General features: G+C 67.1%; 37 protein-coding genes (1 of these 37 only partly in view). 18 read left to right on the top strand and 19 right to left on the bottom strand.

The genetic code is table 11. The annotated features are described in order from the left end of the window. Window positions 1-318 precede the first annotated feature (318 nt). Both ACQR1D_RS10325 and ACQR1D_RS10320 read left to right on the top strand, forming a co-directional pair. Window positions 319-831, top strand: coding sequence for an isoprenylcysteine carboxyl methyltransferase family protein (locus ACQR1D_RS10325; protein WP_316238668.1), 513 nt, complete (start codon window positions 319-321; stop codon window positions 829-831). Window positions 832-945: 114 nt separating this feature from the next. After that, the gene (locus ACQR1D_RS10320; protein ID WP_316182739.1) at window positions 946-1,287 is read left to right on the top strand and encodes an antibiotic biosynthesis monooxygenase; all 342 of its coding nucleotides are present in this window, start codon (window positions 946-948) and stop codon (window positions 1,285-1,287) included. A gap of 57 nt (window positions 1,288-1,344) precedes the next feature. On the opposite strand, the gene ACQR1D_RS10315 is transcribed toward ACQR1D_RS10320, so the two are convergent. Further along, on the bottom strand, window positions 1,345-2,238 hold the full coding sequence (locus ACQR1D_RS10315; protein ID WP_315805080.1) for a LysR family transcriptional regulator: 894 nt from the start codon (window positions 2,236-2,238) through the stop codon (window positions 1,345-1,347). A gap of 262 nt (window positions 2,239-2,500) precedes the next feature. On the opposite strand from ACQR1D_RS10315, the gene ACQR1D_RS10310 reads away from it, so the two are divergent. From ACQR1D_RS10310 to ACQR1D_RS10290, 5 genes are read left to right on the top strand one after another with little or no spacing between them, the layout of a single operon-like run. Beyond that, window positions 2,501-2,977 (top strand): formate dehydrogenase subunit gamma, encoded by a 477-nt coding sequence (locus ACQR1D_RS10310; protein WP_316182799.1) that lies wholly within the window; start codon window positions 2,501-2,503, stop codon window positions 2,975-2,977. After that, window positions 2,974-4,530 carry a formate dehydrogenase beta subunit gene (locus tag ACQR1D_RS10305; protein ID WP_315805079.1) on the top strand — a complete coding sequence of 519 codons (1,557 nt, stop codon included), beginning with the start codon at window positions 2,974-2,976 and terminating at the stop codon, window positions 4,528-4,530. The genes ACQR1D_RS10310 and ACQR1D_RS10305 overlap by 4 nt, the downstream gene beginning before the upstream one ends. Before the next feature lie 25 nt (window positions 4,531-4,555). Beyond that, window positions 4,556-7,435: a formate dehydrogenase subunit alpha gene (fdhF, locus tag ACQR1D_RS10300; RefSeq protein ID WP_434893808.1), complete on the top strand. Its 2,880-nt coding sequence runs from the start codon at window positions 4,556-4,558 to the stop codon at window positions 7,433-7,435. Between the two features lies 1 nt (window position 7,436). Further along, complete coding sequence (gene fdhD, locus ACQR1D_RS10295; RefSeq protein ID WP_434837928.1) at window positions 7,437-8,285, top strand: formate dehydrogenase accessory sulfurtransferase FdhD; 849 nt, start codon at window positions 7,437-7,439, stop codon at window positions 8,283-8,285. After that, window positions 8,275-8,517, top strand: coding sequence for a formate dehydrogenase subunit delta (locus ACQR1D_RS10290; protein WP_315777578.1), 243 nt, complete (start codon window positions 8,275-8,277; stop codon window positions 8,515-8,517). The genes fdhD and ACQR1D_RS10290 overlap by 11 nt, the downstream gene beginning before the upstream one ends. A 24-nt stretch (window positions 8,518-8,541) precedes the next feature. Here ACQR1D_RS10290 and ACQR1D_RS10285 read toward each other — a convergent pair whose 3' ends face one another. From ACQR1D_RS10285 to ACQR1D_RS10270, 4 genes are all read right to left on the bottom strand, one after another. Beyond that, window positions 8,542-11,499 (bottom strand): bifunctional [glutamine synthetase] adenylyltransferase/[glutamine synthetase]-adenylyl-L-tyrosine phosphorylase, encoded by a 2,958-nt coding sequence (locus ACQR1D_RS10285; RefSeq protein ID WP_434837927.1) that lies wholly within the window; start codon window positions 11,497-11,499, stop codon window positions 8,542-8,544. Beyond that, entirely contained in the window at window positions 11,496-12,956 is a 1,461-nt protein-coding gene (locus tag ACQR1D_RS10280) for a sensor histidine kinase (protein WP_316182734.1), read from the bottom strand. Before ACQR1D_RS10280 ends, ACQR1D_RS10285 begins: the two co-directional genes overlap by 4 nt. Continuing rightward, window positions 12,940-13,620 (bottom strand): response regulator transcription factor, encoded by a 681-nt coding sequence (locus ACQR1D_RS10275; protein WP_315726077.1) that lies wholly within the window; start codon window positions 13,618-13,620, stop codon window positions 12,940-12,942. The genes ACQR1D_RS10280 and ACQR1D_RS10275 overlap by 17 nt, the downstream gene beginning before the upstream one ends. Before the next feature lie 285 nt (window positions 13,621-13,905). Continuing rightward, on the bottom strand, window positions 13,906-15,489 hold the full coding sequence (locus ACQR1D_RS10270) for a Do family serine endopeptidase (RefSeq protein WP_434837926.1): 1,584 nt from the start codon (window positions 15,487-15,489) through the stop codon (window positions 13,906-13,908). 1,157 nt (window positions 15,490-16,646) lie between these two features. Between ACQR1D_RS10270 and ACQR1D_RS10265 the strand changes: the two genes are divergently transcribed. From ACQR1D_RS10265 to ACQR1D_RS10250, 4 genes are all read left to right on the top strand, one after another. Next, window positions 16,647-17,249, top strand: a complete 603-nt coding sequence (locus tag ACQR1D_RS10265; RefSeq protein ID WP_434837925.1) for a hypothetical protein — start codon at window positions 16,647-16,649, stop codon at window positions 17,247-17,249. Window positions 17,250-17,284: 35 nt separating this feature from the next. Then, window positions 17,285-17,923, top strand: coding sequence for a hypothetical protein (locus ACQR1D_RS10260; protein WP_434837924.1), 639 nt, complete (start codon window positions 17,285-17,287; stop codon window positions 17,921-17,923). Between the two features lie 70 nt (window positions 17,924-17,993). Beyond that, window positions 17,994-18,182 carry a hypothetical protein gene (locus tag ACQR1D_RS10255; protein WP_434837923.1) on the top strand — a complete coding sequence of 63 codons (189 nt, stop codon included), beginning with the start codon at window positions 17,994-17,996 and terminating at the stop codon, window positions 18,180-18,182. Window positions 18,183-18,192: 10 nt separating this feature from the next. Next, a complete protein-coding gene (locus ACQR1D_RS10250) occupies window positions 18,193-18,882 on the top strand; it encodes a hypothetical protein (protein ID WP_434837922.1) in 690 nt (229 codons plus the stop codon). Between the two features lie 562 nt (window positions 18,883-19,444). Here the strand turns inward: ACQR1D_RS10250 and ACQR1D_RS10245 are convergent. From ACQR1D_RS10245 to ACQR1D_RS10195, 11 genes are all read right to left on the bottom strand, one after another. Then, entirely contained in the window at window positions 19,445-21,448 is a 2,004-nt protein-coding gene (locus tag ACQR1D_RS10245; RefSeq protein WP_434893809.1) for a methyl-accepting chemotaxis protein, read from the bottom strand. Between the two features lie 409 nt (window positions 21,449-21,857). Next, a complete protein-coding gene (locus tag ACQR1D_RS10240; RefSeq protein ID WP_434893810.1) occupies window positions 21,858-23,201 on the bottom strand; it encodes a methyl-accepting chemotaxis protein in 1,344 nt (447 codons plus the stop codon). Window positions 23,202-23,529: 328 nt separating this feature from the next. Beyond that, on the bottom strand, window positions 23,530-24,018 hold the full coding sequence (locus ACQR1D_RS10235) for a cytochrome c-type biogenesis protein (RefSeq protein ID WP_434881090.1): 489 nt from the start codon (window positions 24,016-24,018) through the stop codon (window positions 23,530-23,532). Window positions 24,019-24,023: 5 nt separating this feature from the next. Then, window positions 24,024-26,003 carry a heme lyase CcmF/NrfE family subunit gene (locus tag ACQR1D_RS10230; protein ID WP_434893811.1) on the bottom strand — a complete coding sequence of 660 codons (1,980 nt, stop codon included), beginning with the start codon at window positions 26,001-26,003 and terminating at the stop codon, window positions 24,024-24,026. Beyond that, window positions 26,000-26,554 carry a cytochrome c maturation protein CcmE gene (gene ccmE / locus ACQR1D_RS10225; RefSeq protein ID WP_316182607.1) on the bottom strand — a complete coding sequence of 185 codons (555 nt, stop codon included), beginning with the start codon at window positions 26,552-26,554 and terminating at the stop codon, window positions 26,000-26,002. The genes ACQR1D_RS10230 and ccmE overlap by 4 nt, the downstream gene beginning before the upstream one ends. A 31-nt stretch (window positions 26,555-26,585) precedes the next feature. Next, on the bottom strand, window positions 26,586-27,686 hold the full coding sequence (gene ccmI, locus ACQR1D_RS10220; RefSeq protein ID WP_316218079.1) for a c-type cytochrome biogenesis protein CcmI: 1,101 nt from the start codon (window positions 27,684-27,686) through the stop codon (window positions 26,586-26,588). A gap of 138 nt (window positions 27,687-27,824) precedes the next feature. After that, the gene (locus tag ACQR1D_RS10215) at window positions 27,825-28,094 is read right to left on the bottom strand and encodes a hypothetical protein (protein ID WP_315804188.1); all 270 of its coding nucleotides are present in this window, start codon (window positions 28,092-28,094) and stop codon (window positions 27,825-27,827) included. Between the two features lie 106 nt (window positions 28,095-28,200). Next, entirely contained in the window at window positions 28,201-29,667 is a 1,467-nt protein-coding gene (locus tag ACQR1D_RS10210) for a hypothetical protein (protein ID WP_315804189.1), read from the bottom strand. Between the two features lie 110 nt (window positions 29,668-29,777). Continuing rightward, window positions 29,778-31,154, bottom strand: a complete 1,377-nt coding sequence (locus tag ACQR1D_RS10205; RefSeq protein ID WP_316182603.1) for a sensor histidine kinase — start codon at window positions 31,152-31,154, stop codon at window positions 29,778-29,780. A gap of 62 nt (window positions 31,155-31,216) precedes the next feature. After that, window positions 31,217-31,891: a response regulator transcription factor gene (locus ACQR1D_RS10200; RefSeq protein WP_006614547.1), complete on the bottom strand. Its 675-nt coding sequence runs from the start codon at window positions 31,889-31,891 to the stop codon at window positions 31,217-31,219. Window positions 31,892-32,163: 272 nt separating this feature from the next. Next, window positions 32,164-32,316 (bottom strand): hypothetical protein, encoded by a 153-nt coding sequence (locus tag ACQR1D_RS10195; protein WP_009027687.1) that lies wholly within the window; start codon window positions 32,314-32,316, stop codon window positions 32,164-32,166. 263 nt (window positions 32,317-32,579) lie between these two features. On the opposite strand from ACQR1D_RS10195, the gene ACQR1D_RS10190 reads away from it, so the two are divergent. The 3 genes from ACQR1D_RS10190 to ACQR1D_RS10180 all read left to right on the top strand — a co-directional run bounded on the left by ACQR1D_RS10190 (window position 32,580) and on the right by ACQR1D_RS10180 (window position 36,872). Next, a complete protein-coding gene (locus tag ACQR1D_RS10190; RefSeq protein ID WP_434893812.1) occupies window positions 32,580-33,554 on the top strand; it encodes a Ku protein in 975 nt (324 codons plus the stop codon). A gap of 414 nt (window positions 33,555-33,968) precedes the next feature. Continuing rightward, on the top strand, window positions 33,969-34,970 hold the full coding sequence (locus tag ACQR1D_RS10185; protein WP_315804192.1) for a LysR family transcriptional regulator: 1,002 nt from the start codon (window positions 33,969-33,971) through the stop codon (window positions 34,968-34,970). A 405-nt stretch (window positions 34,971-35,375) separates the two neighbouring features. After that, complete coding sequence (locus ACQR1D_RS10180) at window positions 35,376-36,872, top strand: porin (RefSeq protein ID WP_315804193.1); 1,497 nt, start codon at window positions 35,376-35,378, stop codon at window positions 36,870-36,872. A gap of 192 nt (window positions 36,873-37,064) precedes the next feature. Here ACQR1D_RS10180 and ACQR1D_RS10175 read toward each other — a convergent pair whose 3' ends face one another. Further along, the gene (locus tag ACQR1D_RS10175; RefSeq protein ID WP_315716136.1) at window positions 37,065-37,229 is read right to left on the bottom strand and encodes a Flp family type IVb pilin; all 165 of its coding nucleotides are present in this window, start codon (window positions 37,227-37,229) and stop codon (window positions 37,065-37,067) included. A 411-nt stretch (window positions 37,230-37,640) separates the two neighbouring features. On the opposite strand from ACQR1D_RS10175, the gene ACQR1D_RS10170 reads away from it, so the two are divergent. The 4 genes from ACQR1D_RS10170 to ACQR1D_RS10155 all read left to right on the top strand — a co-directional run bounded on the left by ACQR1D_RS10170 (window position 37,641) and on the right by ACQR1D_RS10155 (window position 44,934). Beyond that, window positions 37,641-39,173, top strand: coding sequence for a thymidine phosphorylase family protein (locus tag ACQR1D_RS10170; protein ID WP_316218084.1), 1,533 nt, complete (start codon window positions 37,641-37,643; stop codon window positions 39,171-39,173). A 46-nt stretch (window positions 39,174-39,219) separates the two neighbouring features. Next, window positions 39,220-40,812, top strand: a complete 1,593-nt coding sequence (locus ACQR1D_RS10165) for an MBL fold metallo-hydrolase (protein ID WP_434893813.1) — start codon at window positions 39,220-39,222, stop codon at window positions 40,810-40,812. Window positions 40,813-41,070: 258 nt separating this feature from the next. After that, window positions 41,071-43,188, top strand: a complete 2,118-nt coding sequence (locus tag ACQR1D_RS10160; protein WP_434893814.1) for an OmpA family protein — start codon at window positions 41,071-41,073, stop codon at window positions 43,186-43,188. A 12-nt stretch (window positions 43,189-43,200) separates the two neighbouring features. Further along, window positions 43,201-44,934 carry a cell envelope biogenesis protein TolA gene (locus ACQR1D_RS10155; protein WP_434893815.1) on the top strand — a complete coding sequence of 578 codons (1,734 nt, stop codon included), beginning with the start codon at window positions 43,201-43,203 and terminating at the stop codon, window positions 44,932-44,934. 181 nt (window positions 44,935-45,115) lie between these two features. Here the strand turns inward: ACQR1D_RS10155 and ACQR1D_RS10150 are convergent, their stop codons facing one another. Continuing rightward, the gene (locus ACQR1D_RS10150; protein WP_434893816.1) at window positions 45,116-46,699 is read right to left on the bottom strand and encodes an MDR family MFS transporter; all 1,584 of its coding nucleotides are present in this window, start codon (window positions 46,697-46,699) and stop codon (window positions 45,116-45,118) included. Window positions 46,700-46,867: 168 nt separating this feature from the next. Further along, window positions 46,868-47,158, bottom strand: partial view of a YcgN family cysteine cluster protein gene (locus tag ACQR1D_RS10145; RefSeq protein ID WP_315804199.1) — the 3' portion only. 222 nt of this gene lie beyond the right edge of the window; the window shows 291 of its 513 coding nt (coding positions 223-513); its start codon lies beyond the right edge, outside the window — the gene reads right to left on this strand; the stop codon is at window positions 46,868-46,870.

Here is a 47,158-nt window from a genome sequence, read left to right as displayed (position 1 = left end):
CAATTTTGAGGTGTCAACCATGTCTCCGAACACCTGTCAGCCATGTCCCCGGGCTGAACACTGCGCTCGCAATGACGAGTGGAGAGAGGCGTATGCTGTCACGACTGATGATGCGTGCCCAGGCACGGACGCGGCGGATGATGCCCAGGAATGCGATCGGCTTGCCCTTCAGAAGGGCAGCGCGGGCTCCATGACGCAGGGGGATGACGGCATCACGACATCGCTTCGTGCTTGGTAAGCAACATTGGCGGAACATGGTATTGACGCACCTACGCATGGGCAACTAAGGCAATCGCTCCGAAAACTGGAGTACCGCGTGTGATCATCGCCTTTATCGTTGCCGCCTTCGCCTATCGCTTTGCCATGCTCGGCATCTCGATCCGCAACGAGAAGCGGCTGCGCGCCGAAGGCGCCGTCGAATACGGCGCATCCGTGTCGCGTTGGCTCGCGATCGCACATGTCGCCTTCTATCTCGCCGCGACGGCCGAGGGCCTCGTCCGGGATGCACCGCTCGACGCCGTCAGCATCATCGGATTCGTGATCTATCTGTTCGGCGCGGTGATGCTGCTCGTGGTGTCGCAGTTGCTCGGCCGCCTCTGGACCGTCAAGCTGATGCTCGCGCGCGACCACGCGCTGGTGACCCATCCGCTGTTCCGGATCGTGCGCCACCCGAACTACTTCCTCAACATCCTGCCTGAGCTGATCGGCTACGCGCTGACGCTGCACGCCTATGTCACGCTCGTGGCCGGCCTGATCATCTATGCCGTGCCGCTGACCTTGCGGATCCGGCAGGAGGAGAAGATCATGCGGGAGCAATTTGCGGCCTACTGAGCGGAGGCAGCCGCTCCGCGAGTTCGCAGCGCGGACCGCAACTTTCACCAAGTCCGGCGCCCGACGCCCGTGCAAGGGTTCGGTGACCATCATCGGACCCAAGGGAGCATCGCGATGCTGAAGCGGATTTGGCACGGCTGGACCAGGGCGGTGGATGCCGATGCCTATGAGGAGCTGCTGCGGTTGACGATCTTTCCAGCCATCGTCGATCGGGCAATCGAAGGATTTCTAGGCATCGAGCTGCTGCGCAGACCGCTGGAGGCCGAGGTCGAATTCGTGACGATCATGACCTTCGCCGATCAGGCGGCGGTGGTTCGCTTTGCGGGTCCAGCCCATGACGCGGCGGTGGTTCCGCCCGCGGCGCGGAAGCTGCTCAGCCGCTACGACGGCCATGCCGCGCATTACGAGCTCCGGGCCACGCGCCACGCGCAAGGCCGGAGCTCCGCGACCGCATGAGAGCCCGAAGTCCGCCGATGACGCCGGCGAGGTCGGGTGACGGTGCCGACATGCGCCTCACGCCTGCAGGCTGGGCGCGACCTCGCGCGCCACCTGCACCAGGGCCGCGATCAGCGGCGTCATCGGGTCGCGCTGCGGGATGACGAGGCCGATCTGGTAGTTGATCACGGGATCGACGATCGGGATCGAGCGCACCTTGTCGGCGAGGCCGAGCGTCTCGGCCAACTTGGCCGGCATCACGCTGGCCCAGCGGCCGGTCTTTACATGGGTGTAGAGCACGAGCAGCGAGTTCGAGGTGAGCGTCGGCGTGACGTCGTTGCCGGCGGCGCGCAGCGCGCGGTCGATGATGCGGCGGTTCTGCATGTCGGGCGTCAAGAGGCACAGCGGCACCTGCCCGACATCCTTCCAGGTCACCTGCTCGCGATCGCCGAACATGGCGTCGGGCGCCGTCAGCAGGCGGTAGCTCTCGTTGTAGAGCGGGATGGTTCTGACACGGCCGATCGGCTCGTTCTCGATGTAGGTCAGTCCGGCGTCGACCTCGAGGTTCTCCAGCAGTCCCAGCACGTCGGCCGAGGTGCACGACATGATGCGGAACCGGACCTCCGGATGCTTGGCGCGGAACGGCGTCGTCAGCGACGCAACCATGCCGAGCACGGTCGGCACCGCCGCGATGCGGATCTCGCCGGACAGCTTGTCCCTGAGGCCATTGATCTCCTGGCGCATCGCCCGGAAGTCGCCGACGATCCGGCGCGCCCAATCCAGTGTTCGCTCGCCTTCGGGCGTGAACCCCTGGAACCGCGAGCCCCGCTGCACCAGCATCACCCCGAGGATCTCCTCGAGCTGCTTGATGCTGGTCGACATGGTCGGCTGGGTAACGCCGCACGCCTCCGCCGCCCGGCCGAAATGACGCTCCTTGGCCAGCGCCAGCAGCAGTTCGAGCTTGTCGATCAAGAGGTCGGCCTTCCAGCGGTTGAACGGCCCGGTTCCACGCGTTTTCGGCGGCTGCCGGCCAGGGTGAAACCTATCACGACGAGGGTGTCGCCGACACGGTAAAACGCGGCCGCAAGCCGGTCGCGCGAAGGCCCGTTTTTCGTCAACTTCTAGCTATCTCTCGATTGCGTTTCGCTATCGCAGCACGGGACTGCTTTATTGATATCTTGAGCAATTCCAATTTGGATGTGCGAAACGCTTGCAACGCAGAATCGGGATCAGGATGACGCCGGTGTACGAAAGTTGGGACGCGGCGCGCGGCGCCGAGATCATCGCCGAACATAGCAAGATGGAGGGAGCAACCTTGCCCATCCTCCATGCGTTGCAGGAGACGTTCGGCCACGTGCCGGAGGATGCCATTCCGATGATCGCATCCGCTTTGAACCTCTCGCGCGCCGAGGTTTACGGCGTGTTCACGTTCTACCATGATTTCCGGGCCAAGAAGGCCGGTCGTCACGTGCTCAAGCTGTGCCGCGCCGAGGCCTGCCAGGCCGCTGGCGGCGACGCCCTCGCGGCCCGCGCCGAAGCCAAGCTCGGCATTGCCATGGGCAACACGACGGCCGATGAGCGCGTCACGCTCGAGCCGATCTACTGCCTCGGCCTGTGCGCCACCGCGCCATCGGCGATGCTCGACGGCCGGCTGGTCGGCCGGCTCGACGAAGCCCGGATCGATGCCCTCGTCTCGGAGGCCCAGCGATGAGCGTGCGTCTTTTTGTCCCGTGTGATGCCGGCGCACTCGCCGTCGGCGCCGATGAGGTCGCCCACGCGCTGCACAAGGCGGCGCTGGAGCGGAAGGTCGATATCGAGATCGTGCGCAACGGCTCGCGTGGGTTGTACTGGCTGGAGCCGCTGGTCGAATTGGAGACGGCGCAGGGCCGGTTCGGCTTCGGACCGGTGACAGCAGACGACGTTCCGTCCCTGCTCGACGCTGTTATCGCCGACAAGTCGCACAAGCTCTCGCTCGGCCTGACCGAGGAGATCCCGTGGCTGAAGCGGCAGACCCGCCTCACCTTCGCCCGCTGCGGCATCATCGATCCGCTGTCGCTCGACGACTACCGCGCCCATGGCGGCTACAAGGGCCTGACGCGCGCCCTGTCGCTGACGCCTGACGCCGTGATTGCCGAGGTCACCACCTCCGGCCTGCGCGGCCGCGGCGGCGCCGGCTTTCCGACCGGCATCAAGTGGAAGACGGTGTCGCAGACGGCAGCCGACCGCAAATACGTCATCTGCAACGCCGACGAAGGCGACAGCGGCACCTTCGCCGACCGCATGCTGATGGAAGGCGACCCCTTCGTCCTGATCGAAGGCATGACGATCTGCGGCATCGCGGTGGGCGCCACCAAGGGCTACATCTACACGCGTTCGGAATATCCGCACGCGATTGCGACCATGGCCAAGGCGATCGACATCGCCAGGAAGGCGGGCCTGCTCGGCGACAAGATCGCGGGCTCGAACTATACGTTCGAGCTGGAGGTCCGCACCGGCGCCGGCGCCTATGTCTGCGGCGAAGAGACCGCGCTGATGGAGAGCCTCGAGGGCAAGCGCGGCATCGTGCGCGCCAAGCCGCCGCTGCCCGCCCATCATGGTTTGTTCGGCAAGCCGACCGTGGTCAACAACCTGCTGTCGTTCGCCGCGATCCCGTTCATCCTCGACGAGGGCGCCAAGGCCTATGCCGATTTCGGCATGGGACGCTCGCGCGGCACGATGCCGATCCAGATCGCCGGCAACGTCAAGTTCGGCGGCCTGTTCGAGACCGCGTTCGGCATCACGCTGGGCGAACTGGTCGACGACATCGGCGGCGGCACCTTCACCGGCCGTCCCGTTCGTGCGGTGCAGGTCGGCGGTCCGCTCGGCGCCTACTTCCCACGCGCCCTGTTCGACACGCCGTTCGACTACGAGGCGTTCACCGCCAAGGACGGCCTGATCGGCCATGGCGGCATCGTCGTGTTCGACGACACCGTCGACATGTCGAAGCAGGCGCGCTTCGCGATGGAGTTCTGCGCCATCGAATCCTGCGGCAAGTGCACGCCCTGCCGCATCGGCTCGACGCGCGGCGCCGAGACCATCGACAAGATCCGCCGCGGCGAGCGCGTCGCCGAGAACATCGCCCTGGTCGAGGACCTCTGCGGCACTATGAAGCTCGGATCGCTCTGTGCACTCGGCGGCTTCACGCCCTACCCTGTGCTCTCGGCGCTGAAGCACTTCCGCGAAGATTTCGGCCCCCAGCAGCCGCGCCTGCAGGCTGCGGAATAAGATATCGGGAACAAGGACACCGACCATGTCGCTCATCCACGAAACCGATTACGGCACGCCGCTCTCCAAGTCCGAAAAGACGGTCACGCTCACCATCGACGGCCAGAGCATCACCGTTCCCGAGGGCACCTCGATCATGCGCGCGGCCATGGAGGCCGGCACGCAGATCCCGAAGCTGTGCGCGACCGACATGGTCGACGCATTCGGCTCGTGCCGCCTCTGCCTCGTCGAGGTCGAGGGCCGCGCCGGCACGCCGGCCTCGTGCACCACGCCGGTGGCCGCGGGCCTCGTCGTGCACACCCAGACCGAGCGGCTGAAGAAGCTGCGCAAGGGCGTGATGGAGCTTTACATCTCCGACCATCCGCTCGACTGTCTGACCTGCGCCGCCAATGGCGATTGTGAGCTGCAGGACATGGCCGGCGCGGTCGGCCTGCGTGACGTGCGCTACGGCAACCAGGGTGAGAACCACGTGTTCGCCGACGCCTGCGGCGAGGCCAATCCGGCCTGGCTGCCGAAGGACGAGTCCAACCCCTATTTCACCTACGATCCCTCCAAGTGCATCGTCTGCTCGCGCTGCGTCCGCGCCTGCGAGGAGGTCCAGGGCACGTTCGCGCTGACCATCTCCGGCCGCGGCTTCGACAGCCGGGTCTCGCCGGGCATGAGCGAGAGCTTCCTCGGCTCGGAATGCGTCTCCTGCGGCGCCTGCGTGCAGGCCTGCCCGACCGCGACCCTGACCGAGAAGAGCGTGATCGAGATCGGCCAGCCCGAGCACTCGGCCGTCACCACCTGCGCCTATTGCGGCGTCGGCTGCACCTTCAAGGCCGAGATGCGCGGGGAGGAAGTGGTGCGCATGATGCCGTACAAGGACGGCAAGGCCAATCGCGGCCATTCCTGCGTCAAGGGCCGCTTCGCCTGGGGCTATGCGACCCACAAGGAGCGCATCCTCAAGCCGATGATCCGCGAGAGCATCGACCAGCCCTGGCGCGAGGTCTCCTATGACGAGGCGTTCAAATTCGCCGCCGACAAGATGCGTGGCATCCAGGCGAAGTATGGCCGCGACTCGATCGGCGGCATCACCTCGTCACGCTGCACCAACGAAGAGACCTATCTGGTGCAGAAGCTGATCCGCGCCGGCTTCGGCAACAACAACGTCGACACCTGCGCCCGCGTCTGCCATTCGCCGACCGGCTACGGCCTTGCCACCACCTTCGGCACCTCAGCCGGCACGCAGGACTTCGACTCGGTCGAGGACAGCGACGTCATCATGGTGATCGGCGCCAACCCGACCGACGCGCATCCGGTATTCGGCTCGCGCATGAAGAAGCGGCTGCGCCAGGGCGCCAAGCTGATCGTTGTCGATCCGCGCAAGATCGATCTCGTGAAGTCGGCGCATGTCGCGGCCGACTACCATCTGCCGCTGCTGCCCGGCACCAATGTCGCGATCCTGACCGCGATGGCGCATGTGATCGTGACCGAGGGCCTGGTCAACGAGACCTTCGTGCGCGAGCGCTGCGACTGGAGCGAATTCCAGGATTGGGCCGAGTTCGTCGCGCTGGAGAAGAACAGCCCCGAAGCGGTCGCAAAGATCTCCGGCGTCGATGCGGAAGCGATCCGCGGCGCCGCCCGGCTCTACGCCACCGGCGGCAACGGCGCGATCTATTACGGCCTGGGCGTCACCGAGCACAGCCAGGGCTCGACCACGGTGATCGCGATCGCCAACCTCGCAATGGCGACCGGCAATATCGGCCGCCGCGGCGTCGGCGTGAACCCGCTGCGCGGCCAGAACAACGTGCAGGGCTCCTGCGACATGGGCTCGTTCCCGCACGAGCTGCCGGGCTACCGGCATATTGCGGGCGACGCGGTGCGCGAGCAGTTCGAGGCGATGTGGAACGTCAAGCTCAACCCCGAGCCGGGCCTGCGCATCCCCAACATGTTCGACTCGGCGATCGAAGGCACCTTCATGGGCCTCTACGTGCAGGGCGAGGACATCCTGCAGTCCGATCCGAACACCACGCATGTGGTGCAGGCGCTGTCGTCGATGGAATGCGTCATCGTGCAGGACCTGTTCCTGAACGAGACCGCCAACTACGCCCACGTGTTCCTGCCCGGCTCGACCTTCCTGGAGAAGGACGGCACCTTCACCAATGCCGAGCGCCGCATCCAGCGCGTGCGCAAGGTGATGACGCCGCGCAATGGCATGGCCGACTGGGAGGTCACGATCGGCCTCGCCAAGGCCATGGGCTTCGAGATGACGTACAACCACCCGTCCGAGATCATGGACGAGATCGCAGCGCTGACACCGACCTTCACCGGCGTCTCCTACCAGAAGCTCGAGGAGATGGGCTCGGTGCAGTGGCCCTGCAACGAGAAGTATCCCGAGGGCTCGCCGATCATGCATGTCGACGGCTTCGTCCGCGGCAAGGGCAAGTTCGTGGTCACCGAATATGTCGCGACCGACGAGCGCACCGGCCCGCGCTTCCCGCTGCTACTCACCACGGGGCGTATCCTGTCGCAGTACAATGTCGGCGCCCAGACGCGGCGCACCGACAACGTGGTGTGGCATGGCGAGGACGTGCTGGAGATCCATCCGCATGACGCCGAGCAGCGCGGCATCCGCGACGGCGACTGGGTGCGGCTGACGAGCCGCGCCGGCGAGACCACCTTGCATGCGCTGATCTCGGAGCGCGTGGCGCCGGGCGTGGTCTACACCACGTTCCACCATCCGCTGACCCAGGCCAACGTCATCACCACCGATTACTCGGACTGGGCGACCAATTGTCCGGAGTACAAGGTCACGGCGGTGCAGGTGTCGCAGTCCAACGGTCCGTCGGACTGGCAAAAGGCTTATGACGAGCAGGCCCGCAACTCGCGCCGCATCGCCCCGGTCGTGGAGGCGGCGGAGTAGCATGACCGATGCAGTGCGCATCGCGGATCGTCTGGTCTGGCGCGACGGAGCCCTCACCGAGGGCCACCGCCGCGTGCCGGAGGAGACTGCGGTCGCGCTGACCTACAATGGCGGCACCCAGGCCGTCATGATGGCGACGCCGCAGGACCTCCGCGACTTCGCCATCGGCTTCAGCCTGAACGAAGGTCTTGTCACGAGCCGCGACGACATCATCTCGCTGGACGTCGTCGAGCTGGATGACGGCATCGAGCTCAGGATGTGGCTGCCCGACGCTCTCGCCGAACGCCTGGCCGAGCGCCGCCGCAACATCGCCGGCCCCACCGGCTGCGGCCTGTGCGGCATCGATTCCATCAGCGAAGCGGTCCGGCCGGCAGCGCATGTCCCCGACGGCCGGCGTTTCACGCCGCGCGACGTCATGGCGGCCCTGGCGGCGATCGAGCCGCTGCAGAAGCTCAACCACGAGACCCGCGCGGTGCACGCCGCCGCCTTCTGGACGCCGGCGCGCGGCATCGTCGCGCTCCGCGAGGATGTCGGCCGCCACAACGCCCTCGACAAGCTCGCCGGCCACCTCGCGCAAGCGCGCTGTGCGGCGAGCGAGGGCCTCGTGATCCTGACGAGCCGCGTCTCGGTCGAGCTGGTGCAGAAGGCGGCTGCCATGGGCGCCCCCATCATGATCGCGGTGTCAGCGCCGACCGCGCTCGCCATTCGCATGGCGGACGCCGCGGGCATCACGCTCATTGCCGTGGCCCGCAACGACGGCTTCGAAATCTTCACCCATCCCGACCGGATCGTCGCGGGCGCCGAGACCGGCGCGCGACCAACAGAGACGGACAACACCCATGTCGCATAACCCCTCCGAGCGCCTCGTCTACATGGCCAACCAGATCGGCAAGTTCTTCCAGAGCCAGGGGCAGGAGAAAGAGGTCGCCGGCGTCGCCGAGCACATCAAGAAGTTCTGGGACCCGCGCATGCTCAAGACGATCTATGCGCACCACGATGCCGGCGGCGCCGGCCTCGACCCGGCGGTGAAGGAAGCGATCGGCCGGCTGAAGCAGGCGGCGGTCGCCAAGGAAAAGGCATAGGCGGCCGTCCGACCGCGCTCCCGGTCATCCCTCCACGAGGGCGGTGAACACGCGCCGCACCTCGGTCTGCGTCTCGCGCAGCCGCGCCTCGAGCGCCGAGAAATCCGGCGCGTCGCCTGCGCGGGCCATCACCCGCAGCAGGTCCTCGCCGGCCTGATCCGGCCTGAACTTGTCGCTGACGCACAGCCGCACGATCTGCGTCAGATCGTGATACAGCCGCGCGGCCTGGCGCAGGATCACGGCTTCGGCCCGCGGCAAAACGCCGAGCCGCTCGGCATTGTCGAGCACCGCGAGCGTGCTGACGTCGAGGATCTCCGGCGTCGTCGCCGCATGCACGAGCTGCAGATATTGCGCGACGAAGTCGATGTCGACCATGCCGCCGGCGGCATGCTTGAGGTCCCACAGATCCGCCTCGCCCTTCTCGGCCGCGATCGCGCGGCGCATGTCGGCGACATCGCGCGCGATCGCGCTCCTGTCGCGCACCCGCCGCAGCGCAGCCTGGATGATTTCCTCGATCCGAACCCGAAACGCCGGCGAAGCCGAGATCACCCGCGCCCGCGTCAGCGCCATGTGCTCCCAGGTCCACGCCTCCTGCTCCTGATAATGCGCAAAGGAGTCGATGTGCGAGGCCAGCGGGCCGGCGCGGCCCGACGGCCGCAGCCGCATGTCGATGTCGTAGAGCACGCCGTAATTGGTGCGCGAGGTGAAGGCTGAGATCAGCCGCTGAGTGAAGCGCGCGAAGTAGTGGGCGCCCTGCAGCGAGCGCTCGCCGTCGGAATCCGGGGCGTCGCCGTCGAAATCATAGAGCAGGATCAGGTCGAGATCGGACGAGGCCGTCATCTCGCGCGCGCCGAGCCGTCCCATCGCGACGATCGCGGTCTCCTGGCCCTTGATGCGGCCGTGCTGGGCGGCGAAGCGCTCGGTCACGAGATCATGCACGGTGTGCACGATGCCCTCGGCGACGTCGGCGAACGCGGTGCCGGCCTGCTGCGCCGACACCGTGCCGGAGAGGATGCGCGTGCCGATCAGGAACAGGCTTTCCTGGCCGAACAGCCGGAGGCGATCGAGAAACTCCTCATAGGTCCCGGCATCCTGCAGCGTCGAGGCCAGCCGCTCGGACAATTCGCGCCGGTCCGGGATGGCGCCGAAGAAGCGCGGATCGATCAGGCCGTCCATCAGCCGCGGCTGCCGCGCCAGCATGTCGCCGAGCCGCGGCGCAGCGCCGAGCACGAGCGCGACGAGCGCAACGAGATCACGGTTCTGCCCGAGCAGGGTGATCAGGCGGCCGCCGAGCTGCAGCGCCTGCAGGAAGCGGTCGAAGGCCACGACGGCGCGATCCGGCTCGTCGGCATGCGCGAGACCATCGATCAGCGCGGGCAGGAAATCGGTGAACGCGGTGCGCGTCGCATCCGCACGGAACACGCGGTACTCGCCCGCCAGCCATTGCTGCAGGGTCTTGGCGACCATCACCGGATCGCGGAAGCCCAATCCGGCAAGATGCTCCATCAGGCGCGGCTCGTCAGGCCCGGCGCCATAGTTCACCGCGGGCAGGCTGACGGTGCCGGTCGGATCGCCCTCGAACAGCCGCGCGTAATGTCCCTGCACGATGTCGAGATGGAACAGCAGATCAGCCGCGAACCGCTCGCGGCTCTCATAGCCGAAGAAGCATGCGAAGCGGCTCACGCCCTCGACATCGTCGGGCAGGCTGTGGATCTGCTCGTCCGCCATCATCTGCAGGCGGTGCTCGACCCGGCGCAGGAACTCATAGGCCGTGGTGAGCTCGTCGCGCGCCTGCTCCGTGATCCAGTTGCTGGCCGTGAGCACGTCGAGCGCCTGGAGCGTCGGGCGCACGCGCAGCTCGGGATGACGGCCGCCGGCGATCAGCTGCTGGGTCTGGGCGAAGAACTCGATCTCGCGGATGCCGCCGCGGCCGACCTTGACGTTGTGGCCTTCGACCGCGATCTCGCTGTGGCCGCGATAGACCTGCATCTGCCGCTTCATGTCGTGGACGTCGGTCAGCGCCTGGAAGTCGAGATGCTTGCGCCACACGAACGGCGACAGCTCGGCCAGCATCGCCTCGCCCGCGACGACGTCGCCGGCACAGACCCGCGCCTTGATCATCGCGGCGCGCTCCCAGGTGCGGCCCTCGCGCTCGTAGTAGTGCAGCGCCGCCTCGGTCGACATCGCCACCTGCGTCGAGGCCGGATCCGGCCGCAGCCGGAGATCGACGCGGAACACGTAGCCGTCCGCGGTGCGGCTCTGCAGCAGCCGCGCCATCGCCTGGGTCACGCGGACGAAGAAGGGCTGCGGCTCGATGTCGCGCGCCAGCGAATTGACCTCGGGATCGAAGAACACGATCAGGTCGATGTCGCTCGAATAGTTGAGCTCGCCCGCCCCCATCTTGCCCATCGCGAGCACGAACAGGCCGCTGCCCCGCTCCGGATCGTCGGCGTCGACGGGCGCGAGCCGGCCGCGCACCGTCTCCAGGCGCAACAGGTACCGCAGCGCCATCTGCACCGAGGACACCGCGACGTCGGTCAGCCCCGCCGTCACCTGCATCACCGGCCAGACGCCGCCGATGTCGCACAGCGCGATCAAGAGCGCCGCCTCGGATTTCAGCCGGCGCAAAAGGCTCATCACCTCGGCTTCGCTGGAAGCGGCAAACACCTCGCGGCCGGTGCGGGCGATCAGCTCGGCGAGATGCGCCTGCGGCTCGCAGCGCAGGAGACGGTCGAGGCGATGGCCGTCGGCGCGGACGAGATCGAACAGATAGGGCGAGCACTCGGCGATCCCGAGCAGGATGGTGCGGGCCCAGCCGCCGGCGAGAAGCGGGCGGAGCGAGGCGGCCAAGGACGGCTCGAGCTCGGCGAGCCACTCGTTGAGACGGAGTTCGGCTTTGTCGGGCGCACGGACATGTGGGCCGGCAACGAAACGTTCGGCCAGCATCTGCCCGTCCGCGTTTCCCGGCGCGGATGAGGTCATGCGGCCTTCTGTGGCACATCCTGCGCCGGCGCCGCAAGCTTGGCGGGCTGGCCGGCGCCGGCCGGCAGCACCAGGGTCGCGACCAGGCCCGGCCTGGCATCGCCGAGCCGGAGCTCGCCGCCATGCAGGGTCGCCACCGCGGCGGCGAGGCTGAGGCCGAGGCCGGACCCCGGCAAGGTGCGGGACGCCTCCAGCCGCACGAAGCGCTCGACGGCGTGCTTGCGCTCGGCCTCGGGAATGCCCTCGCCATGATCGGTGACGCTGAGCAGCACCTGCCCGCCCTCGCGCCGGGCCTCGATCAGGATCTCGCGGCTGTCAGCGGCGGCGGCGGCATCGAGCGGCAACGCGGCCGGCTTGCCGTATTTGATCGCGTTTTCGACGAGATTGGCGAGCGCCTGGCTGATCAGCTCGCGATTGCCATGCACCGGCGCGGCCGCCGCCTTGACCCGCAAGGTCATCTCATTGTCCTCGGCCAGCGGCTCGTACAATTCGTGGATGCCGCCGGCGACCTCGGCCGCGTCGAACTCGACCATGTCGCCACGCGCCTGCCCGGACTCCGCCCGCGCGATCATCAAGAGCGCGTTGAAGGTGCGGATCAGGCCGTCGGATTCCTCGATCGTGCGCTCCAGCGCGGCGCGGTATTCGTCCTCGGAGCGCGACTTCGCCAGCGCCTCCTCGGCGCGGTTGCGCAACCGCGTCAGCGGCGTCTTGAGATCATGGGCGATGTTGTCGGAGACCTCCTTGAGGCCGGTCATCAGCGCCTCGATGCGCTCCAGCATCGCGTTGAGATTTTCCGCCAGGCGATCGAGCTCGTCGCCGCTGCGGCCGACCGGCAGACGGCCGGAGAGATCGCCATCCATGATCCGCCGCGTCGTGCCGGTCATGGCGTCGATCCGGTACAGCACGCGCCGCGCGACGAAGATGCCGCCGCCGATGCCGAGCACCACCACGACCAGCACCGACCATTGCGCCGCCTTGGCGACGATGCCGAACAGGCGGCGGCGCTCCTCGAGATCGCGGCCGATCAAAAGCCGAAAACCGCTGGAGAGCTGGGTGACATAGACCAGCGCGCGGTGGCTGTGCTCGGTGCTGTCGTCGAGCCGCCGGTAGAACGTCTCCGACCAGCCGGACGAGCCCATCACGCCCGGCGCCAGCGAGCCGACATTGCCGGCGATCGCCTGCCCGCTCGGCGTGGTGATGAGATAGAGATTGGCGCCCGGCCGCAGCGCGCGGCTCTCGATCGCGCCGACGATGCCGCGCAGGCCCCAGCGGGCGAAGATGTCGGTCATCTCGCTGATCTCGGAGGTGACCGTGGTCGAGATCTGCTCGGTGATGAGGCGGCGGGTGTTCCAGGCGAAATAACCGAGCAGCGAGGCGGCGAACAGCGCAAACAACAGCAGATAGACCAGCGTCAGCCGGAACGCCGTGGTGCGGATCAGCTTACCGAAGGCCGTCACGGATCATGTACCCCGCGCCGCGGATGGTGTGGAGCAGCGGGCGGTCGAACCCCTTGTCGATCTTGGAGCGCAGCCGCGAGATGTGGACGTCGATCACGTTGGTCTGCGGATCGAAGTGATAGTCCCAGACGTTCTCCAGCAGCATCGTGCGCGTCACCACCTGCCCGGCATGCTTCATCAGGTATTCGAGCAGGCGGAACTCGCGCGGCTGCAACGTCAGCTCGTCCTTGCCGCGGGCCACCCGATGCGACAGCCGGTCGAGCTCGAGGTCGCCGACCTTGTAGGTGGTCTCCTCAGCCGGGCCGCCATGGCGGCGCGACAGCACCTCGACGCGGGCGAGCAGCTCGGCAAAGGCATAGGGCTTCGGCAGATAATCGTCGCCGCCGGCGCGCAGGCCCTTGATGCGGTCGTCGACCTGGCCGAGCGCCGACAGGATCAGCACCGGCGTCCGGTTGCCCTTGTCGCGCAGCGCGCCGATCAGGGACAGGCCGTCGCGCTTGGGCAGCATGCGGTCGACCACCAGCACGTCGTAATCCCCGCTCTCGGCCATGGCGAGCCCCTCCTCGCCGTCGCTGGCGAGGTCTGCGACATGTCCGACCTCGCGGAACGCCTTGACGAGATAGTCGGCGGACTCGCGGTCGTCTTCGATGATCAGGAGGCGCATTGCGGAAACGGGGGCGGCGGTCACGGTTCGATGTCCATCTACATGGACCGGCCGCCGTTTCCGTGCAAGGCGGCATGGGCCCGGGGTTGATCGGCAGCAAAGTGGGCGGTGAGGCTGGGGGACCTCACCGCCCGAGTTCCTTCCGACGGAGGGGGGCATTATCCAACGGAAGGTTTGCGGGAGCGGAACTTGAAGCCCGCCCCCAGGAAGAGCCGCCGGTGCGGGGGCACATGCCGGCGGTCTCCCATCTCGTGAGGGCCTTCTCGTGAGAGCCTTGGCCCTCCCTTAGCCCTTGGCCAGCGGCACCGCGACGAAGCGCGACTGGCCGCCGCTCTTCACACGCATCAGCACGCTGTTCTTGTTGTCGGCCTTGGCGGCGTTGATGGCCTCGCGCACGTCACCGGCCGAGGTCACCGACTTGCCGGCCACTTCGAGGATGACGTCGCCTTCCTTGAAGCCGCGATCGGCAGCGGCGCTCTTCGGATCGACCTCGGTGACGACGACGCCTTCCTTGCCGGCGCCGGCGACGCTCGACGCGGGCGCCACCGTCATGCCGAGCTTCGGCACGTCGGCGCCGCGGGTCGGGCTCGCATTGTCGCCGCCGGTGTCCGCCTTGGCCTCGATGGTGTTCGGCAGCTTGCCGAGCGTCAGGTTGATGGTCTTGTCCTCGCCCTTGTGCAGGACGTTGAGCTTGACCGAGGCGCCCGGCGCGATGCCGCCGATGGTGCGGGCGAGCTCACGCGCGTCCTTCACCGGCTCGCCGTTCACAGCGGTGATGACGTCGCCGGACTGGATGCCCGCCTTCGCCGCCGGGCCGTTGGCCTGCGGCTCGGCGACCAGCGCGCCCTCGGCCTTCTTCATGCCGAGGCTGTCGGCGATGTCCTGCGTCACCGGCTGGATCTGCACGCCGATCCAGCCGCGGCTGACCGAGCCGTTGTCCTTGAGCTGCGCCACCACGCTCTTCACCGTCGAGGCGGGGATCGAGAACGCGATGCCGACGCTGCCGCCGGACGGCGAGTAGATCGCGGTGTTGACGCCGACGACATTGCCGTCGACATCGAACGCCGGACCGCCGGAATTGCCCTTGTTCACGGGCGCGTCGATCTGGATGAAATCGTCATACGGGCCGTTGCCGATGTCGCGGCCGACCGCCGAGACGATGCCGGCCGTCACCGTGCCGCCGAGGCCGAAGGGATTGCCGACCGCCAGCACCCAGTCGCCGATACGCGGCTTGCCGTCGGCAAGCTTGGCGAACGAGAAGTTCGAGCCGCCCTCGACCTTGATCAGCGCCAGATCCGTGCGCGGGTCGGTACCGATCACCTTGGCGCTGTAGGTCTTGCCGTCGTCGGTCGTCACCTCGACCTTGTTGGCGCTGTCGACCACGTGGTTGTTGGTCACGGCATAGCCGTCGGCGGAGATGAAGAAGCCGGAGCCCTGCCCGGTCACGGCGCGACCGCCACCACGGCCGCCGCGGCCCGGCATGCCGGGAATGCCGTTCTCACCGCCGAAGCGGCGGAAGAAGCGCTCCATCGGCGAGCCCGGCTGGAACGGCAGATCCTCGTCGCTGTCGTCCTTGGCGACCTTCTCGGCGATGTTGACCTTGACCGAAATCACCGACGGCTTCACCCGCTCCACGATGTCGGCAAAGCCGATCGGGCGCGCGACCTTGCTGACCTCGTTGGCGACCTGCGCATGCGCCGAGGTCGAGAACAGGTCGAGCGGCGCCCCCTGCGGCGACAGGCCATAGGCGGCGACACCGAGGCCCGCGACCACGGAGGCCATCAGCGCGAACTTGCGCGCCGAGAACAGCCCGCGCCGGGACTGGCGATAGGATGGAAGCGAGGACAGGTCGGTCGGACGATCGGTCATACGGTTTTCTCCGCAAGTGATTTTGGTCAAGGTCTAAACGTGTGTCCCGGGCTGTGCGCCCCGTTCGCCAGTGAAGATGGGACTTGCCGCCTTACGGCGTGCTGGCTGCGGCGTTAAACTTCTGTAATGGATGGACACACAGACTGCGGCGGAATGGCGCGGATGGTGGAGCGCGGACGAAAAGACGTTTACGCCCAATAACTTGCCAACGTCCCGACCGCCCCGTCGCGGCCATCATTTCGGCCGGTCCGACCAAAGTCGTAACCCTCGTAGGGCGGGTTAGCCGCAGGCGTAACCCGCCGCCTTTCCAACAGCCCCCCCGATCCAGCCGCCGCACATCCGCCCGCACTGGAGCCAGCCCCCGGCGGATGACGCTTTCGCTCATCCGCCCTACCCGTCCGGTGCGCTCGCAATGACGCCCGGAGCAACTATCCTGATCCACACGATCAAATAGCTTGTGGAGAAAACGAACCGCGCGTCGTGCCTCCACATCCTCGCGACGCATCCCGCGCCCGAGCTATGCCCTTGAACTCGCACCCTCGCAGCGAGGGCACAGGGAAGGCCGGGCGCTGGCCGCGCCCGTGGCCCGCCTGCGTCAAAAAATGCAGGCGGCAGGTACCACAGGTCTGGCCGAACACGCCCGGCCCTCCCTGTGCGATGGTGTTAACGCTTATACGTGATCTCCCCGGGGACCGGCTCATTGACCCCGTCGCCGGCGGATCATCCCCGCCGGCTTGGCCTCAGCACCGGGAGGCCAGGACCACACGATTTCCTGTCCGCAGTCCGCCGTTTCGTCGGCGAGGCAAAACCCCGCTGCGGCAGCCCGCGTCCATCGCATTCCATCCCGACGTCCGTGACGATCGCGATACGCCCCCTCGGTGGAACGGAACGGGCGGAGGATACGGGTGATTTGGGGTGGGAGGCAAGAGGATTTTTGATTTTCGGAAGTTTTTGACGGATTTCTGAAAGGCGGGTGATTGGCCGACGGGAGGCCTTCTTCGGAGCTCGATGCTATCTGTCCAATTCCCATGCTACCATATTGATTTTAGACAACCCGCATATCGGAATCGCAGGGATTCCGTTTTGCATGGCTCTGCTAGTACCCTCCGTGTGTGCAGGCTCGTGGTACGATCTGTACAAGGAAGGCCGGGCGGGGCATGCGAAAGTATCAATTGGCGCAAAGCGTCCTCGGTAGGCTGAGCGTTCTCACGTTGGGCCTAGCGGTCATTGCGGGCGTGTGGTGGGCTTGGAGCACTTCACCATGGTATCTCCCGCCGCAGGAATACTACGTCACCGTGTCGCCGGACACATGGGCCCTTAAGCGCAGCGGCAAGCCTTTCGATCTGTCCTCACCGTACCACCGCAGCCTATTAGTTTCGGGGCCTCTCGCGGTTCTATTCGGAGCCAGCCCCCGGATCAACAAGTTGCTAATGGCGCGGGGCGTTGACGTCGGATCGCCGCTCTCTGCAATCGACGCGCGGCTCTATTCGCAGCATTGTGGCTTTATAGACGACAAGGTGCAGACCGAACGCGGGGTATGGAAGGAAGCCGCGCTTTGCAACAGCGGTCACCTCAAGGACGACGTGCTGCAGGCAGCAGTGACAGAGTTTAAGGACAAGGTAGACGCCGAGATTGCGGACTATTGGATCACCATAGTTAGGAACACAGGCAGTAAGTTGGGTCTTAGCGTGGCTTACTCCTTGGGCCTCTTGCTCGCGGTGGCGGGAGGTATGTGGGTTGTCAAAGGGAGGCTAGTTTAAGGTGATCGGCCATTTCAAGCGCTGAGGGGAAGGGGATGCTAGAATTTCTGAAGTCTGATGTCGGGAAAGTCGCGCTGGGCGGAGCTATAGCGGTGATCGGTCAACTCGCGGCCACCTTGATGGCTTGGCTCAAGGAGGCGCGCTTTGCCGCGTCTAAGAGGCGGAAGGATGCCGAATACCTGGCAATGCGTCTGGTGCTCGTCTTCGATGCCCTCGTGAATGCTTGCTACAATGCCGTTCACGATCCGCTCGATGTAATCGAGGGCGTCACTGAGAACACCCTGCCCGACCCGACGCTCACTTTCCCCATGGACGGCGACTACAAGTCCCTTCCTCGTGGCCTGATGTACGAAGTGCTCTCAATGCCGAACAGGCTCGACAGCATCAAAGAGGGTTTGGCTGCCACCGCCGATTTCTCGGACCCACCATATTACGCCGAATACTACGCGTATCGCCGGGAGCACTGGTCGAAGCTGGGGCTAAAGGCTCTCGAATTGATCGACGCTCTTTGCCGCCAATACAACATTCCGCCACCGGAGAGGCCTGAGCACTATACTCCAAGAGAATCGTTCTTCGATGTGTTGAAAAAGGTCGAAAACGAGCAGCGGGAACGGCGAGACCGCAACGCTGCGATGTTCGCAGGTTTTCTCGATGCTCAGCCCGACCGGCCGTGATATACAACGTCAACTGGTGTGGGGCGCAAGCGAATCATATAGCCTGCTGCGACTAGCAGAGGAGACCGTGATGGGCACCAAAGTCATCGGTGCGGGAATTGGAGCTCAGTACATCGGTGGTGACCCGGATCACTACGAGTGGCGGGTGAGTTACGAGCGCGATGGCGGTACCCATTTCCATACCGTGAGCAGCCGTGAGGCTCAGTCCTCTTGGGATGCGATAGAAGTGGCTAAGCGCGAGCTGGGGCAGCGCGACTGAGGCCCGCTCAATGAGTGCGGAAGATATTCTGAAACTCCCCTGGGACTTGCAGGTCCCTCTCGCGAGCGGATATGCAGCCTACGTTTTGGCCTATACGGGATTGCGGGACCGCCAAAAGGCTGTTGATGTTGCCTTCATTTCGTTGGTCTTCAGTCTAGTTGCGACCGGAGTCCTTACGCTGGCCGCCAAGAGAGGCTTTGAGCCTGTACAGGCAAGCGGGCTAGCCTTCGCTGTGACGGTCGTCTCAGGGGCTCTCTGGAGGAAGCTAGGAAGGCCTTTTGTAGGATGGTCGCTCAGGGCAGCCAACATCACTTGGGCGAATGATGATCCGTCTGCGCTCGCTACCCTCAGCGAGAACACGAAGTGTTATGTGACGCAGGTGGCCGTGCAGTTGGATGACGGTTCTTGGTTGAGTTGTCAGAGCGCGGTTGACTTTACCCGCGCACCCTTTGGCCCCTTTCAGCTTGGGCCGAACGGAGATATCGCCCTCTATGTGACCGACATCACCGAAGCGGACGGGACCAACAAGACCCAGCCAACGCTTCGTGATCCAGCCTACGGTGACCGAATAACCTACGTGCCCGCTCCGCGCATCAAACGCATTACGGTGCGCTATCTACGCAAGCCTAATCGTTCTTGGCCGGTGGGGGTTTTTGACCGGTTTCGGTCGGGGCCAAAGGGGCCTTCGGCTGCACCGTAGCGCCAGGTTTCGGATTGGAGGTTCTGGTGACCGGGGCTGCAGCTTTTGGGTGAGCACTATCACCGACAACGCGCATGCCCTTAAACGGATCATTGGCCATTCCGGCTTCACTCCATGTTGCGGGGCGGCTCCCCGCCATCCAGGGCAGTGTACACCGAGTCGGCTTCAGGACGTCATACGGCCCATTTCTGCCGATGCTTAAGCTGGGCAGTGCCCCTATCACCCGGCCCTGATCGAGTGTTGTGCGGTGGTAGCATTTCGTGGTAGCGGTATGGCTGCGGTGAAGCTGATTTGCCTTTGTTTTTCAATGCTCCGAGGTTCTGCCCGCACCTTCCCCTAGGGAGCGCCAATAAACTTCGGCTTCGCGGATAGGCGGATTGCGCTGCTCTCATCCACTTTACGGGCCTAGCAGTTAGTTACTCCGTCATGCCCGGGCTTGTCCCGGGCATCCACGTCGTTCTCAGCGCGTTGTACGACGTGGATGGCCGGGACAGGCCCGGCCATGACGATGTGGAGACGGATGAGCGCACCACTTCGATCGTCGAAATGCGAGAGCCCTGCCTCACGCCGCCTGCAGCGATCCCAAAAACCGACTCACCTCGCGCTTCAGCCGTCCGCTCTCCGCCGATAGCGACCTCGCCGCCGCCAGCACCTGCGACGACGCCGACCCCGTCTCCGACGCCCCCCGCTGCACGTCGTCGATGTTGCGGGAGACGCGCTGGGTGCCGTTGGCGGCGTGCTGGACGTTGCGGGAGATCTCCTGCGTCGCGGCGCCCTGCTCTTCCACAGCGGCGGAGACAGCCGCGGAAATTTCCGACAGGCGGCCGATGGTGCTGCCGATCTCCTTGATCGAGCCGACCGACTCCTCGGTGGCGGCCTGGATGCCGGAGACCTGCTGGGCGATCTCGCCGGTGGCCTTCGCGGTCTGCTCGGCCAGCGCCTTGACCTCGGCGGCGACCACCGCGAAGCCGCGGCCGGCCTCGCCGGCGCGCGCCGCCTCGATGGTGGCGTTGAGCGCCAGAAGGTTGGTCTGGCCGGCGATGCTCGAGATCAGCTCGAGCACGTCGCCAATGCGGGTGGCGGCCTTCGACAGGGTGCCGACGCGCTCATTGGTGCGGTTGGCCTGCGCCACGGCTTCGCTGGCGATGCGCGCGGATTCCTGCACCTGGCGGGAGATCTCGCTGACCGACGACGACAGCTCCTCGGCGGCGGAGGCCACCGTCTGCACGTTGGACGAGGCCTCCTGCGAGGCGGCGGCGACCTCGGTCGACAAATCCTGGCCGCGCGCGGCGGTGCTGGTGAGCGTGCCGGCGGAGGCTTCGAGCTCGCTCGAGGCGTGCGACACCGCATCGACGATCTCGCCGACCGCCTGCTCAAACTGACGGGCGAGCTTCGCCATGTCGGCCTTGCGGTCGTGCTCGCGGCGCGCCTCGGCATCGCTGTGCTCGGCGCGCAGCCGCTCGGTCTCGGCCATGTTGTCCTTGAACACCTGGATCGCCGTCGCCATGGCGCCGATCTCGTCACGGGAGCCGCGGCCGGGGATCTCGACGGCTGCGTCGCCGCTCGCGAGCCGTCCCATCGCCCGCGTCATCGACGCCAGCGGGCCAACGATGCTGCGCGCGATCAGGACCGCGACGAGGCAGCCGAACAGGATGGCGGCGGCGCCGACCAGCATCTGCAGCGAGATCGTGCTGGCGATGGCGCCCTCGGCCGACGTGCGCGAGGCGTGATAGTCGGCATTCACGGCGGTCTCGGCGGCCTTGAGCGTGTCGATGCTCCTGGCGATCAGCGGCTCGATCGCGTTGGCGTAGATGTCCTCGGACTTCAGCGCCGCGGCGGCGGTGGCCTCGAACGCAGTCTTGTTGAGCGCCAGCGAGGCCTTCACCGGAGCGATCGCGGCCAGCACGCCCGCCGGCGGCGACGCGCCCTCCAGCGTGGCGAGCCGCTGCTCGACATTGTCGACGCCGGCGCGGAAGGCGGACGCCGACTTGGCGTCGCGCAGCGCCAGGAAGCGCCAGGTCGCGATGCGGACGAGCTGCAGGCGGGCGTCGATGTCCGCGACCGCGGTCATCACCTCCGGCTCCTTGGAGATGCGTGCCGCGATCGACAGCTTGGCGGCCTTGGCGGCGAGGTCCTCGCCGCCCGGCAGCAGCGCGGCGCGGCCGGACTTCACCTGCTTGACGGCGTCGCTGAGTGCATCGCGCTGGGTCTTCATCTGCGCGATCTCGCTGGTGAGATCGCCGTAGAGCTTGCGCTGCTCCGCCGACAGCCGACCGGCGGTGGCCGCCTGCAGCAGCGCCGTCGCCGCCGCCTCGCGCTCGGCCGCCTCCTTGAGCGCCGGCTCGTTGGCGTCGTGGATGTAGCGCAAATTGGCGCGCTGGATCGCCTGCAAATGGTTGGATATCTGCAGGATGCGCGCGGTCGCGTCCGACAGCGCCGACATGCTCGCGACCTGGTCGCGCACCGCCCACAGATTCCACGTCGCCACCGCCGCCATCACGGCGCCGGCGACGATGAGCGCCGCAAAGCCGGCGTAGAGACGCCCCCTGATCTTCAAGCTCATCATGTCCTCGTCCGCTCCCCCAAGAGCGGCAGGCGGGCGAACCGACGTCGCCACGCGCCTGCCCCGCAGCAGCGGCCGCCTGGCTGGCGACTCACAGCTGTGCTGTATGCACGATGGGCGGTATTTACTAATAGCGGGTTAGACGGAGCCGCGGGGACGGGGCATCGTTTGTCGCCGAGCTACGCAGTCCGAATGCGTGCCGTCCGGTGCACTCAGCTCGCGGCGGACGCAGGTGCGCTCAACTCACCCGGTCGTCATGCGCGGGCTTGACCCGCGCATCCATCCCATGCGCAGACGGACCGGCGTGGATGGCCGGGTCAAGCCCGGCCATGACGGGAGAGAGAGGTGGGCTCACAACGCACGCCATGACAGCGGAGAAATACAACTGGCGCCCCAGGCGGTGCGCCTGCCCTCAGCTCGCTTTCACGCTGATGATGAATGCATCGACCTCGCGCTTCAGCGTCTCTGCCTGCTGCGAGAGGTCGCCGGCGGCGTCGCGGGCCTCCGAGGCGAGGCGGCCGGTTTCGGCCGAGGTGGAGCTGATCTGGGCGATGTGGTTGGAGACGTCGAGGGTGCCGCGGGCGGCTTCCTGCACGCTCCTGGAGATGTCCTGGGTGGCGGTGCGCTGCTGCGAGGTGTCGACCTCGATGCCGGACATGATGGCGCTGATCTCCGACAGCGTGGTCGAGATGCCGTCGATGGCGCCGCGGGTCTCGGCGGTGATGCCCTGGATGCTGGCGACGTGGGCGGAGATCTCGTCGGTCGCCTTGCTGGTCTGGTTGGCGAGGTTCTTCACCTCCGAGGCGACCACCGAGAAGCCCCGGCCGGCCTCGCCGGCGCGGGCGGCCTCGATGGTGGCGTTGAGCGCCAGCAGATTGGTCTGCGAGGCGATCGCCTGCACGAGCTGGACGACGGCGCCGATCTTCTCGGCGGCGTCCGACAGCGCGTGGATGGTGTTCTTGCTCTTCTCGGCCTGCGAGGCCGCGCCCTCGGCGCGCTGGGTGGCGTCGGAGACGCGGCGGCTGATGGTGCCGATCGAGCTCGTCATCTCCTCGGTCGAGCCGGCCACGGTCTGGACGCTGCGATTGGCGTGGTTGGCGGCGGCCTCGACCGCATTGGCCTTGGCCGAGGTGTCGTTGGCGGCGCGCGACAGGGTCTCGGCATTGCTCTTCAGCCGGATGGCCGACGATGCCACGCTGCCGACGACGGATGCGACGAGGTCGTTGAAGGAATGGATGCGGCCGTCGAGGAAGCGCGAGCGCTCGCCCTGGCGCTGCGCCTCCTGCAGCTCGCGCTCCGTCAGGCGCTGGCGCTCGATGCCGTTGGTCTTGAACACCTCGAGCGCGCCGGCGAGCTGGCCGATCTCGTTGCTGAGGCCGAGGCCGGGAATGCGCGTGTCGTATTTCTGGTCGGCGACGTCGCGCATCGCCGAGACCATCGCGGCGAGCGGGCGCAGGATGCCGTTCTGCACGGCGGCATAGGTCATCAGGCAGACGGCGCTGGCGAACACGGCGATGGCGACGCAGGCCATCAGGAAATAGGAGAACGCCGACTGCGCCTGCTGATAGATCAGCATCGCATGGTCACGGGCGGGACCGCTGAGATTGGCGAAGTCCGACGACAGGCTGGTGATCTGGTTGTTGAGATAGAGCACCGCGATGAAGCCGGTGCCGCCGCCGATCGCCAGGAGCATGAGGAGAGAGGCGACGACGCCTCCCACGAGGAAGCGGATCGTCAGATGACTGTTGGAGAACATGGACCTTGCCCGGACGCGTCAGACGGAATGTGCTGCGCACCCTTCCAGACAAAGGTAAAATAAGCTGAAAGCGCGGGTAGGCGCGGAGCACGGGAAAGCACGGGGTTTTGCGGATCCACGGCGCGTTCCCATTTGCTGCGCTCGCTTCTTACTCGCGACAGCCGGCCTTCGCACCACGCGCTTTCAGCCCGCCTCTCTCCGTCGTCATGGCCGGGCTTGACCCGGCCATCCACGTCGTCCGGCACTCTGGGATCCACATGGATGCCCGGGTCAAGCCCGGGCATGACGGAGTAACTAACTGGCAGGGGATCGTGGCGTTAGCGGATCATCATGTCGCCGGCGGCTGCTGCTCGGCGGCCATCAGCGCGGCGAGGCGCGCCTCCTCCTCCGCGGTCAGCTTCGGCGTGGCCTCCGGGCCGCGCTGCCCGCGACGGCGCACCTGCCACCACAGCGCCAGGCCGCCGCCGAGCAGCAGCACCGGCGGCAGCAGCCACAGCAGCAGGGTCTGGCGCTCGAAGCGCGGCTTCAGCAGCACGAACTGGCCGTAGCGCGCGACCAGGAAATCCAGCACCTGATTGTCACTGTCACCGGCGGCGAGCCGCTCGCGCACCAGGAGGCGCAGGTCGCGCGCCAGCGGCGCATCGGAATCGTCGATCGACTGGTTCTGGCAGACCATGCAGCGCAGCTCGCGCGACAGCGCGCGGGCGCGCTGCTCCTTGGCCGTGTCGGCCATGACCTCGTCGGGCTGCACCGCATGCGCCACCGGCGAGCTCAACAGCAGCAGCGCGAGCGCGAGGAGGCTGAGACTGCGTCGCATCCGCCCTACTCCGCCGGCTGCAGCGCGCGCGCCGCACGCGCCGGCCGCGGGGCGCCGACGCGCAGGCGCCGGTCGGACAGCGACAGCAGGCCCCCGAACGCCATCAGCACCGGACCGAACCAGATCAGCAGCACCAGCGGCTTGTGATAGATGCGCACGGCCAGCCCGCCGTCGGCCGTGGCGTCGCCGAGCGAGACGTAGAGCTGGCTGACGCCGCGGGTCATCAGCGCGGCTTCCGTCGTCGACATGCCGCGGGTGGCGAAGCTGCGCTTGCTCGGCGTCATCACCGCGAGCTGCCGGCCGTCCTGGCTGATGACGAAGGTGCTGACGACCTCGCTGAAGTTCGGGCCCTGGCGCTGGCTCATGCCGTCGAACTTGATCTGGTAGCCGGCGAGATTGCGGACGTCGCCGGGACGCAAGGTCGAGATCAGCTCGCTGTTCCAGGTGGTCTCGCAGACGATGCCGAGCAGCGCGACGCCGAGGCCGGCATGCGCGAAGGCGGTGCCCCACACCGAGCGCGGCAGGCCGCGGGTCCGGTGCAGCGCGGTCTTGAACGGCACGCGCGCCACGCCGCTGCGCTCGACCAGATCGACGACCGAGCCGGTGATGACGAACACGCCGAGGCCGATGCCAACAGGCGCCAGCGCGCTGCCGCCGCGCGCCCAGGCCCAGACGATGGCGATCGCCACCAGCGCGGTGACGCCGGCCGCGAGCAGCCGCTGCGTCGCCGCGACGAGGTCGCCGCGCTTCCACGCCAGCATCGGGCCGAACGGCACCATCAGCAAGAGCAGCGCGAACAAGGGGCCGAAGGTGATGTTGTAGAACGGCGCGCCGACCGAGAGCTTGAAGTCGAGCGCCTCCATGATCACCGGGTACAGCGTGCCGAACAGCACGGTGGCGCAGGACACGGTGAGCAGCAGGTTGTTCAAGACCAGCGCGCCCTCGCGCGAGATCGGCGCGAACAGCCCGCCCTGCTTCAGCGCGGTGGCGCGGCCGGCGAACAGCGTGAGGCTGCCGCCGATGAACAGCACGAGGATGCCGAGGATGAACACGCCGCGGGTCGGATCGCTGGCGAAGGCATGGACCGAGGTGATGACGCCGGAGCGCACCAGGAAGGTGCCGAGCAGCGACAGCGAGAAGGTCAGGATCGACAGCAGGATGGTCCAGACCTTGAGCGCGTTGCGCTTCTCCATGACGACGGCGGAGTGCAGCAGCGCGGTGCCGGCGAGCCAGGGCATCAGCGAGGCGTTCTCGACCGGGTCCCAGAACCACCAGCCGCCCCAGCCGAGCTCGTAATAGGCCCAGTACGAGCCCATGGCGATGCCGAGCGTCAGGAAGATCCAGGCCATCAGGGTCCACGGCCGCACCCAGCGCGCCCAGGCGGCATCGATGCGGCCTTCGAGCAGGGCCGCGATCGCGAACGAGAACGAGATCGAGAAGCCGACATAGCCGAGATAGAGCATCGGCGGGTGCACCGCGAGGCCGATGTCCTGCAAGACGGGATTGAGGTCGCGGCCCTCGATCGGCGGGTTGGCGAGGCGGGCGAACGGATTCGACGTGGTCAGGATGAACAGATAGAACGCGGTCGCCACCCAGGCCTGCACCGCGAGCACGCGGGCGCGCAAGGACAGCGGCAGGTTGTTGCCGAACATCGCGACCATGGCGCCGAACAGCGCCAGGATCGACACCCACAGCAGCATCGAGCCTTCGTGGTTGCCCCAGACGCCGGTGATCTTGTAAAGCAGCGGCTTCATCGAGTGCGAGTTCTCGAACACGTTGGCGACCGAGAAGTCCGAGGTCACGTGCAGGGTGACCAGCGCGATGAAGGAGAGACCGGCGAACAGCAATTGCGCCAGCGCCGCCGAGCGGCCGACATTCATCAGCGCGACGTCACGTTGATGCGCGCCGAGCATCGGCACGGTGGACTGGATCAGCGCCAGCGCGAGCGCCAGCACCAGGGCATAATGTCCGCTCTCTGCAATCACTGCGTCGCTCCTGCAGCCGTCTTCTCGGCGCCTTCGCGCATCGACACCGGGCTTGGCGTGGCTGCGCCGGCTGGCGTGGCTGCGCCGGCTGGCTTGGCCGCCGCGCCGGGTTTGCCGTAATCGTCCTTCCAATGGCCCTGCTTCTTCAGGGCATCGGCGACTTCCTTCGGCATGTAGGTCTCGTCATGCTTGGCGAGCACGGTGTCGGCCTTGAACACGCCGGCGGCATCGAGCGCGCCCTCGGCGACGACGCCCTGCCCTTCGCGGAACAGATCCGGCAGAATGCCCTTGTAGGCGACCGGCAGCTTGGCGCCGCCATCGGCCACTTCGAACGTCACGGCGAGATCGTCGCCCTTCTTCAGCGAGCCCGGCTGCACCAGGCCGCCGAGCCGGAAGCGCTTGCCCGGGCCGATATGCTTTTCCGCCACCATGGTCGGTGTCGAGAAGAACACGATGGAGTCGCGCAGCGCATTCAGCACCAGCCCGGCCGCGACCGCGAGCACGAACAGCGCCCCGCCGATGATCGTCAAACGCCTCTGCTTGCGTGTCATCCCTTGATCCCGTTGGCGGCGGAAGCGCCGCTCATCCATCCAAGCCGAAAGTCTTCACACCCTCGTTGAGCTGCCGCAACCGCTCGGCATCGCCGGACACCGCCTGCCGCGCCTCCGACAGCGCCCCCTTGGCCTTGTCGAGATCGCCCATCACGACATAGGCGCGCACCAGGCGCAGCCAGCCCTCGACGTCGTCGCCATTCTGCTTCAGCCGCGCCGCCAGCCGGTCGACCATGCCGCGGATCATCGTCTCGCGATCGCCTGCGCTCATGTCCTTGGCCGCGGCGATCGTCTCGCTCGGCAGCGCCGGCACCTCGCCGCCGCCGACGCGGGCCAGCGCCGCCGTCACCAGCGGCCGCCATGGCGCATCCGCGGGCGCCTTGCCCAGCATCGCCCGCCAGATCGCGCCCGCCTCGTCCTTGCGGCCGTCCTGCTCGGCAGAGAGGCCGAGATAGTAGTTCGACTTCGGCTCGTCGGCCTCGAGCGCATGGGCGCGCTCGAACTCCGCCTTGGCCTCGGCGGTGACGACGCCGCCGGCGGCCGCGGTGATCATCTCGCCGAGATCGGCGCGCTTGGCCGCACCGTCGCCGGCGTAGGTGATCATGTTGCGATAGGCCCGAATCGCGTCATCGGTGCGGCCGAGCCGCGCCAGCACCGGGGCGAGCACGGTCCAGCCGCGGCCGTCGGTCGGGTTCTTCTGCAGGTGCTGCTCGACCTGCGCCACCAGCGTTTCCAGCGGCTGCGTCCCGTTGGGCGCCGCGCGGGCGGTGAGCGGGAAATCCGGCAGTTGCGGCGAGCCGAGCGGGAGGTAGACCGCGAGCGCCACGATCGGCACGCCGATCAGCGCCAGCACCGCCGACGCGCGGCGCAGACCGAGGCTCGGCTTCACCGCAGCCTCGTCCTCCTGGTCGGCCGCGGCCAGAAGGCGGCGGCTGATCTCGACCCGCGCGGCTTCCGCCTCGACCTTGCCGATCAGCCCGGTTTCGACGTCGCGCTCGATCTCCGCCAGCTGGTCCTTGTAGACGGCGACCTCGCGCCCGTCCGACGCGGCCCGCGCGCCCAGCCCGAGCGGCAGCAGGACGGCGAAGATCGCCGCGGCCGTCATCACGGCGAACACGAACCAGAGAGTCATCGGACAGGGTTCCAGTCAGCGCCTACCGGCAGGCGCGCCTCGCGCCGCTTTTAACCAGCACCGTTCCCGGCGGCAATTCACATTTGCCGCCGTGGTAGCCCAGCCGTCCGAGCCGAAAAACTCAGGACAATTACGTAATTAGGGGACCTCGAACTCGGCGCTCTTGGCGAGATAGCTGCCGTGCCCGTTCAGGGCCACCAGGAAATAGGTCCCCGGCCGGACATGGTCGGTGAGCCTGATCCGCAGCGACCCGACCGGGACCGGAGAGGCGATGGTGGTGACGGGATCGGGGAGTGGCGCCCCGCTCGTCTTGTCGACGAGCACGACCTTGGCCTTGATCATGAGGTTGCGATAGGTCGCGCGCACGACGCGGTTCTCGACCTCGACGAAGTTGATGACGGAAATCATGGTCTTGATGAAAACGGATGGAACCTGCGGGAACCTATGCGTGGCCCCGGGGCGGGGTCAACCTGAAATTGCAAAAATCAAAACGTGGACAGACTAGCAGAAAATCTCAACCGGCGCGCGAGGATTTTCGCTCGCCGTTCATCGCGTTCTCGGCCGCCCTGCTCATCAATTGGGCGTAGTCGTTGCCGAACAGGACGTGACAGAAGCGGATCGCCGCCGACACCTGCGACTGCCGATAGGCGCGCGCCCGCGCGTCGCCCGAGCGCAGCGACTGCACCAGCGCTTCGGTGGCCTTCTCGACATATTGCTGCAGATCGGAATAGGTCCGCAGCGTCACCTCGTTGATCGCGAGCTCGCTGGCATAGTTGCGGCAGACCGCGACGAACTCGATCAGCGCCGCCACCTCCTCGACCTCGCCGCCGTCGACGCCGGCGCCGGCCGGAATGTCCTTGTCGGCGCGCTGGCGCAGGATGCGGCGGACGCGGCCCGGCACGCTGTCGATCTCCGATTGCAGGGCATTGGAGATGTCGGCGCGGATCGCGGTGAGCTGCTTGCCCCAGTTCGATTCCGAGCGCAGGTCGAGCTCGGTGCGCAGGCCGCGAACGCCGTCATGCAGCGTCTTCAGCGTATCGCCGAGATTGGAGAAATGACCGCGCCGGATGTCGGCGCGCAGCACCGAGGCGAGGCCGGCGAGATCGTTGAGCGCGATGGTGACGGCGACGCCGAACGGGGTCGCCGCCACGCGGATCTCATCGTCCGATGCCGCGATCTTGGTGGCGAGCCGGATGATCTGCCAGGGCGCGGCGAGCCGCTGCATCACCAGCGACAGTGCGAACGGCAGCATCGAGGGCGTCTGCAGTGACGGCACGTTGATGGCTTCGGTGACGGAGGCAATCTGCGAATCGCCGAGCACGCGGATGATGCCGGGCAGCCGGCCGTTGAGGCCGTCGAGCGCCTCGCGATTCTGCAGCACCAGCCCGATCGGCAGCAGATCCTCGATCACGCTGGGTGCGCCGATGCGGGCGAGCGCGCGCTGGCGGTCGCCGGTCGCGTTGGGGCCGACGAGGTTCATCAGCGCCTCGGCGGCGGCGCGCTGCAGCTTGCGTGCGGCCATCTCGACCTCGCGCGAACTGTCGCCGGCGACCGACATCGCGGCCTCGAATTCGGCGTAGCGCTCCGGCGCGCCTTCGCGGCCGAGCCACTGCCAGACCGGCAACAGCGAGGCACGGCGGATCTGGCCGGGACGGAGAGGACCGGTGGAATCGGTGAGGAACGGGTCGAGCGGCCGGAACAGCCGACGCGGGCCATCGCCACTCTGGCGGCGCTCCTCGCGGGCCGGCGGACGAGCGACCTCGATGGCGGGTTGGGGACGCACGGGATCCAATGTTGGAGCGGGAGCCGGCGGCGCGACGGGCCGCACCACCTTGCGCAACTGCTCGAGCACCAGGGTCGCCACGGCGACGTCCTGGCCACGCTCGATGGCGCGCTCGAATTCGCGCATCAGGAGCGACTGCGCGTTCGGCGGCAGCTGCCCGAGATATTCCCTTAACCGCTCGTGAGCTGTCTGACCCATGCGCCGGCGTGCAAATTTCCACGGCGAGAGCGCACATCGCGCACCCCTGCCCGGACCATACGGTCCGCGGTATTAAGAACACCTTTAGGATGGCGAAATTCGCCGCCCCGTCAAACGCCGGGCAATCTCAGCTCCGCCCGCAGGCCCCCGGTCGGGGCATCGCCCAGGGTCAATCGGCCGCCATAGAGCGCGGCCAGATCGGTGACGATCGACAGCCCGAGCCCCGACCCCGGCTTGGATTCGTCCAGCCGCTGGCCGCGCCGCAGCACCTGGGCACGCTCGGCGGCCGAGAGGCCACGGCCATCGTCATCGACCACGATCCGCAGCATCGGCGAGGCCCCGGACTGGGCCGGCGGCTCCACGGTGAGCTCGACCGAGACCCGCGAGGTCGCCCATTTGCAGGCATTGTCGACCAGATTGCCGACCATCTCCTCCAGATCCTGGCGCTCGCCACGAAACCTCGCCGCGGGATCGGCGGTCGCCGCGACCACGATGCCGCGGTCGCGGTAGATCTTTTCCATGGTGCGGCGCAGCGCCTCGATGGCCGGCGCCACCTCCGTCACGGTGGACACGATGGTGACGCGCGCGGCGATCCGCGCCCGCTCGAGGTGGTGGGCGACCTGGTCGCGCATGACGTCCGCCTGCTCCATCACCTTGGCCGCGAACGGGTCCGCCGCATGGGTCGCCGCTTCATTCACGATGACCGAGAGCGGCGTCTTGATGGCATGGGCGAGATTGCCGACATGCGTGCGCGCCCGCTCGACGATCTCGCGATTGGCATCGATCAGGGCATTGGTCTCGCGGGCCAGCGGCGCGATCTCCACCGGGAACTCCCCTTCCAGCCGCTCGGCGCGCCCGGACCGGATGTCGGCGATCGATTCGGAGATGCGTTTCAGCGGCGCGAGGCCATAGCGGACCTGGAAGATGGTCGTGAGCAGCAGCACGATCCCGAGCGCGGTGAAGGTGCCGCCGAGGTAGTAGTCGAAACTGCGGGTCTCGTCGAAGATCTCCGAGGCATCGCCTGCGACGCCGACCAGGAACTTGCCGTCGGAGCCGAGATCCACCGGGCGCTCGACCATGCGCAGGTCCTGGTTCTCCGGCCCCTCGACATAGCCGATCCGGATCCCGGCCGCCGTCAGCTCGATCCCCTGCTCCTCCAGCTTGGGCAGCTTCTTGTCCCACAGCGAGCGCGAGGCCCGTACCTCCGGCTTCTCGGCGTCGGTACGGGTGATCTGCCAGTACCAGCCGGACAGCGGCAGCTCGAACAATGGCTCGCCCAATGACTGGAATTGGCGGTCCGGCGGATCGTCGGGGGTGGCGACCTCGGCGATCAGGGTGCGCAGATAGAGATTGAGCCGGCGATCGAAGGCGCGCTCGGTCGCGTTGCGATACACCGAGGACAGCACGATGCCGGTGATGGCGAGAATGACCACGAGCCACGCGGTCGCGGACAGGAACAACCGGGTGGCAAGTGAGCTCTGGCGCATGACCGCAAACTAGCGAAACGGCCGGCGCCCGGCCACCGCGAATGGCTGGCTCCGGAAACGGATCAGGCGCCTGCGGCCGGCGGCGGGGTCAGCAGATAGCCGAGGCCGCGCACGGTCTGGATGACGTCGCAGTCGAGCTTCTTCCTGATGCGGCCGACGAACACCTCGATGGTGTTCGAGTCGCGGTCGAAGTCCTGGTCGTAGAGATGCTCGACCAGCTCGCTGCGCGAGACGACGCGGCCGGAATGATGCATCAGATAGGACAGCAGGCGGTATTCATGTGAGGTCATCTTGACGGGGTTGCCCGACACGCTGACCTTGCCGGTGCGGGTGTCCAGGGTGACCGGCCCGCAGGTCAGCTCGCTCTGGGCGTGGCCGGCCGAGCGGCGCAGCAACGCGCGGATGCGCGCCAGCACCTCTTCGAGGTGGAAGGGCTTGGCAACGTAGTCGTCGGCGCCGGCGTCGAAGCCCTGGACCTTGTCGCTCCAGCGGTCGCGCGCGGTGAGAATCAGGACCGGCATCGCCCGGCCATTGCGCCGCCACGCCTCCAGCACCGAGATGCCGTCCATCTTGGGCAGGCCGATATCCAGCACGACAGCGTCATAGGGCTCGCTGTCGCCCAGATAGTGCCCTTCCTCCCCATCGAACGCACGGTCCACGACGTAGCCGGCGTCGCTCAGGGCCGTGGTGAGCTGACGGTTGAGATCCGGATCGTCCTCGACAACGAGCAGACGCACGCTTGCCTCCAAAGCTGAACTGCACGATTTCCGCCCTCAAGATGAACCGGAAGGCCGTGAACCGTGCATGAACGGAACCCGAGCGACCAGGTTACTTTTTGGTCATCTCGATCGGGACCGCCGGCAGGCGGCCGACAGAATTGGGGCGGATATAAGCTCCGGGACACCACGATGAAAAGCCCGGCCATGGGAATGGCCGGGCTGGATTTCGTGACCAGGCGAAGGGCGTCGGCCGCGGCGTCACGCAGCCGGCCGACCTCGCGATGTGCCTCTCAGGTGTGGAAGAACACGAACCACACGAGGCCCAGGACCAGCAGTGCCAGCCCCGTGGAGATGGCCAGCATCGCCAGGACCGACGGGCCGGGCTCGCCCTGCCGCGCTTCGGTTGGAGTTTCGACGATCTGCGACCCTCGTCTTGTTGCCATGGCGCCCTCAGCTCGCTGCTGTTCGATATCGAGCGCGGTATCGCGCTCCCTCAGTTGCTCCCGTTGGCAACGTCGACCGCCAGATGATGTTCCGGGACGGACACGGCTGCGACCAGTTAACGCCGCTCTCAGAATCTGCAGCTACGCTTGTTGAATCCGGGGCCTGCGGTGTTATCCTCGCGGCAGCTACCGACAACTATGTCCGCAGCAGCCCGGTCCCGGGGGAGCACGCCCGTCAGTTTGCAGTTGAGTGGAGTTGAGGAATGGCCCCGCGCGCCAATTGGAAGGGTTTTCTGCGCCTGTCGCTCGTGACCTGTCCGGTCGCGCTCTATCCGGCGACGTCCGAGTCCGAGAAGGTCTCCTTCAACCAGATCAACCGCAAGACCGGCCACCGCATCAAATACAGCAGGGTCGATGCCGAGACCGGCGAGGAGGTCGCCAGCGACGACATCGTCAAGGGCTACAAGGTCGACATCGACACCTACATCGAGGTCACCAAGGACGAGCTCGACGACATCGCGCTGGAATCGACGCACACGATCGAGATCGACGAGTTCGTGCCGCGCACCGACATCGACAGCCGCTATCTGATCCGCCCCTATTACCTCGTGCCCGACGGCAAGGTCGGCCATGATGCCTTCGCGGTCATTCGCGAGACCATCCGCAGCATGGACAAGGTCGCGATCGGCCGTGTCGTGCTGACCAACCGCGAGCACATCATCGCGCTGGAGCCGCTCGGCAAGGGCCTGATGGGAACGCTGCTGCGCTACCCCTACGAGGTGCGCAGCGAGGACGAGTATTTCGACGACATCCAGGATGTGAAGATCACCGGCGACATGCTGGATCTCGCCAAGCACATCGTCGAGAAGAAATCGGCCGACTTCCAGCCGGAGACCTTCGAGGATCACTACGAGGCCGCGCTGATCGAGCTCATCAACAAGAAGCGCAGCGGCGTGACGATCGCCGCCAAGACCGCGCCGAAGTCGAGCGGCAACGTCATCAACCTGATGGACGCCCTGAAGCGCAGCCTTGCCGGCGAGGGTGACAAGGCGCCCGCCGCGGCCGCCCCCGCGCCGAAGGCCAAGGCCAAGAAGCCGAAGAAGCGCGTCGAAGGCCAGCGCGAGATGCTGCTGCCGATCAGCGGCAAGAAGGCCAAGGACGAGCCGAAGAAAGCCGAGGAGCCGAAGAAGTCGGACAAGACCGCGCGGACCACCGCACGCTCGCGCAAGGCGAGTTGAGAGCGACCTCCGAACCTTCGCACGGCGTACCGATCCTGTGCATCACGATCGCTCGGCGGCGAGTTCCGAGTGTTGCCGCGGGTTCGCCACCGCGTGTGGCGCCACCGCATTCCGATTGGCGCAGGAAATATCTGCGTTGGTCAGGTAAGTCGATCCGGCGATGGCGATCCGGCGATCAGGCGCGGATTCGTGATCGTTTCGACATCACTTGGATGCTTGCGGAATGATCACGTCGCGCCTAGCTCTGCCCCGCGGGATGGTGATCCGGGCCTCAGCTTCCTGACGGAAGATCGATGTGCCTGATCGGTCGGGACGACGCTGGCGAAGTCGTCCCAGCCGCACGACGCGGCGTATCAAGGGGATGTGGATGTTTCAGCACGATGCGGACCAACGCCGGGCGCAGTACGCCTAGCGATGGCACGGGTTCAGCTGTCCGAGCTCTCCGCTTTCGCAGCCGTCGCGGATTCGTTGAGCTTCACCAAGGCGGCCGCTCATCTCGGCTGCTCCTTGCCGACCATCAGCCAGACCATCAAGAGCCTCGAGGAGCGGCTGGACGTCAGGCTGTTCAACCGGACGACGCGCAGCGTGGCCCTCACCGAGGCCGGCGAGCGCCTGCTGGCGGAGATCCAGCCGATTCTCGAACGGGTCGACCAGGCCATCGAGAGCATCAACGCGTTCCGCGACAAGCCGATGGGCACCCTGCGCCTGACCGTATCGCGTGTGTTCGCCGTGAGAGGGCTCGGGCCCCTGATCAGGTCGTTCCTGGCCGAATACCCGGACATCCATATCGAACTGGCTGTCGACGACACCAACAGTGACATCGTGCGCAATCGCTTTGATGCCGGCATCAGATCCGGACACCGGGTGGAGCGCGACATGAAGGTCATCCGCGTGTTCGACGAGTGCAGCTTCGTTGCGGTTGCCGCCCCCGGCTATCTCGCGGCGCATCCCGCGCCGGCCGTTCCCGAGGATCTCCAGGCCCATAACTGCATCCGGCATCGGGTCCCTGCCGACGATACGCTGCAGCCCTGGATCTTCGAAAAGGGCGGCGAGCGCACCGAGATTGCCGTGGACGGCTCTCTTATCGTCAACGACTTCGATCTCGCGCTGAATGCCGCGCTCGACGGCATCGGCGTTGCTTATCTGGTCGAGCCGATGATCGAGTCGCATCTGGCCGAAGGACGGCTGATGCGGCTGCTGCCCGGCTGGCGCTACGCGACGCCCGGACTGTTCCTGTACCATCCGAGCCGCCGGCAACCGCCGATGCCGCTGCAGGTCTTTCTCGACTTCGTCAAGCGCTGGCGCAGCGGCGTCACGCTGGACGCAATGTCGCGCGCGGCGGATTACGATGCACGCGGGTTGGTAGCAGCGACGTCACACCGAGCGTCGATGCACGTCGAGCCGAACCGCCGTTGATATCTCACGTGTGGCCCTGAGAATCTTCGCGCGTCACCGACGGCGCCGCGGAAGCACAATGACGTGCGCAGTTTGCGCTGAGCGCCCGGGATTGTTCGGGATTCCCATCTAGCCTATTCACGATTATCACCATTAACAAATCGACACCGCGAGGCCAAAACCGCGGCGTCACTGCGTCGATGCTGGTGCGTGCGAGCAGCGTGTTAACGACGATCGAGTGGGCTTCGAACAAGGCAGAGCACATTCATCAAATCGAAATTGGCTCATGCACACTTCATTCAACCATTCCGCCGGTCGCGCCGATCGAGCCGTCGTCGGAATCAGAGGTGTGAGAGCGGCAATCTGGCGAAGCCAGAGGCGACACGCGGGGGGCCGTGTGCATCGCCGTCAACCGGAGAAACGGAAATGAAGACGTTGAGGGGCCTGCTTCTCGGAACGGGAGCAGTGATACTGTCCGCCGCTGCGGCTCAGGCCGCGGATCTTCCGCTGAAGGCCAAGGCCGTCGAATATGTGAAGGTGTGCTCGCTCTACGGCACGGGCTTCTACTACATTCCCGGCACCGACACCTGCATCAAGCTCGGCGGCTATCTGCGTGCCGAGACCGCGCTGTGGACCAACAGCAACTATGGTGGCGCCTATTCGGGGCAGGCCGGCGCCGACAACCGCCTGAGCAATCGCTACCAGACTCGCTCGCGCCAGGATCTGAACATCGATACACGCACCGCGACCGAATATGGCGTGGTGCGCACCTACTTCGAAACCGTGCTGAACTGGACCTCGGGCTCCTACGGCGGCACCGGCGCCGGCGCGACGTCCTACACCGGCGACGCCATCTCGGGCGGCATCGTCGGCGTCTACTACGCCTTCATCCAGTTCGCCGGCTTCACGATGGGCAAGGCGGTGTCGACCTTCGACGCGCCCTGGACCAATTATCCCGGCAACAATTTCGACGGCCTGGTCGGCGGCAGCGGCTCCAACAACGGCGTCAACCAGTTCACCTACACCGCCGATTTCGGCCAGGGCATCACCGCCGCGATCTCGCTGGAAGACCAGACGCAGTTCTTCACCACCAACATCTGGAACACCTCCGGCATCACCGCGGCTGGCGTGCTCGGTGGCAATTACGGCTCGAGCGCCTTCGGCGGCACTGTCGCGCCCGACATCATCGGCATGGTTCGCGTCGACCAGGCCTGGGGCCTCTTCCAGGCATCGTTCGCCGCGCATGACAATCATGCCGCCTATTACGGTGCGGCCGAGACCTCGGGTCACCCCTCCGACAAATGGGGCTGGGCCGCGCAACTGGCGCTGTCCATCAAGAACATCCCCACCGGTCCGGGCGACGTCGTCAACCTGCAGGCGGTCTACACCGACGGCGCGAGCCGCTACAACTTCCAGAGCCTCGCCAACACGACCTATTCGATGTACGGCAGCACGGGCGTGGCCGGCGCCTATCAGAGCATCGGCTTCGCCGGCGTCGGCGACGCGGTGTTCGGCACCGGCACGGGCCTGTCGACCGTGCAGACCTGGGGCATGCGCGGCGCCTTCACCCACAATTGGGATCCGCGCTGGAATACGGCGCTGTATGGCGCCTATGCCCAGGTGAAGTATGGTCAGACGGGCTCGGCTCTCGTCTGCGCCGGCATTGCCGCCACTGGCATGCTCACGGCGGGCTCGACCTGCAATCCCGACTTCAATCTCGGTCAGATCGGCCTCATCACCCGATGGACGCCGGTCAAGGGCCTGACCTTCTCGGCCGACGTGACCTACAGCCACCTCGATCAGAAATTCTCGGGCACGGCCATTGCTCCGGCCGTCACGAGCACGGCCAAGCCGGCCGCGACCTACCAGCTCAAGGACCAGGACACGGTGAGCATGCTGCTGCGCGCCCAGCGCAACTTTTGAAGCTGGGCCGTTGAACCTCTGACCGCTCGACGAGCTTCCGGCGATGCCCCCGCCGGAAGCTTCGTTCGTGGAGACGAGCGGCGCGTCGCGAGGGATGGGGCGAAATGCGGCAGGCGTCGTGCGGGTCACGACGCCTGTGATTTGTCGGACGGTGCGCGCTGACCTGATCGCGCCGGCGGCGTGACCGGCCGGCTACTTGATCGAGGTGTTGATCGCGGTGAACTTGCTGCTCAGCCCCGAGCCCAGGCCATTCACGGCCGCCAGGATCACGATGCTCAATCCACCGGCAATGATGGCGTATTCGATCGAGGTCGCGCCAGCCTGATTCTTCAGGAAGCTCGCAATCAACTGCCGCATCTACCTCTCCGGTCGGGCTCGATCATGGGATCGCGCCGGAACGGCGCGCGCAGGCCGGGACGGACGCCCCAGCGAAAACCCTCGGTCATCCGCTTGAACAATCAGTTAACCCGATCAGGTACCTGGCGGGCCCGCCGCGCCGGCCCCCGGCCCCGCCCTTGCTCTCTGATCCGGCACGCAGCCGCGCCGCCGACTGATCCGCAAACATCTGGATTGATTGAGCTTTATTTTCTGCTTGCCACGCCTTCGGCAGGCCGGCCCGGCGATCGCCGAGCTCGGCCCTTGCCCGGACATATTCGGCCCTTGCCCGGACATATTGAGAAAAAATTCGGTCGGCCCGGGGAGACGCCGGCCGCATGATCTGCGTCAACGGCCATGGCGCGGACGGGCTTAAGGGGTATCCTGGCCGCCATGAGCACAACAGATTCCGCCCGTCCCCAGCTCAAGATCCGCAGCGTCGCGCTCGATACCGGCCGCGAGAACGTGGTCGTGATCTCCCGCCGCTCGAAGGCGTTGCGGCCCGAGGTCTTCCGCGGCTTCAGCCGCGTCGAGCTGCGCTGCAACTCGCGGACGCTGCTGGCGACCCTCCTGATCACCGACGACGATGCGCTGGTCGGCCCCGACGAGATCGGCCTGTCGGAGCCGGCGATGCGGCGCTTCGCGGAAGCCGCCGGCACGCTGGCGACGGTGTCGCCGGCGACCCCGCCCGAGAGCCTGGAAGCGGTGCGCGCCAAGATCCGCGGCGAGACCCTGAGCGACCAGGCGATCGCGGCCGTGATCGACGACCTCGCCCACTACCGCTACTCGGACATGGAGATCGCCGCCTTCCTGATCGGCTCAGCCAGCTTCATGAGCTCCGGCGAGCTGCTGGCGCTGACCCGCGCGATGGCCAATGCCGGCACGCAGTTGAAATGGCCCGAGCCGGTCGTGGTCGACAAGCACTGCATCGGCGGCATCCCCGGCAACCGCACCTCGATGGTGGTGGTGCCGATCGTCGCCGCCCACGGCCTGACCATTCCAAAAACCTCGTCGCGCGCGATCACCTCGCCGGCCGGCACCGCCGATACGATGGAGGTGCTGGCGCGGGTGAATGTGGGCGCCGACGAGATGAAGTCGATCGTTGCGGCCTGCAATGGCTGCATGATCTGGGGCGGCCACGTCAACCTGTCGCCGGCCGACGACGTCCTGATCTCGGTCGAGCGCCCGCTCAGCCTCGACACCCGTGAGCAGATGGTCGCCTCGATCCTGTCGAAGAAGCTGGCCGCCGGCTCGACGCATCTGCTGCTCGACCTGCCGGTCGGGCCGACCGCCAAGCTCACCAGCGGCGCGGAGGCGATGCGGCTGCGCAAGCTGTTCGAATTCGTCGGCGACCGGTTCGGGCTCAAGGTCGAGGTGATCACGACCGACGGCCGCCAGCCGATCGGCAACGGCATCGGCCCCGTGCTGGAGGCGCGTGACGTGATGGCGGTGCTGGGCAACGAGCCGTCGGCGCCTGCGGACCTGCGCGAGAAGTCGCTGCGGCTCGCCGCGCATCTGCTCGAATATGATCCGAAGCTGCGCGGCGGCGCCGGCTACAACAGGGCGCGCGAGCTGCTCGACAGCGGCGCGGCGCTCAGGCAGATGCTGAAGATCATCGATGCCCAGGGGCCACCGGAATGCCGCAGCGAGCTCGGCGATCTCGCCTTCGACGTCAAGGCCGAGCACGACGGCATCGTCTCCGCGATCGACTGCCTGCGGCTCAATCGCCTGGCGCGTACCGCCGGCGCGCCGGTGAACAAGGGCTCCGGGATCATGCTGTTCAAGAAGATCGGCGATCGCGTCGACCAGGGTGAGCCACTTTATCGCGTGTTCACCTGCGATCCGTCGGAGCATGATCTGGCCGCAGCCGCAGCCGCCGCCAACCACGGCTATGGCTTCGCCGACGGCGCGAATGGTCGTTCGTGATGAACCGTCAGCAATCGTCGATCCAGAGTTCTCGGGAGACCGCCGCATGAGTGTGACCGTTCGCTTCTGCGGGGCCGCGCATACCGTGACCGGGTCGTGCTGTCTGGTGCGGAGCGGCAAGAGCCAGTTCCTGATCGATTGCGGCCTGTTCCAGGGACAGAAGACGCTGAAGGAGCTCAACTACGGCGACTTTCCGTTCCGTCCCGCCGACATCGACGCGGTGCTGCTGACGCATGCGCATATCGACCATAGCGGCCTGCTGCCGAAGCTGGTGCGCCTGGGCTTCGACGGCAAGATCTTCGCCACCCGCGGCACCATCGATCTCTGCTCATGGATGCTGCCCGATGCCGGCAACATCCAGGAGCAGGAGGTGCTGGCGCTGAACCGCCGCAACATCGCGCGCGGCCGCGGCGAGGTCAGCCCGATCTATACCCAGGCCGACGCCATCGCGGCGATGCAATACTTTCAGCCGGTCGCCTATGAGACCTGGACCGACATCGTGCCGGGCGTTCGCGCCCGCTACTGGAATGCCGGGCATCTGCTGGGCTCGGCCTCGATCGAGATCGAATTCGCAGGACAAGGCGCCGACGGCGGGCCGCTGCGGCTGCTCGCCTCCGGCGACGTCGGGCCCGACGCCAAGCTGCTGCAGCCGGACCCGAAAGCGCCCGAAGGTTTCGACTACGTGATCTCGGAGGCCACCTATGGCGACCGCATTCGCGAGCCGACCACGCCGGAGCTGCGCCGCGGCCGTCTGGCCGGCGAGGTGCGCGACGCGGCAGCAGCCAAGGGCGCGCTATTGATCCCGGCCTTCGCGGTCGAACGGACGCAGGAGCTGATCGTCGATCTGGTCGGCCTGATGGAGCGCGGCGAGATTCCGGCCGCACCGGTGTTCCTGGATTCGCCGCTTGCGATCCACGCCACCGAGGTGTTCCGCGCGCATACCGAGAGCCTCGACGGCGGCAGCGATGTCGGCCGTCTGCTGTCGTCGTCGCATCTGCGCTTCACCGAGACCGTCGATGAAAGCAAGGCGATCGCCAAGCTGACCGGCTTCCACATCATCATCGCCGCCAGCGGCATGTGCGATGCCGGCCGCATCCGCCATCATCTCAAGCGCTGGCTGTGGAACAACCGCGCCACCGTGCTGCTGGTCGGCTACCAGGCCAACGGCACGCTCGGACGTTTCCTGCAGGACGGCGTCAAGGCGGTGCGCATCCAGGGCGAGGAGATCAAGGTCGCGGCGCGCATCCGCATGATCGACGACTATTCCGGCCACGCCGACGGCACCGAGATCGCCCGCTGGATCGCGGCCCGCCGTCCGATCGCGCGCGGCCTTTTCCTGTCCCATGGCGAGGAGGCCGCGATCACGGCGCTGGCGGCACGCGTCGCCGAGCGCATCGTGCCGACCGCGAAAGTGTTCTCCCCCCTGCTCGACGACGTCTACGAGCTGACGACCGCGGTGCCGACGCCGCTCGACGTCGCACGCCGGCGACGGCTGGCGCCGGAGGCGGTCACCCGGCTGGACTGGCACAACGACATGTCGGGCCTGCTGCTCGACATCCACGAGCGGATCGAGCAGGCCGCTGACGACCGCGCCCGCGGCGTCATCATCCGCCGCCTGCGCCGGGCGCTGGAAGAGTGATGCGAGCGGCGCCGCCGCGAAGGCTGCGCGCCTGCGATGTTCGTCGTCGAACGGTCACACTTTGATCGCACCCTGAGGACGATCAGGTGCGGTGCGAAGCTCGCAGACGGCGACGCTCCTGCAGCTTGTGCATATTGAAACACACAACGTGCCGACGGCTGGTCTCCGGGAGCTGTTCTGATAGGCTCGGCACGTGGTTCATAACAACGGAACGATCCGGGTGAACCGGGCGCAGGTGGGGAAACGAGGGGCTCTCACATGCATCAACCATCGAAATGGTGGGCGGGACTGATTGCTGTTGCCGTGCTGTGGCTCGCCGCCATGAGCTTCAAGACGGCTGATGTCGAGGACGACATTGCGCCGCGGGCCCGCGCCGCCATTGCCGCCGCCGCCCCCGATACGGCCGCGGCGCTCAAGGTCTCGGTCGCGGGCCGCGACGTTCGCATCGCAGGGCCGGAGTTCAGTCCCGACCAGTCGACGAAACTGGCAGACGCCGCCACGGTCAATGGCGTCCGGCTCGTCGACGGCACCTACGACAAGCTGCCGACACCGAAGCCCTATGCTTTCCGCGCCACGCGAAACGGCGGCCAGCTCGTGCTCGAAGGCGCGGTGCCGACGCCCGCCGTTCGGAATGCCGTGCTCAATGCCGTCCGTTCGTCCGGCGGTGAGGTGGTCGATCGCCTCTCCTATGCACTGGGAGCTCCGGCCGACTTCGCGGCCATCGCAAGCCACGGAGCGGTCCAGGCCGCCAAGCTCAATGGCGGCACGTTCGCGCTCGCGGACAAGGCCTATTCGATCGCAGGCGCCGCCGCCTCATCGGACGTCTACGAGGCCGCCGTCGCCGCGACGCGGCAGCTGCCCGGCGGCGCCGTGCTCGACAAAATGGCGATCCTGCCGCCGGAGGCAAAGCCCTTCATCTGGAGCGCGGTCCGCGAGGGCAACACGCTGGTGATGTCCGGCGTCGTCCCGAACGACGACATCAGGCGCGCGCTCGAGGCCGCCGCGACCAAGGCCTGGCCCGGCACGTCGGTGATGCATCAGATGCAGATCGCGCGCGGCGCGCCTGACGGCGATTTCGGTGCCTACGCCTCCTATGCGCTTGCGGAGCTCGCCAGGCTGAGCACGGGCCGCGTCGTCATCTCCGACGCCACCTACGCGATCTCGGGCGAAGCACCCTCGACCGCCGCCTACGACGAAACGATGGCCGGCGTCGGCAAGCTGCTGGCCGGGCTGACCTTGGCGAAGGCCGACATTCTGCCGCCGGAGATCAAGCCCTATCGCTGGTCGGCGGAGTTCGACGGCACCGGCCTGAGCCTCACAGGTCTCGCGCCGAGCGCGACCGCCCGCGAGGCGATGCTGGCCTCTGCCAGCGGACAGTTCGACGGCAAGCCGATCAAGAGCCAGATCGGCATCGCCCGCGGCGCCCCCGATGGCGACGTTGCCAAAGCGAGCGCGAGCCTGCTGCAGCAGCTCGCCAGGCTTGCGCAGGGGCGCGCCGAGATCAACGACACTCAGGTCTCGCTCAGGGGCGTGGGACTCGCCAATGTCACCGGCGCGACCGTGCGCGAGCAACTGGCCGGCGCCCTGCCCGCGCCGTTCGCGCTCGCATCCATCGACGTCCGCGACGGCCCGGTCTCGCCCTACGCGTTCGGACTGCAGAAGCAGGACGGCCGTGTCAGGCTGAGCGGCTATGTGCCTGATGACGCCGCCCGCCGCGATCTCGTCGACGCCGCCACGACGACCTTCATCACCGAGACGGTCGAGGACGGCCTGAAGATCGGCGACGGTGCGCCAAAGGATTACGTGCAGTCGCTGAAGGCGACGTTCCCGGCGCTGGCGCGGCTGTGGTCCGGCGCGCTGACGGCGAAGGATGCGGCGATCACGGTCGACGGGCTCGCCATCTACGACAAGTCGGCCGAGCAGGTCCGCAAGGAGCTGGCCGACGCGGTCGGCAGCGGCTTCAAGCTCGACGACGTCAAGATCGGCCTCAAACCGGAAGGCCCGCCACTGGCGGTCGCGGAGTGCCAGCCGGCGTTCAACGGGCTGCTCGCCAAGGGCCGCATCCGCTTCAGCACCGGCAGCGCCGAGCTGAGCCGCGCCTCGCTGGCGCTGCTCGACCACCTGATCGAGGTTGCGCAGCGCTGCAAGGACGCCGAGATCGCGATCGAGGGCCACACCGACAATGTCGGGGACGAAGCTGACAACATGGACCTCTCGAAGCGCCGGGCGGCGGCGGTGGTCGGCTATATCGGCGACGCCGGCATCGACACCTCGCGCATGACCTCGGAGGGCTACGGCCAGAACAAGCCGGTCGCCTCCAACGACACGGCCGAAGGCCGCGCGCAGAACCGCCGCATCGAATTCGTCGTCAAGTGAGGCGCTGACATCATGATGTACGACCTTGCGACATTTCCGTTCTGGATCATCCTCGCCGCCGGCATCGGCGGCTTCGTCGGCTGGCGCACCTGGTCGGACGAGCCGCGGCCGGACTGGCTGAGAAGCTGGCTGCTGCCGGCGACGCTCGCCCTGGTCATCGGGATCCTGATGGCGCTGCTGAGCGTGCTGCCCGGACGTGCCGGCCTGTGGCTCGAGGTCGGCCTGCTGATGGTCGGCGCCTATGTGCTCGGCTGCCTGATCGGCGGACAGCTCAAGGAATATGTCGGGCTGGGTGACACCAGTGCGATGTCGCCGGGCGGTCCTGGAAACAGCGTCGCGTTCGCCGGCGCAACCGCGGCGGCTCGTCCTTGGGCGGACAGCCCTTCCCCGGCTTCGCAAGCTGCAGCCAGCGTCGAGGCCGACCGCCTCGCCACTGAAGCTGCCGCAAAGGCTGAAGCCGAACGTGTTGCGGCCGAAGCCGCTGCAAGGGCGGAGGCCGAGCGGCTGGCCGCCGAGACGGCCGCAAAGGCCGAGGCTGAGCGGCTCGCCGCGGAAGCCGCGGCAAGGGCCGAGGCTGATCGTCTGGCGGCTGAAGCCGCAGCGAAGGCCGAAGCCGAACGTCTCGCTGCCGAGGCGGTGGCGAAGGCCGAGTCCGATCGCCTTGCTGCGGAGGCCGCCGCGAAAGCCGAAGCCGACCGCCTCGCTGCGGAAGCCGCCGCGAAAGCAGAGGCCGATCGTGTTGCGGCAGAAGCGGCTGCGAAGGCCGAAGCTGAACGCTTGGCCGCCGAAGCAGCGGCGAAAGCCGAAGCGGACCGTCTTTCGGCGGAGGCCGTTGCGAAGGCCGCGGCGGAAGCTCAGCGTCTCGCGGCCGAAGCGACCGCCAAGGCCGAGGCCGATCGCCTGGCCGCCGAAGCGGCCGCACGGGCGGAAGCCGATCGCCTCGCCGCGGACGCCGAGGCGGAACGGCTCGCAGCCGAGGTGGCCGCATCAGCGGCCCCGGACAGCCCAGCCGCGGCCGACGACAGACCGCCGGCCCTGCCCGCGCCCGAGGGCGCCGCCGACGATCTCAAGCTCATCAAGGGCATCGGACCCAAGAACGAGCGCATCCTGAACGACATCGGCGTGCATCATTTCAGCCAGATCGCGGCGTGGTCGCCAGCGCATGCCGACTGGGTCGGCCACCATATGGCCTTCCCCGGCCGCATCGAGCGCGAGCATTGGATCGCGCAGGCCAAGCTGCTCGCGGCCGGCCTCGACACCGCGCATTCCAGCGCGGTGAAGTCCGGCGCGATTACCATCGACGAACACGCCGACGCGCCGCTGAGCGAGGACGAGGCGAGCTACCTCCTGGCCCACCTGCCGGCGCTGATGCCGCCCGTCGAGAACGAAGACGCCCATGGCGGCGCCCGCCCGCTCGGGCTCGTCGCGCCGCGCGGCGGCCAGGCCGACGATCTCAAGCTGATCAAGGGCATCGGCAAGCAGAACGAGGCGCGGCTGCACGGCCTCGGCATCTGGCATTTCGCGCAGATCGCGGCCTGGACCGCCGAGCACGCCAAATGGGTCGGCTCATATCTGGCGTTCGCAGGACGGATCGAGCGCGAGCAATGGATCAGCCAGGCCAGGGAGCTGGCGAGCGGCGGCACGACGGAATTCGCGAAACGCGTCGAGGCCGGTCTGGTGAAGTCATCGCTCGACGATGGCTCGCGCGGGCAGGACAACATCGAAATCGTTCAGCCGCGCGAGTAGCTGCGCCGACGGGCGAACCGTAGGGTAGGCAAAGGCGCTGTCGCGCCCTCGCCTCACGCGCGCTCGTGGTGGCGCCGTGCTCACCGTCTCGCCGCGGCCGTGCTGGACGATGGTGGGCACGGCGCGCGACAGCGTGCTTCGCAGGGCTGTCCTGCCGGGCGCCTTTGCCCACCCTACGGCCCTATTCCGCCAGCTCCACGGCCTCATTCCGCGACGGGCCGGCCAGCGGCCGCTCCTCCATCAGCATCATGCAGACGGAGGCGCAGGCGAGCATCGCGGTGGCGGCGGCATAGACGAAGCGGAAGGCATGGATCATGTCGGCTTCCGCAATGCCGCTGACGGCGCCATGGGCGCCCTCTGCCAGCGAGATGTCGGCGCCCAGCGCCATCAGCAGGATGGCGCTGAAGGCCGCGACCGTGAACGAGGACATCATCGAGCGGAAGAAGTTCATCGCGCCGGTGATGGTGCCGATCTGGGAGCGGTCCACCGCGTTCTGCAGCGACACCACCGAGATCGGGAACGCAGTGCCAAGCCCGATGCCGTAGATCGACAGCAGCACCATCAGCACCCATAGCGACGGCGTCGTTACCGTCATGACCGCGGCGGCGATGGTGCCGATGATCGTGCCCACGATGGCGACGCGCTTGTAGTGCTTGACCCGGGCCATGGTACGCCCGGCAATCGCGGCACCGAAGGTCGAGATCGCCGCGATCGGAATCAGGCCGAGGCCGGCCTGGCTCGGGGTCAAATGATAGACCAGCTCGTAGTACAGCGGCAGATGGACCGTGAGCCCGATCAGCGCACCGAGGGCGCAGCCGCTCGCCAGCATGCCGTAGGGCACGACCGTGCCGCCCATCAGCGACAGCGGCAGGAATGGCTCATCGGCCCGCTTGGCGTGCCAGACGAAGGCTAAGCCCAGCGCCACCGCGCTGCCGATCATCGCGAGCAGCGTGGGCGACAGCCAAGCCAGCTTGTGCCCGCCCCAGGTCAGCACCAGCATGAACACGACGGCCGAGGCCATCAGCAGCAGGCCGCCGGCCCAGTCGACCTTGCGCAAGCGGTGATAGACCGGCAGCCGGCCCATCTTGGGCAGCAGCAGCGCCAAGGCCGCGACCGCCAGCGGCACGTTGATCCAGAAGATCATCGACCAGTGCAGATGGTCGGCGAAGAAGCCGCCGATCACCGGCCCGAGCAGGCCGGCCAGCAGCCAGACGCCGCTGAAATAGGCCTGATACTGGCCGCGCTCGCGCGGGCTGACGACGTCGGAGATCACGGTCTGGACCACCGGCATAATGCCGCCGCCGCCGAGCCCCTGCAGGCCGCGGGCAAGGATCAGCACCGGCATGTTCGGTGCCAGCGCGCAGACCACCGAGCCGACCACGAACAGGCTGAGCGCGGTGATGATCATGGAGCGGCGGCCATAGATATCGCACAGCGTGCCGAACACCGGCGCCACCGCGGTCGACGCCAGCAGGTAGGCCGTGATCACCCAGGACAGGTTGGTCACGTCCTGGAACTCGCGGCCGATGGTCGGCAGCGCCGTCGCCACGATGGTCTGGTCGAGCGCGGCCAGGAACATCGTCAGCAGCAGGCTCATCAGGATGGTGCGCACCTCGGCCGGGGTCAGCGGCACCGGCGGCGCAAGCGACGGCGCATCCTCGATCGCCTGCACCTGCGGCGGAATGGCCGGCAGCTCGGCGGCAATCTCTTCAGGCAAGGACTGGGACGCGGCAGGGTAATGCGTCTGCCGATCAAACTTGTTCATGGGATGAATGCTGTGCCCGGGCGCGACATCGCCGCGCGGATTCGCCGACTGGCGAACTACTTAAGGCATAATTTTCCCGTGCGGCAGCGGGTCGGGTGCATGGGTGCATTCCGACAGCACGGGAACGGTCGCATCATCGTGACTTGCTGCGGGCGCGAGGTGATCGCGCTATTTCGGCCGACGCTTCAGCTTGGCCCGCTTCGGCAGCAGCACCGGCCACTGCACGATGTGGTCCTCGAGCTGGTCGTCCGGAACGTCCTCCTCGGTGCCCTCGACCCGGCCGCGCACCGAGACGCCGGCTTCATGTACCGTCTGAGGATCGCCCGAGATCAGAGGATGCCACCAGTAGAGATCGCGCCCCTCCGCCACGAGGCGGTAGCCGCAGCTCGGCGGCAGCCACGTCAGGGTGCGGACGTTCTCAGGTGTCAGTCGAACGCAATCCGACACCTGTTCGGAACG

The sequence above is a fragment of the Bradyrhizobium sp. HKCCYLRH2047 genome, assembly GCF_051168175.1.
Lineage (GTDB): Bacteria > Pseudomonadota > Alphaproteobacteria > Rhizobiales > Xanthobacteraceae > Bradyrhizobium.
The sequence above is the reverse complement of the archived record's forward strand: the minus strand, read 5'-3'. Positions and strand labels throughout refer to the sequence as shown.

Bases quoted from the DNA above. Each gene is read 5' to 3' on its own strand.
- ACQR1D_RS10160 (WP_434893814.1), top strand. From the start codon at position 41,071: ATGCATCAACCATCGAAATGGTGGGCGGGACTGATTGCTGTTGCCGTG.
- ACQR1D_RS10235 (WP_434881090.1), bottom strand. From the start codon at position 24,018: ATGCGACGCAGTCTCAGCCTCCTCGCGCTCGCGCTGCTGCTGTTGAGC.
- ACQR1D_RS10250 (WP_434837922.1), top strand. From the start codon at position 18,193: ATGAGTGCGGAAGATATTCTGAAACTCCCCTGGGACTTGCAGGTCCCT.
- ACQR1D_RS10170 (WP_316218084.1), top strand. From the start codon at position 37,641: ATGAGCACAACAGATTCCGCCCGTCCCCAGCTCAAGATCCGCAGCGTC.
- ACQR1D_RS10215 (WP_315804188.1), bottom strand. From the start codon at position 28,094: ATGATTTCCGTCATCAACTTCGTCGAGGTCGAGAACCGCGTCGTGCGC.
- ACQR1D_RS10290 (WP_315777578.1), top strand. From the start codon at position 8,275: ATGTCGCATAACCCCTCCGAGCGCCTCGTCTACATGGCCAACCAGATC.
- ACQR1D_RS10305 (WP_315805079.1), top strand. From the start codon at position 2,974: ATGAGCGTGCGTCTTTTTGTCCCGTGTGATGCCGGCGCACTCGCCGTC.
- ccmE (WP_316182607.1), bottom strand. From the start codon at position 26,554: ATGACACGCAAGCAGAGGCGTTTGACGATCATCGGCGGGGCGCTGTTC.
- ccmI (WP_316218079.1), bottom strand. From the start codon at position 27,686: ATGACTCTCTGGTTCGTGTTCGCCGTGATGACGGCCGCGGCGATCTTC.
- ACQR1D_RS10190 (WP_434893812.1), top strand. From the start codon at position 32,580: ATGGCCCCGCGCGCCAATTGGAAGGGTTTTCTGCGCCTGTCGCTCGTG.
- ACQR1D_RS10270 (WP_434837926.1), bottom strand. From the start codon at position 15,489: ATGACCGATCGTCCGACCGACCTGTCCTCGCTTCCATCCTATCGCCAG.
- ACQR1D_RS10165 (WP_434893813.1), top strand. From the start codon at position 39,220: ATGAGTGTGACCGTTCGCTTCTGCGGGGCCGCGCATACCGTGACCGGG.
- fdhF (WP_434893808.1), top strand. From the start codon at position 4,556: ATGTCGCTCATCCACGAAACCGATTACGGCACGCCGCTCTCCAAGTCC.
- ACQR1D_RS10155 (WP_434893815.1), top strand. From the start codon at position 43,201: ATGATGTACGACCTTGCGACATTTCCGTTCTGGATCATCCTCGCCGCC.
- ACQR1D_RS10240 (WP_434893810.1), bottom strand. From the start codon at position 23,201: ATGTTCTCCAACAGTCATCTGACGATCCGCTTCCTCGTGGGAGGCGTC.
- ACQR1D_RS10195 (WP_009027687.1), bottom strand. From the start codon at position 32,316: ATGGCAACAAGACGAGGGTCGCAGATCGTCGAAACTCCAACCGAAGCG.
- ACQR1D_RS10255 (WP_434837923.1), top strand. From the start codon at position 17,994: ATGGGCACCAAAGTCATCGGTGCGGGAATTGGAGCTCAGTACATCGGT.
- ACQR1D_RS10210 (WP_315804189.1), bottom strand. From the start codon at position 29,667: ATGGGTCAGACAGCTCACGAGCGGTTAAGGGAATATCTCGGGCAGCTG.
- ACQR1D_RS10265 (WP_434837925.1), top strand. From the start codon at position 16,647: ATGCGAAAGTATCAATTGGCGCAAAGCGTCCTCGGTAGGCTGAGCGTT.
- ACQR1D_RS10245 (WP_434893809.1), bottom strand. From the start codon at position 21,448: ATGATGAGCTTGAAGATCAGGGGGCGTCTCTACGCCGGCTTTGCGGCG.
- ACQR1D_RS10185 (WP_315804192.1), top strand. From the start codon at position 33,969: ATGGCACGGGTTCAGCTGTCCGAGCTCTCCGCTTTCGCAGCCGTCGCG.
- ACQR1D_RS10150 (WP_434893816.1), bottom strand. From the start codon at position 46,699: ATGAACAAGTTTGATCGGCAGACGCATTACCCTGCCGCGTCCCAGTCC.
- ACQR1D_RS10205 (WP_316182603.1), bottom strand. From the start codon at position 31,154: ATGCGCCAGAGCTCACTTGCCACCCGGTTGTTCCTGTCCGCGACCGCG.
- ACQR1D_RS10175 (WP_315716136.1), bottom strand. From the start codon at position 37,229: ATGCGGCAGTTGATTGCGAGCTTCCTGAAGAATCAGGCTGGCGCGACC.
- ACQR1D_RS10275 (WP_315726077.1), bottom strand. From the start codon at position 13,620: ATGCGCCTCCTGATCATCGAAGACGACCGCGAGTCCGCCGACTATCTC.
- ACQR1D_RS10260 (WP_434837924.1), top strand. From the start codon at position 17,285: ATGCTAGAATTTCTGAAGTCTGATGTCGGGAAAGTCGCGCTGGGCGGA.
- fdhD (WP_434837928.1), top strand. From the start codon at position 7,437: ATGACCGATGCAGTGCGCATCGCGGATCGTCTGGTCTGGCGCGACGGA.
- ACQR1D_RS10320 (WP_316182739.1), top strand. From the start codon at position 946: ATGCTGAAGCGGATTTGGCACGGCTGGACCAGGGCGGTGGATGCCGAT.
- ACQR1D_RS10285 (WP_434837927.1), bottom strand. From the start codon at position 11,499: ATGACCTCATCCGCGCCGGGAAACGCGGACGGGCAGATGCTGGCCGAA.
- ACQR1D_RS10180 (WP_315804193.1), top strand. From the start codon at position 35,376: ATGAAGACGTTGAGGGGCCTGCTTCTCGGAACGGGAGCAGTGATACTG.
- ACQR1D_RS10310 (WP_316182799.1), top strand. From the start codon at position 2,501: ATGACGCCGGTGTACGAAAGTTGGGACGCGGCGCGCGGCGCCGAGATC.